The following is a 57,671-nucleotide window of genomic DNA, read 5'->3' as shown; positions in this document are numbered from 1 at the left end:
TCGGTGGTCGGGTAGACGGTGGTGGTGGCCCCGCCGGCGCACATGATCCCGAAGTCGGCGAGCACCCACTCCAGCCGGGTGTTGGCCAGGATCGCCACCGGGTCCTCCAGGCCGACGCCGAGCCCGTGCAACCCGGCGGCGATCGCCTTGGCGCGCTGCCCGACCTGCTCCCACGTCAGCCAGACCGGCCCCGAGTCGTCCGGAGCGGGATGGGCGAACGCGTGGCGATCGGGGGAGTCCGCCACGCGCTTGAGGAACATGTCGGGTACGGAACGGTACGGTACATCGAGAGCCATCGCTGTAGCCGCCTTCAGGGGTGGAGGGACGTGACGGGGGTCACGCCATTCTGCGGTTACCGAAGAGTATTGCCTGGACCCGGGCAGCGGCTAGCCCCCGTGGCCTGCGGCGACCCTCGCCCGGGAGCGGGAACGCGCTCAGGCGTACCGGGTGGCGGCGCGGGACCAGTCGTAGGTGGCCCGGATCCAGTTCCGCCGGGTGTCCAGGAGGGCCCGCACCCCCGGGTCGGCCGTCGCGGCCAGCGCCGCGTCCCGCTCCACGTACGCCGCCAGCACCGCGTTGAACCGGGTGGCCGCCGCGCGCAGGGCCGCCTCCTCACCCTGCCCGGTCTCCCCGGCGATGGTGGTGACCAGGTTGTGCGCGTCCGGGCCGGTCGCCCGCTCCTTGTCGTAGGAGAAGAGATCGTTGCACCAGCAGACCAGGTCGGTGGCGAGCGCGTCCAGGTCGGCCAGCGCCGGGTCCGCTCGACTGCCGGGGTCGGACCGCTCGGGGTGGGCCAGGTCGGTCAGCGTGAAGCTGGGCCGGACGCCCCCGGTGTGCCGGCGCATCTGCACGTACTCGGCCACTCCGGGCACGCGGCGGTGCTCCCGGTTGGCCGCCTCCCAGAGCAGGGCCAGCAGGTACTCGCGCAACTGGCTGACCAGGCTCAGCAGCAGGCCCGGCCGGCGCCGGTCGCGGACCCGCCGGCACAGGTCGTCCAGCGCCACGGCGAGCGGGCCGGCGTCGGCCGGGATCGGCGCCGCCGGGTCGCCGTGCCGGTCGAGCACCTCAAGCAGGGCCGCCACGGTCGGCGCGAGCCGGGTCGGGCTGGCCCCCAGGCCGTCCTCGTCGCAGGCGTCGTCCATCACGAACAGCCAGCTGATCAGGTCGGCGAGCAGCCGCAGGCCGTCGACCGACGCGTCCGGGCAGGCCCGTCCGGCCAGCTCGACGGGGTGGGCGGCGGCCAGCCGGCGCAGCCCGGCCGGGGTGCCGATCAGGCCCAGGTCGCGTACCCACCCGGCGCTCTCCCCGACGACCAGCTCGACGGCGGCGTGGCGGCGCGCCGGGAAGGGGGGTTCGTGCAGTGCCGAGAGCGCGAAGCCTCGCATCCGTCTCTCCTGTCCCGCCCGCCCGGGGTCGGGCGGCGGGACAGGAGCGTACGGCAGCGCGGATCGGCCGTCGTCGCTGGGCCGGAGCGATTCCCACGGATCCGTCGACACCGGTCGGCTCGCTCCGTCAGAGACCCAGGCTGGCCGCCCGCAACCGCTCCGCCGGCTCGGCCGGGCCGTCCACCTGGACCCGGGCCACCCGCTGCCGGCCGGAGATGAACAGCACCAACTCGCCCGGGGCGCCGACCAGGCGCAGCCGCTCGCCGCCGCGACCGACGGCGCGCTCGCCGTAGCCGGGGGCCTGGATCAGCAGGTCGGCCGGGAAGCGCCGCAACGACAGCCGGGCCAGCACGGATGCCCGCTTCCAGAGCGCCGCGTGCTGCCGGGCCGGCAGGTCGCGGGGGAGCCAGCCGGGCCGGGCCCGGCGCACGTCCTCGTGGTGGATGAAGAACTCCAGGCCGTTGACCAGTTCGTCGGTGAGCGGGTTGCTCACCGGGCTCCACAGCGGCGGGCGGCGGATCCGGGCCACCAGGTCCGCGTAGGGGCCGGCGGCCACCCGGCGGCGGACCGCCTCGCCGTGCCCGCGTAGCGGCGGCAGCAGGATGCCGCCGGCCGCGTCCGGCCGGCGCTCCCGCACCAGCAGGTGCGCCGCCAGGTCGCGGGTGGTCCACCCCTCGTTGACCGTCGGCGCGTCCGGTCCCAGCTCCAGCATCAGGTCGGCGAGCGCCTCGCGCTCCGACCGGGCGTACCGCGGCATGGCCCGATCGTAGGCCCGGCGGGGCCGGTCGGGGGCCCGGCCCGGACACGGCGCCGGCGCGCCCGGTCACCGGTCTGCCGGCGCCCGGCCGTCCGCCCTGCTCGGCGGGTCCACGTGGAGGAGTGACGGTCGACATATCGGGGCCGGGTCGGCGGAGGCGGCACGGAGCAGTAAGGATGAGGGGGAGAACTGCGGCTTACGGCGGGGGAGAGCGTGGCGAGCGGGACAAGTCGGGACGTCCTCGGCAGAGGGCTACGGGTGCTCGGCCGGGCCATCCGGGAGCAGCCGCGCATCTTCACGGTCGCGGTGGCCGGCAGCGTGCTCTTCGGCCTCATGGTGATCGCCAGCGCGTACGTGGTCGGCGCGGTGGTCGGCAAGGTGGTGGTCCCGGCGGTCACCCGCGGCTCGGTGACCGGCGGCGCCCTGGCGCTCGCCGCGGCCGCGCTGTTCGGGATCAGCGTGCTGCGGGTGGTCGGCATCTTCGGCCGCCGGCTCGGCGCCGGCTACATGCAGTACCGGCTCCAGGCCGCCTACCGCCGGCGGGTCACCCGCCGCTACCTCGACCTGCCGCTGGCCTGGCACCACCGCAACGCCACCGGCACCCTGCTCTCCAACGCCAACTCGGACGTCGAGGCCGCCTGGTACCCGATCGCACCACTGCCCTTCGCCGTCGGCACCCTGGTGATGCTGGTCGGCGCGGTGATCTCGCTCTTCCTCACCGACTGGGCCCTCGCGCTGGTCGGCCTCGCCGTCTTCCCGGCGCTGTTCGCGCTCAACGTGGTCTACTCCCGCGGGATGGCGCCTCGCCAGGCCCGCGCCCAGCGGCTGCGCGCCGAGGTGAGCGGCATCGCGCACGAGAGCTTCGACGGCGCGCTGGTGGTCAAGACGATGGGCCGGGAGGCCCAGGAGACCACCCGGTTCGCCGCCCGGGCCGGCGACCTGCGCGACGCGCTGATCTCCGTCGGCAAGCTGCGCGGCGTCTTCGACCCGATGCTGGAGACCCTGCCCAGCCTCGGCACGCTCGCCGTGCTGGTGGTCGGCGCGATCCGGCTCGGGGAGGGCGCGATCACCGTGACCGAGCTGGTCAGCGTGGCCTTCCTCTTCACCGTGCTGGCCTTCCCGGTCCGGGCCATCGGCTGGGTGCTGGCCGAGCTGCCGCGCAGCGTCGCCGGCTGGGACCGGGTCCGCCGGGTCCTCGACGCCACCGGCGAGATGCCGTACGGCGAGGTGGCCCTCGACCCGGCCGCGCCGGCGCCGGCCACCCTCGCCTTCGAGGACGTGCACTTCGGGTACGAGCCGGCCGAGGCGCACCTGCCCGGCGCCCAGGTGCTCGGCGAGGTCACCTTCACCGTGCCGGCCGGGAAGACGGTCGCCCTGGTCGGGCCGACTGGCGCCGGCAAGTCCACCATCGCCTCGCTGGCCGTACGGCTGGTCGACCCGGACAGTGGCACGGTCAGCCTGGACGGGGTCGACGTGCGTGAGCTGACCGCCGCCTCGCTGGCCTCGACCGTGGCCCTCGTCGCCCAGGTGCCGTTCGTCTTCGACGACACCGTCCGGGCCAACATCGCCCTCGACCGTCCCGGGATCGGCGACGAGGAGGTCTGGGCGGCGCTGCGGCTGGCCGAGGCGGACGGCTTCGTGGCCGCGCTGCCCGACGGGCTGGACACCATGGTCGGCGAGCGGGGCACCTCGCTCTCCGGCGGCCAGCGGCAGCGGCTCACCCTGGCGCGGGCGGTCGCCGGCCGCCCCCGGCTGCTGGTGCTCGACGACGCCACCAGCGCCGTCGACCCGCGGGTGGAGGCGGCCATCCTGGCCGGGCTGCGTGCCCCGAGTGACGGAGGCGCGGCCGCCTCGATCCTGGTGGTCGCCTACCGGCGGGCCACCATCGCGCTCGCTGACGAGGTGATCTACGTCGAGCACGGCCGGGTGGTGGCCAGGGGCACGCACGCCGACCTGCTCGCCACCGTCCCCGGCTACGCCGACCTGGTCACCGCCTACGAGCAGGCCGAGCAGGAACGCGAGCAGACCCGCACGTACGACGAGGTCACCCCGCTGACCTCCGGCCTGGAAGTCGAGGTTGACCGGTGACGAGCACCACCGTTGCGGCCGAACAGCGGACCGAGTCGACCTGGCGGACGCTGCGGCGCGGGCTGGCGCTCTCCCCGGAGCTGAGGACCGGTCTGGCCGGCACCGTGGCGCTGGCCCTGATCTACATGATCGGCCGGGTCGCCGTGCCGGTGGCCGTGCAGCGCGGCATCGACCACGGCATCCTCGGCGGCCTCGACCTGGACGTGGTCACGCTGACCGTGCTGGTCACCGCCGCCGTGCTGGTGGTCACCACCACCTGCGGCTACCTGATGATGCGCCGGCTGTTCACCGTCAGCGAGACCGCGCTGGCCGGGGTGCGCACCCGGGCCTTCCGGCACGTGCACGACCTGTCCATGCTGCACCAGCAGTCCGAGCGGCGCGGCTCGCTGGTCTCCCGGGTCACCAGCGACGTCGACCAGATCACCCAGTTCCTCCAGTGGGGCGGCGTGATCCTGATCGTCAACCTGGGCCAGCTCGTGGTGACCACGGCCGTGATGCTCGCGTACTCCTGGCAGTTGACCCTGGTGGTGCTCGTGGCGTTCGCGCCCGCGGTGCTGGTGATCCGGCTGCTCCAGCGCCGGCTGGCCGGCGCCTACGGGGTGGTCCGGCAGCGGATGGGTGCCCTGCTCGGCACGATCGGCGAGAGCGTGGTGGGTGCCCCGGTGATCCGGTCGTACGGGATCGCCGGGCGCACCGCCCGGCGGCTGGACGCGGCGATCGAGGGGCAGCGACTGGCCCAGCAGAAGGCGATCCGGATCAGCATCGTGGGCAGCTCCGTCGGCGAGCTGGCGGCCGGCCTGGCGCTGGCCGGTGTGGTGGTGGTCGGGGTCAACCTCGGTGTCGACCGCACCCTGTCCATCGGCCAGCTGACCGCGTTCCTGTTCCTGGTGACGCTCTTCATCCAGCCGGTGCAGATCGCCACCGAGGTGCTCAACGAGGCGCAGAACGCGATCGCCGGCTGGCGCCGGGTGCTCGACGTGCTGGACGTCGCGCCGGACGTGGCCGACCCGGGGGAGCAGGGCCGGGAGCTGCCGCCCGGTCCGCTGGACATCCGCTTCGCCGGGGTGACCTTCGCCTACCCGGGCGGGCCGCCGGTGCTGCACGACGTGACGGTGGACATCCCGACGAAGAGCCGGGTGGCCGTGGTCGGCGAGACCGGCAGCGGCAAGACGACGTTCGCCAAGCTGCTCACCCGGCTGATGGACCCCACCGAGGGCGAGGTGCTGCTCTCCGGCGTCTCGCTGCGCGAGGTGCGCTTCGAGTCGCTGCGGTCGCGGGTGGTGATGGTGCCGCAGGACGGCTTCCTCTTCGACACGACAGTCGGGGAGAACGTCCGCTTCGCCCGCCCGGAGCTGACCGACGCGCAGCTCACCGCCGCCTTCTCCGAGCTGGGCCTGGCCGACTGGCTGGACGGGCTGCCGAGCGGGCTGAACACCTCGGTGGGCGAGCGCGGCGAGGCGCTCAGCGTCGGCGAGCGGCAGCTCGTCGCGCTGGCCCGGGCGTACGTGGCCGACCCCGACCTGCTGGTGCTGGACGAGGCGACCAGCGCGGTCGACCCGGCCACCGAGGTACGCCTCCAGCGCACCCTGGACGCGGTCACCCGGGGCCGGACCACGCTGGCCATCGCCCACCGGCTCTCCACCGCCCAGGCCGCCGACGAGGTGATCGTGGTGGACCGGGGCCGGATCGTGCAGCGCGGCCCGCACGACGAGCTGGTGCGGGACCCGGAGTCGGTCTACGCCCTGCTCTACGCCTCCTGGCTGGAGCAGACCCGCTAGTCCAGGTCGCCGGTGAGGTAACGCTGGACGGTCGGCCCGATGGCCGCGACCAGGGTCTCCGGGTCGGCGGAGGCCACCGGTTCGAGGCGGATGACGTACCGCATCATGGCCAGGCCGGCGACCTGGGTCGCCACCAGCGCGCCGCGCAGCGGCAGCTCCGTCGGGTCGACGTCGAGCTGGTCGAGGACCCGCCGCAGCACCTGGGTGGTCAGGAACTCGCGCAGCATCCGGGCGGTCCACTCGTTGCTCACCGCCGAGCGGAGCAGGGCCACCGCGGCCCCGCCGACGGGCGAGTCCCAGACGCTCAGGAACGTGCGGACCAGGCGTTCGCCCGCTCCCTCCGGGCCGCCGGCAAGCACGGCCGGCAGGAGTCGCGCCGGGTCGACCGGGATCGCCACGGTCGCCCGGAACAGCTCCTCCTTGGTGCCGAAGTAGTGGTGCACCAGCGCCGGATCCACCCCCGCGGCGGTGGCGATCGCCCGGATCGAGGCGGCGTCGAAGCCGCGCTCGGCGAACGCCGCCCGGGCCGCCGCGAGGATGGCCTCCCGGGTGTCCGGGTTGCCGGGCCGCCGGCCGGTGCGCCGGGCCATCACCCGCTGCGCCGGCGCAGCGTCGCGGCGGCCAGCACCAGCGCCGCCACCGCCGCCGCGGCGACGATCGCCACGTCCCGCCACATCGTCGCGGTCGGGTCGGCGTGCGCGCCGACCTCCTGGAGCGCCTCGACGGCGTACGACAGGGGCAGCACGTCGCTGATCGTCTGGAGCCAGCCGGCCATCTCGCCGCGCGGCACGAAGAGCCCGCAGAGCAGCAGCTGCGGCAGGGCCACCACCGGCAGGAACTGCACGGCCTGGAACTCGGTGCGGGCGAACGCGGAGCAGAGCAGGCCGAGCGCCACCGCCAGCACGGCGTTCAGACCGGCGATCAGCAGCACCAGCCACTGGCTGCCGGCGGTGTCCAGCCCGAACACCTGGTAGGCCACCAGCGAGGCGAGGGTCGACTGGAGCACCCCGGCCAGCCCGAACGCGATGCCGTAGCCGAAGAGCAGGTCGATCTTGCCGAGCGGGGTGGTGAGCAGCCGCTCCAGGGTCCCGGTGGTGCGCTCGCGCAGCATGGCGATGCTGGTGATCAGGAACATGATGATGAACGGGAAGAAGCCCAGCATGATCAGCGCGACCCGGTCGAAGACGCTCGGCCCCCCGGGCGGGGTGGGCTGGTCGACGTACATGAAGTAGACCAGCGTGAGCAGCACGGTGGGCACGGCCACCAGCATGGCCACGGTGCGCCGGTCGTGCCGGAGCTGGCGCAGGATCCGCCCGGTGGTGGCAGCGAGGATGCGGGGACTCACCGGCCGGCCTCCTGCTCGCTCGCCTTGATCAGCCGGAGGAAGGCCTCCTCCAGGTCGTCCACGCCGGTGCCGGCGCGGACCGCGTCCGGGGTGTCGTCGGCGACCAGCCGGCCGTCCCGGATGAGCAGCAGCCGGTCGCAGCGGGCCGCCTCGTCCATCACGTGGCTGGAGACCAGCAACGTGGTGCCGGCGGCGGCCATGGCGTGGAACCGGGCCCACAGGTCGGCGCGGAGCACCGGGTCCTGGCCGACCGTGGGCTCGTCGAGGATGACCAGCTCCGGGTCCCCGACCAGCGCGCAGGCCAGCGAGGCGCGGCTGCGCTGCCCGCCGGAGAGGGTGCCGACCAGCTGGTCGGCCGCGCTCGCCAGCCCGACGTCGGCGACCGCCCGGTCGGCCTCGGCCCGGCTCCGCCCCTGGAGCACCGCGAAGTAGCGCGTGTTCTCCCGGACGGTGAGGTCGGCGTAGACGCTGGGCGCCTGGGTCAGGTAGCCGACCCGGCGGCGCAGCTCGGCCGCCCCGGCGGGCCGGCCGAGCACGGTGACCGTGCCCGAGTCGACCGTCTGCACCCCGACGATGGCGCGCATCAGGGTGGTCTTGCCGCTGCCGCTCGGCCCGAGCAGCCCGGTGACCGCGCCGCGGGGCACCGCGCAGGAGATGCCCTGGAGCACCCGCCGCCGGCCCCGCTCGACCACCAGGTCACGGACCGACACCGCGTCGTCCATGCCCGCCTCCAAAAACTCATCAAGTGTTGAACTCAACGCTAGATGAGTTACCGGCCTTCGCGCAAGGTTGACTTCGAGTGCCCTCGAACTGGAAGCCTGGGTGCGTGGACATCAGCACGCGGGAGATGAGCCTCACCGTCGGTGAGGCGGCGGAACGGGTCGGCCTGACCACCTACACGCTGCGCTGGTACGAGCAGGAGGGCCTGGTCGCCCCGGTCGGCCGGGACTCCGCCGGCCGGCGGCGCTACACCGAGTCCGACGTCAACTGGCTGTTCCTGCTCACCCGGCTGCGCCGTACCGGCATGCCGGTACGGGACATGCGGCGCTACGCCGAACTGGCCCGGCAGGGCGACCGCACGCTCGGCGCCCGGCGGGCGCTGTTCGAGGCGCACCGGAGCCGGGTGCTGGCCCGGATGGCCGAGCTGGAGGAGGACCTCAAGGTCCTCGACTACAAGATCGACGCATACCGCCGAGCGGAGGAGGAGCTGGCATGATCAAGCGACGAATGGGCGCGACCGGCCCGGAGGTCTCGGCGATCGGCCTGGGCTGCATGGGCATGAGCTTCGCCTACGGCGGCGCCGACGACGCCGAGTCGACCCGGACCCTGCACCGGGCCCTCGACCTCGGCGTCAACCACCTCGACACCGCCGACATGTACGGCTTCGGGGCGAACGAGCGGCTGCTCGGCCCGGTGGTGCGGGCCCGCCGGGACGAGGTTTTCCTGGCCACCAAGTTCGGCAACCGCACCAGCGGCGACAGCTTCGGCGGCACCGGCAGCCCGGGCGCCTTCGTGGACAGCAGCGCCGCCTGGGCGAAGCAGGCCTGCGGCGCGTCGCTGGCCCGCCTCGGCATCGACACCATCGACCTGTACTACCTGCACCGGCGCGACCCGCGGACCCCGATCGAGGAGACCGTCGGCGCGCTGGCCGAGCTCGTCCAGGCGGGCAAGGTACGGCTGATCGGCCTGTCGGAGGTCAGCCCGGCGACCCTGCGGGCGGCCCACGCGGTGCACCCGGTCTCGGCGGTCCAGATGGAGTACTCCCTGTTCACTCGGGACGTCGAGGGGGAGATGCTGGCCACCTGCCGGGAGCTGGGCGTCTCCCTGGTGGCGTACTCGCCGGTCGGGCGGGGGCTGCTCACCGGGACGATCACCAGCCGGGAGCAGCTCGCCGAGGACGACTGGCGGCGCACCGTGCCCCGGTTCGCCGACGGCAACCTCGACGCCAACCTGAAGCTGGCCGCGGCGGTCCGCGCGGTCGCCGGCGAGCTGGGTTGCACCCCGGCCCAGGCGGCGCTGGCCTGGCTGCTCGCCCAGGGCGAGGACGTCCTGCCGATCCCCGGCACCAAGCGGGTCCGCTACCTGGAGGAGAACGCCGCCGCGGCCGACCTGCGGCTCACCCCGGAGCAGCAGGACCGGCTGCGCGGGGCGGTGCCCGCCGGGGCGGTCGCCGGGGAAAGGTACACCCCGGCAGGAATGCGAACGGTCGGGCACTAGCCCCAGCGGCGGACACCCGGTCCGCCATCGGTCATTGCGCCAAGATCGGACGTCCGGCACCATGACGCCGTGGGTCCCGCTCCGTTGCCCGAGACCGGCGGCGGCTCCAGGTCGCAGCGCGGCGCCAGACGCGCCGAGCTGGAGTTGCCGGAATTCCTCGACGAGTGGGCCGCCCGCCTCCGGGAGGCCGCCGACCGTCCCGTCGTGGGGATCATGCTGCGTGGCAGCCATGCCCGGCGGGCCGCCACCGAGCACAGCGACGTCGACGTCGACGTGCTGGTCGCCGCCGACGACGAGCGGCCCGCCGGCGCCGGCGGGCCGCTCGTCGTCGGCGGGCGACCCGCCGCCCCGGCGGCCGGGACGGCGGGCCCGGCCCGGGCCGCCACCCCGTACGCGGCCCGCCGGGCCTACCTGGCCGAGTTCGACGGCCGGCTGGTGCACGTCTCCGTGGCCGCCCGGGACGTCCGCTCCTGGGTGCACCGGTTGGGCCAGCCCGCCGACTGGGCGTTTGGGCTGCCGGTCAGCGCGCCGGCCCGGCTGCTCTGGGCGGCGCCGGAATGGCGGCGCCGGATCGACCTGCCGGTGCTCTGCCAGCCCGCCGACGAGCCCCGTCTGGAGGAGCTGATCGCCACCCTCGGCAAGGTGGCCGGTGCCCGCTGGGCCGGCGACCCGGTGGGCGTCCGGCTCGCCGCGGCCGACTTGGCCCGGCTCTGCCCGTCGGTGCTGCGCCTGGCCAACCCCTCGGTCCGGGTGGTGTCCCGCCGGGCGGCCCTGGCCGCCGCGCTGGAGCTGCCGGTCGCGCCGGCCGGCTACCGCGACGACATGCTGCTCTGCCTCGGGCTGCGCCCCGCCGGCAGCGCCGAGGTGGGCGCCGCCGCCGGCCGGCTGGTCACCGGGATCGTCCCGCTGGTCCGCCCGCACGCCGGGGAGATCGCCGCGGTCGGCGGCGCGGACCTGGCCGAGGCCCTGGTGGACGGCCGGCTGGACCGCTACCTCGGTCAACTCACCCGGGCCCTGGTCCGTCCCGCGCCCGCCCTCCGGGACACGTCGGCGCTGCCGGTGCCCCGTGCGGGAGAATGGTCAACCGTGCCCGCCTCTGACGCGCCGGTGACCGGCGCACCCGCCAGTTCCGGCGGTGCCGCGGCCCCCGGCCCGGCCCGCCCCTCCCGGCTCGACCCCGCCATCGCGGCCCGGCTGCGCCGCACCCCCGACGGCCTGGTGGCCGCGGTGGTCCGCGCGCACGACTCGGGCGAGGTGCTGATGGTCGCCTGGATGGACGACGAGGCGTTGCACCGCACGCTGACCACCGGCCGGGCCACCTACTGGTCGCGCAGCCGGCAGGAGTACTGGGTCAAGGGCGCCACCTCCGGCCACCACCAGTACGTCCGCTCGGTGGCGCTGGACTGCGACGGCGACGCGCTGCTGGTCAGCGTCGAACAGGTGGGCGCGGCCTGCCACACCGGGCACCGCACCTGCTTCTTCACCGAGCTGCCGGTCGGCTCCGCGGAGGCAACGTCATGACCGACGGCACGGTCAGCCCCGACCAGGGCACCTTCGCCGACCTGGCGGCCCGCTGGCGGGTCGTGCCGGTCACCCGGCGGCTGCTCGCCGACGCGGAGACCCCGGTCGGCGTCTACCGCAAGCTCGCCGGCGGCCCCGGCACGTTCCTGCTGGAGTCCGCCGAGCAGGGCGTCGGCTCGGCGGGGATGGCGTGGTCGCGCTACTCCTTCATCGGGGTGCGCAGCAGCGCCACGCTGACCGAGCGGGACGGCGCGGCCGTCTGGGCCGGCGAGCCGCCCGCCGGGGTGCCGGTCGACGGCGACCCGGTGACCGCGCTCCGGGAGACCGTCGCCGCGCTGGCCGGCCCGGCCTGGGACCCGGCCAGCGGCATGCCGCCGCTCACCGGCGGGATGGTCGGCTACCTCGGCTACGACCTGGTCCGCCGCTTCGAGCGGCTGCCCGAGCTGACCGAGGACGAGCTCGACGTGCCCGAGCTGGGCATGATGCTCGCCACCGACCTGGTGGTGCTCGACCACTACGACGGCTCGGCGATCCTGGTGGCCAACGCGGTGCTGCCTCCGCTCGACGCGCCCGACCGGGCGTCGCTGGTGGCGGCCGCCTATCACCACGCGGTGGGGCGGCTGGACGCCATGACCACCGCGCTGTCCCGACCGATTCCGCCCATGATCTCGACGGTTGCCCGGCCCGGCGTCGGCGAGGTGGTCAGCCGGACGCCGGAGGGTGGCTACCCGAAGGCGGTGGAGGCGGCCAAGGAGGCGATCCGGGCCGGCGAGGGCTTCCAGATCGTGCTCAGCCAGCGCTTCGAGCGCCCCACCCACGCCGACCCGCTCGACGTCTACCGGGTGCTGCGCACCACCAACCCCAGCCCGTACATGTACCTGCTGCGCTTCGACGGCTTCGACATCGTCGGCTCCTCGCCGGAGGCGCACCTCAAGGTGAGCACCGCCGCCGACGGGCGGCGCCGGGCGCTGCTGCACCCGATCGCGGGCACCCGGCCGCGCGGCGGCTCCCCGGAGGCCGACGCCCGGCTCGCCGCCGAACTGCTCGCCGACCCGAAGGAGCGCGCCGAGCACGTCATGCTGGTCGACCTGGGCCGCAACGACCTGGGTCGGGTGTGCCGGCCGGGCACGGTCGAGGTGCCGGAGTTCGCCACCATCGAGCGGTACAGCCACGTCATGCACATCGTCTCCACGGTCGTCGGCGAGCTGCGGGAGGACCGCACCGCCTTCGACGCGCTCGCCGCGACCTTCCCCGCCGGCACCCTCTCCGGCGCCCCCAAGGTGCGGGCCATGGAGATCATCGAGGAGCTGGAGCCGGTCCGTCGTGGCCTCTACGGCGGCACCGTCGGCTACTTCGGCTTCGGCGGCGACCTGGACATGGCGATCGCCATCCGCACCGCGCTGATCCGCGACGGCCGGGCCTACGTCCAGGCCGGGGCCGGGGTGGTGGCCGACTCCGATCCGGCCGCCGAGGACCAGGAGACCCGGAACAAGGCCGCCGCCGTGCTGGCCGCGATCGCCGCCGCCGAGACGCTGCGGCCCGCCCGATGAGCGCGTCGACCGGCGCGCCCGCCGCCCGGGGCCGGCGCGAGCTGACGTACGCCGTGCTGCTCTGCCTGGCCGGCGCGGGCCTCGCGTTCTGGGCGGTGACCCGGACCTGGTCGGTCGAGCTGACCGCCCGCGGCTCGCTGCCGCCCGCCCGGCACGCCCGCACCGGCGCGGAGCTGCTGCCCTGGGTGTCGGCCCTGGCCCTGGTCGGGCTGGCCGGCGGCGGCGCGGTGCTGGCCACCGGGGGGCGGGTCCGGCGGCTGCTGGGCGGCCTGCTGACCCTGCTCGGGCTGGGCGTGGCGGCCGGCGGCGGCTACGGCCTGACCGGGTCCGGGGTGAGCCGGCAGTGGCCGGCGCTGGTGCTGGTGGGCGGGCTGGTCCTGGTGGCCGGCGCGCTGCTCACCCTGCTGCGCGGCGCCGGCTGGCCGGCGATGGGCGCCCGCTACGAGCGGCGGGCGGCGCGGCCGGCCGAGCCCGCCGGCGCGAACCGGCCGGCGGTCGAGCGGGGCACCCGGGACGCCTGGGAGGCGCTCGACCGGGGCGAGGACCCGACGGTCAGCTGACCGACCGGGCGCCCGTCCCGATCGTCACGTGCCCCGGTCAGCTCACCGGCTGGGCGTCGCGCGCGTCCCGGCGCTCCTGGACCGCGGCGCGGGCGGCGGCCAGCTCGGCCACCAGGCGGTCCAGTTCGCGGCGCTGCGCGGCCCGGGCCCGGTCGGCGCAGACCGCCTCCCAGGCGTTGCCCCGGGCCGTGCGCATCCGGCCGTCGCCGGCTACGGCGCGTTCGAGGGTGTGCACGACGCTGACGGCGAGCGACGCGACGCTCCGGGAGATGGTGGTGAATCCGAGGGTCTGGTTCGGACCGTTGGCGCTCATGGTCACTCCGCACGAGATCGTTGGCGGCGGTCGGCGGCCGCCGCATCGAGTCTGCCCGAGGACGATGCTGCCGGGCTCACGTTTCGCCCCCGTGACGCACAGGTCAACTCTGTGGCAGCCCGCCCGACCTGGGTAGGGACCTTCGTCCTTGAGCTTGCTCACAACATCGACGGCCGTCGCAGTCCTGCGCGGACGGGGCGGCCGTGGTGAGATGGGTCATGGGCGGCGGTCGATGTGGCGGCCGGGGGCGCGGGACGCGCCCGGGCGACGCCGGTCGATGGGCGCGGTGGCGCTGCGTGACACCGCGTTCACGCGAAGTCGGTCATCATGCCACAGCCCATTTCGTGAGGAGCGCCATACCCCCGGCGCTTGTCGCCAGGTGGCGCCCCCTAGCATCGGCCCATGACACCCGGAGAGGGGAGTCCGTTGGTGACTGCTGAGCATGCGCACGCGGAGGGGGACGAGGCCGGATCGGCGGCGTCCGCAAGCGTGCTCGACGAGATCCTGGCCGGCGTCCGCGAGGACGTGGCCCGGCGACAGGAGCAGGTTCCGCTCGAGCGGATCCGCGAGCTTGCCGCCGCCGCGCCACCGCCGCTGGACGCGTACGCCGCGCTGCGCCGGCCCGGCGTGGCCGTGATCGCCGAGGTGAAGCGCTCCTCGCCGTCGAAGGGGCGGCTGGCCGAGATCGCCGACCCGGCCGACCTGGCCGGGGACTACGCGGCCGGCGGCGCCCGGGCGATCAGCGTGCTCACCGAGGGCCGCTGGTTCGGCGGGTCGCTGGACGACCTGGCCGCGGTCCGCGCCGCCGTGAACGTGCCGGTGCTGCGCAAGGACTTCGTGGTCTCCAGCTACCAGGTGCACGAGGCCCGCGCGCACGGCGCCGACCTGGTGCTGCTGATCGTCGCCGCGCTGGAGCAGAACGTCCTGGTCGGGCTGCTGGAGCGGATCGAGTCGCTGGGCATGTGCGCGCTCGTCGAGGTGCACACCGAGGAGGAGGCCGACCGGGCCATGGAGGCCGGCGCGCAGGTGATCGGCGTCAACGCCCGGGACCTGCGTACCCTGGAGGTCGACCGCTCGGTGTTCGAGCGGATCGCGCCCGGCCTGCCGAGCAGCGTCGTCAAGATCGCCGAATCCGGCGTGCGCGGCCCGCACGACCTGATCCGCTACGCCTCGGCCGGCGCCGACGCGGTCCTGGTGGGCGAGGGTCTGGTCACCCAGAAGAGCCCCCGCGAGGCGGTCGCCGAGCTGGTCAACGCCGGCAACCACCCGGCCACGCCCCGCCCGGTGCGCTGACCCGCGCCGGGTCCCGACACGTCTCGAGAGGACTCCCGCGATGAGCAGTGACGCCGCGGCCCCGGCCGGCCAGCTCCCCGACGCCGCCGGTCACTTCGGCCGGTTCGGTGGCCGGTTCGTCCCCGAGGCCCTGGTCGCCGCGCTCGACGAGCTGGACGCGGCGTACCGGAAGGCGATGACCGACGAGAGCTTCCTCGCCGAGTTCGACGCCCTCCTGCGCGACTACGCCGGCACCCCCTCGCTGCTCTACGAGGCCCGGCGGCTCTCCGCCCAGCTCGGCGCCCGGGTCCTGCTCAAGCGGGAGGACCTCAACCACACCGGGGCGCACAAGGTCCGCAACGTGCTCGGCCAGGCGCTGCTCACCAGGCGGATGGGCAAGCAGCGGGTGATCGCGGAGACCGGCGCCGGCCAGCACGGCGTGGCCACCGCCACCGCCGCCGCCCTCTTCGACCTCGAGTGCGTGGTCTACATGGGCGAGGTGGACACCGAGCGGCAGGCGCTCAACGTGGCCCGGATGCGGATGCTCGGCGCCACCGTCGTCCCGGTCACCACCGGCTCGCGGACCCTCAAGGACGCGATGAACGAGGCGATGCGGGACTGGGTCGCCAACGTCGACAGCACCCACTACCTGATCGGCACCGCCGCCGGCCCGCACCCCTTCCCCGAGATGGTCCGGGACTTCGTCCGCGGCATCGGCGTGGAGGCCCGCCAGCAGTGCCTCGACCTCACCGGCGCGCTGCCGGACGCCGTCGCGGCCTGCGTGGGCGGCGGCTCCAACGCGCTGGGCATCTTCCACGCCTTCGTGCCCGACACCGGCGTGCGGCTCTACGGCTTCGAGGCCGGCGGGGAGGGCGTGACGACCGGCCGGCACGCGGCCAGCATCACCGGCGGCTCGGCGGGCGTGCTGCACGGCACCCGGACGTACGTGTTGCAGAACGAGGACGGTCAGACGGTCGAGTCGCACTCGATCTCGGCCGGCCTGGACTACCCGGGCGTCGGGCCGGAGCACGCCTGGCTGCACGACAGCGGCCGGGCCACCTACCTGCCCGTCGACGACGACGAGGCGATGGCCGCCTTCGAGCTCCTCTGCCGCACCGAGGGCATCATCCCGGCGATCGAGAGCTCGCACGCGCTCGCCGGCACCCGCAAGATCGCCCCGCAGCTCGCCGCCGAGCTGGGCCGGGAGCCGGTCATCGTGGTCAACCTCTCCGGCCGGGGCGACAAGGACGTGCACACCGCCGGTGGCTACTTCGGCATCCTCGACAAGGAGTGAGAGCGTGAGCCGGATCGGGGTCGCCTTCGACAAGGCCCGGGCCGACGGACGGGCGGTGCTGGTGGGCTGCATGCCGGCCGGCTTCCCGACCGTCGAGGGCAGCATCGCCGCGATGACCGCCATGGTCGAGGCCGGCGTGGACGTCATCGAGGTGGAGATCCCCTACTCCGACCCCGTGATGGACGGCCCGGTCATCCAGAAGGCCAGCGACATCGCCCTGGCCGGGGGCGTACGCACCCGCGACACCCTGCGCATCATCGACGCGGTCGCCGCGACCGGGGCCCCGGTGGTCACCATGACCTACTGGAACCCGATCGAGCAGTACGGCGTCGACGCGTTCGCCCGCGACCTGGCCGCCGCCGGCGGCACCGGCCTGATCACCCCGGACCTGATCCCTGAGGAGGCCGGCGAGTGGCTGGCCGCCTCTGAGGCGCACGGCCTGGACCGGACCTTCCTGGTCTCCCCGTCCTCCACCGACGCCCGGCTGAAGATGACCGCCGAGCACTGCCGCGGCTTCGTCTACGCCACCGCCATCATGGGCGTCACCGGCGCCCGGGCGCGGACCTCCGAGGCGGCTCCGGTCCTGGTCTCCCGGCTGCGCGAGGTCACCGACCTGCCGGTCGGCGTCGGGCTGGGCGTGGGCACCGGAGCGCAGGCGGGCACCGTCGCCGGCTACGCCGACGCGGTGATCGTGGGCAGCGCCCTGATCCGCTGCCTGCTCGACGCCCCCGACCAGGCCGCCGGTCTGACCGCCCTTCGCACCCTCAGCGCCGAACTCGCCGAAGGCGTCCGCAACCCGTCCCGCTGACCTCACGGCCGGGTGGTGCCCACCTCGCCCGCGGCCCGCTGTCCGGGTGGCAAGTGGTGCGCCGGCTCGCGCAGCACGCCGGAGCGGCCGGCGAGGGCGTCGGCGACGGCGGTGCGCGTGGTCGGGGTGAGCGCCTCGGGCAGCGCGTCCGGCGGATGCCAGTCGAGGTGGCAGCCGCCCGCCGCGGTGCCGGCCGGCGCGTCGCCGAGCACCCGCGCCCGGAACACGTGCACCAGCACGTCCGGCAGGGCGCCGCAGTGGCCCGCCCGGGGCGGGGGAGCGGCGGGGTCGCCGAGCCGGTAGAGACCGACCAGGTCGACCAGTTCGACCTCCCAGCCGGTCTCGGCGCGGATCTCCCGGCGCGCGGCGGCGGGCGGGCTCTCGTCGCGCCCGCAGCCGCCCGCCGGGCAGCGCCCAGCGCCGGCCGCCGCCGGACTGCCGGCAGAGCAGCACCCGGCCGGACGGGTCGGTGACGACCGCGGCGACCGCCCAGGTGAGCGCGCTCATGGACAAAGAGCCTACGACCGCGCAAACCAGAAGTCATCCGAGCCACGAACCCGGCCGGACCGGGGTGCCGCGAGCACGGTCCGCACCGGTACCGTGTGCACCCGTGACCCTCGCCCCGATGACCCCACTGGCGGCCCTGCCCAGCCCCAGCACCGCCGTCTGGCAGCTCGGACCGGTTCCGATCCGGGCGTACGCGCTCTGCATCATCGTCGGCATCGTGGTGGCCTGCGTGGTCACCGAATACCGGCTGCGCCGCCGGGGCGTCGCCCCGGGCGCCGTGCTCGACATCGCCGTCTGGGCGGTGCCCGCCGGCATCGTCGGCGCCCGGATCTACCACGTGATCACCTCGCCGGAGAAATACTTCGGCGCCGACGGCCAGCCCCTCAAGGCGTTCGCCATCTGGGAGGGCGGCCTCGGCATCTGGGGCGCGGTGGCCGGCGGCGCGGTCGGCGCCTGGTTCGCCGCCCGGCAGCTCGGCATCCCGTTCGGTGTGGTGGCCGACGCGCTGGCGCCCGGGATGCCGCTGGCCCAGGCGGTCGGCCGGTTCGGCAACTGGTTCAACAACGAGCTCTACGGCGGGCGCACCAGCCTGCCCTGGGGTCTGGAGGTCCACGTCATGGACCCCGACAACCCCGGGCACGCGCTGCGCGACGACGCCGGCAACCCGGTCCTCCAGCCGGGGCTCTACCACCCGGCCTTCCTCTACGAGGCGCTCTGGAACATCGGCGTCGCCGCGCTGGTCGTGGTCCTCGACCGCAAGCTGCGGCTGGGCCGGGGCCGGGCCTTCGCGCTCTACGTAATGGGCTACACGGCGGGCCGGTTCTGGATCGAGCTGATGCGCACCGACGAGGCCAACCACATCCTCGGCCTGCGGCTCAACGTGTGGACCGCGGCGCTGGTCTTCCTCGGCGCGCTGGTCTACTTCCTGCGGGTGCGCGGGCCGCGCGAATACCTGATCCCGGTCGGTGAGCCGGCCGCCCCGGTCCCGCCCGCGGGCGGCGACGTGTCGCAGGTCGACCTCTCCGCCCGGGAGGCCGGCGCCCGGCCGGTCGCGCCGGAGGGCTACCGGGTGGTGAGCGAGGAGCAGTTCCGCGCGTACCAGGAGACCGGCGAGGTCCCCGCCGAGGAGCCGGCGGCGACCGAAGAGGCCGACCGGGACGAGCCCGACGAGGGCGCGACCGCGGAGGCGGCGACCGCTGCGGACACCGCCGAGCGCGAGCCGGTGGACGAGCCGGCCGGCGCGGCGCGGCCCGACCCGGACCGGACGGACGAGGACCGGGCCGGCGCCGGCGGCGCCCGCCCCGCCGACCGGGACAGCTGAGCGGGGGAGTCATGCGGAGCGCGGTGGTGGTCGGCGCCGGCCTCGGCGGGCTGGCGGTGGCCGGCGTGCTGGCCCGGTCCGGCTGGCGGGTCACCCTCCTCGAACGGGCCGACCGGGTCCGTCCGGAGGCGACCGCCGTGGTGCTCTGGCCCAACGGGGTACGTGCGCTGCGCGCCCTCGGCCTCGGCGCCGGGCTGGACGCGATCGCCACCCCGCTGCCCGACGGCGGCGTGCGCCGCCCCGACGGGCACTGGCTGGTGCAGCCCCGCCCCACCCCGGCCGAGCGGATGCCGGTGGTGGTGCACCGGGAGGACCTGCACGATGCGCTGATCGCCGGGCTGGGCGACCAGGTGGAGCTGCGCACCGGGGTGACCGTGCGAACGGTGCGGGCGGATCCCGGCGAGCGTCCCGCGGTCGGCGACGGCCGGCACACCGTCGAGGCGGACCTGGTGGTCGCGGCCGACGGCACCGACAGCGAGGTCCGGCGGCAACTCGCCCCGGAAACGAAGGTGGTCAGCTCCGGCTGTGCCGCCTGGCGGGCCGTCATCCCCTGGTACCGGGCCCCACGGCTCCCCGACGACCAGCCGGTGCACGGCGAGACGCTGGGCGCGGGCTACCGCTTCGTGGCCGCCTCGCTCGGCGACCGGGGCACCGCGGGCGCCTCCCGCCGGGGCGGCATCTACTGGGTGGCCACCGCCGCCGGGGCGCCCCGCCCGGAGCCGCCGGAGACCCAGCTCGCCCTGCTCAAGCGCTGGTACGCGGGCTGGCCGGCACCGATCGGCACGCTGCTCGACGCGACCGACCCGGCCGACCTGGTGCAGCAGGAGATCCGCGAGCTGCGCCCGCTGCCCCGGGCGTACGGCTTCCCGGCCGGGCCGGGCGGGGTGGTGCTGCTCGGCGACGCCGCACACGCCATGCCGCCCCACCTCGGGCAGGGCGCCTGCCTCGCCTTCGAGGACGCGGCCACCCTGGCGGCGCTGCTGCGGGAGTCCCGGCTCCCCGACGCGGTGACGGCCTACGACCGGCTGCGCCGGCCGCGCGCCGCCACCATGGTGCGGCAGACCCGCCGGATGTCGGCCGTCCTGCAGACCCGGGGCCGGCTGGCCCTGCGGGCCCGCGACGCCGCGCTGGGCACGATCAGCCCCCGGCTGCGCAGCACGGCCGCGGCCGCCGCCGCCTCCTGGCATCCGCCGGCCTGACCCCGGCCCTTCCGTCAGGAAAGCCTGCATCGCCCCGGGTCGGGGCGGGAGTCAGCCGAGCACGGCCGTGGGCTCGGCGATGCAGGCGGTGCCGACGCGGCGGAAGCCGACCCGCAGGTAGACCCGGGCGATCTCCTCGCTGCCGGCGGAGAGGAAGATCAGGTCGGTGCCGGCGGCGCGCAGCCCGTGGGCGAGGGTGGCGGTCACCGCCGCACCGAGGCCACGCCGGCGGGCGGCCGGCAGCGTGGCCACCCCGGCGATCTCCGCGACGTCGTCGACCCGCATGGCCATCCCACTGGCCAGCGCCCCCTCGGCGGGGGTCTCGGCGAGCACCGAGATGCGCCGGCCGTCGGCGATGCGGAGCGCCTCCTCCTCCAGCGCGGCCACGTCCAGCCGGGAGACCGCGGCGTCCCGTTCGGCCGGGCCCGCCTGGCCGCGCGCGGTGCCGCCGTGCGAGAAGCCGACCGCGGCGACGGCGCGGCGCAGCGCCACGTCCGCGGGGAAGCTCGGGTCGGCGGGGTCGAGGACCCGCACCGGTACGTCGCTGAGCGTCGCCGGGTCGGGCAGGCGGTCCGGCTCCAGCACCATGAGCGGCGCCTCCAGCACGCTCAGCCCGGCCGAGCGGGCCACCGCCAGCAGGTCCGGGGTGACCTCGTGCACCCACTCGAACGCCTCCGGCAGGCCGAGTTCGCGCTGCCGGGCCCGGACCGCGGTCACGTCGGCCAGCGAGGGCGGCCCGGCGGCGTCCAGCCGGGGGCGGGCGTAGAACGGCCAACCGGCCCCGTCCCGGACGAACAGCACGAGGGCGCCGTATTCCTCCGTCCGGGCCCCGCCCCGGGGCACCGCGTCGTAGAAACGCTCCAACCGGTCGAGCACGTCAGCGCGTACGACATCCACCGCGCGAGACTACATGTCCCAGATTCTGGAAGTGTGATCAATCTGAACTGGCCTTGCGCCGGACGCCCTAACGTAGACTCAATAAAACCCCCGAGGGCCGACGTCGTCCCCACCATGTTCCAACCTGAGTGACGACAGGAGGCCCGGTGGCCTTTCCGTACCCTCACAGCCCCCAGCCGGCCCCGCGGACGACGGGGCTCTACGACCCCGCGCACGAGCACGACGCCTGCGGTGTGGCCTTCGTGGCCGACCTGTACGGGCGCCGCTCGCACGAGGTCGTCGCGAACGGCCTCGGGGCGCTCTGCCGGCTGGACCACCGGGGTGCCCGGGGCGCGGAGCACAACACCGGTGACGGCGCCGGGATCATGATCCAGGTGCCGGACGCGTTCCTCCGCGCGGTGGTCGACTTCCCGTTGCCGCCCGCCGGCCAGTACGCCACCGGCCTGGTCTTCCTGCCCGACGACGACGTGGCCGAGGCCCGGGCGCGCCAGGTGGTGGAGAAGTACGCCCTGGTCGAGGGGGCCGACATCCTCGGTTGGCGGGACGTGCCCACCGACCCGTCCGGCCTCGGCGAGACCGCCCTCGCGGCGATGCCCCGGGTCCGGCAGCTCTTCCTGGCCGCGCACCGGCTCACCGACGCGCCCGCCGGGCCGGCCGGCTCCCCGCTGACCGGGCTCGACCTCGACCGGGTGGCGTTCTGCCTGCGCAAGCAGGTCGAGCGGGAGACCGCCGAGCGGGGCGTGGCGGCCTACTTCCCGTCGCTCTCCGGCCGGACGATGGTCTGGAAGGGCATGCTCACCCCGGACCAGCTCCCGGCGTTCTACCCGGAGCTGACCGACGAGCGGGTGGTCAGCGCGATCGCGCTGGTGCACTCGCGGTTCTCCACCAACACCTTCCCGTCCTGGCCGCTGGCCCACCCCTACCGGTTCATCGCGCACAACGGCGAGATCAACACGATCCGCGGCAACCGGAACTGGATGCAGGCCCGGGAGGCGCTGCTGCGCAGCGCGCGGCTGCCCGGCAACATCCGCCGGGTCTTCCCGGTCTGCACCCCGGCCGCGTCCGACTCGGCCAACTTCGACGAGGTCCTCGAACTGCTGCACCTGGCCGGCCGGAGCCTGCCGCACGCGGTGCTCATGATGATCCCCGAGGCCTGGGAGAACGACCCGGAGATGCGCGCCGACAAGCGCGCCTTCTACCGCTTCCACGCCAGCCTCATGGAGCCGTGGGACGGCCCCGCCTCGGTCGCGTTCACCGACGGCGAGATCGTCGGCGCGGTGCTGGACCGCAACGGGCTGCGCCCGGGCCGCTGGTGGCGGACCGCCGACGGTCTGGTGGTGCTGGGCAGCGAGGCGGGCGTGCTCGACCTCGACCCGGCCACCGTGGTCGCCAAGGGCCGGCTCCAGCCCGGCAAGATGTTCCTGGTCGACACGGTGAACGGGCGGATCGTCTCCGACGACGAGATCAAGACCGAGCTGGCCGCCGCCCGCCCGTACGAGGAGTGGCTGCACGCCGGCCTCATCGAGCTGGACGAGCTGCCCCCGCGCGAGCACATCGTCTACACCCACGACTCGGTACGCCGCCGGCAGCAGACCTTCGGCTACACCGAGGAGGAGCTGAAGATCCTGCTCGCCCCGATGGCTCGCAGCGGCGCGGAGCCGATCGGCTCGATGGGCACGGACACCCCGATCTCCCCGCTCTCCACCCGGCCGCGGCTGCTCTACGACTACTTCCACCAGCTCTTCGCCCAGGTCACCAACCCGCCGCTGGACGCCATCCGGGAGGAGCTGGTGACCAGCCTGGCGTCCACCATCGGGCCGGAGGGCAACCTGCTCGACCCGGGCCCGGCGAGCTGCCGGCAGATCGTGCTGCCGTACCCGGTGATCGACAACGACGAGCTGGCCAAGATCCTCTCCATCGACGAGGACGGCGACCTGCCCGGCTTCAAGGCGGTCCGGGTCTCTGGGCTGTACCGGATCCGGGACGGCGGGCCCGGCATCAAGGCCCGGCTCACCGAGATCTGCCGGCACGTCTCGGAGGCGATCGAGGACGGCGTGCGCATCCTGGTGCTCTCCGACCGGGACTCCAACGCCGACCTGGCCCCGATCCCGTCGCTGCTGCTCACCGCCGCGGTCCACCAGCACCTGGTGCGGGAGCAGACCCGGACCCAGGTGGCGCTGATCGTCGAGTCCGGCGACTGCCGCGAGGTGCACCACGCGGCCGTGCTGATCGGCTACGGCGCGGCGGCGGTCAACCCGTACCTGGCCTTCGAGTCGGTCGAGGACATGATCTCCACGGGCGCGCTGGCCGGCATGGAGCCGGGCAAGGCGATCCGCAACTACGTCAAGGCGCTCGGCAAGGGCGTCCTGAAGATCATGTCGAAGATGGGCATCTCGACGGTCTCGTCGTACTGCGGCGCGCAGGTCTTCGAGGCGGTCGGCCTGGACACCCGGCTGGTCCAGCGCTACTTCCGGGGCACGCCGAGCACGATCAGCGGCATCGGGCTGGCCGAGATCCACGCCGAGGTCGCCGCCCGGCACACCCTGGCCTGGCCGGCCCCGGGCGCGCGGGCGACCGACCGGCTGGAGGTCGGCGGCGAGTACCAGTGGCGCCGCGAGGGCGAGCTGCACCTGTTCAACCCGGAGACGGTCTTCCTGCTCCAGCACGCCACCCGCAGCCGTCAGTACGACGTCTTCCGGCAGTACACCGCCAAGGTCGACGAGCTGGCCGCGCGGGCCGGCTCGCTGCGCGGGCTGTTCACCCTGCGCAGTGGGGTGCGCCCGCCGGTGCCGCTGGACGAGGTGGAGCCGGCCAGCGAGATCGTCAAGCGGTTCGCCACCGGCGCCATGTCGTACGGGTCGATCTCGGCGGAGGCGCACGAGACCCTGGCCATCGCGATGAACCGCCTCGGCGGCAAGTCGAACACCGGCGAGGGCGGCGAGGACGTCGACCGGCTGCACGACCCGCAGCGCCGCTCGGCGGTCAAGCAGATCGCCAGCGGCCGGTTCGGCGTGACCAGCGAATACCTGGTCAACGCCGACGACCTCCAGATCAAGATGGCCCAGGGTGCGAAGCCCGGCGAGGGCGGCCAGCTGCCCGGCAACAAGGTCTGGCCGTGGATCGCCCGGACCCGGCACGCCACCCCGGGCGTCGGCCTGATCTCCCCGCCGCCGCACCACGACATCTACTCCATCGAGGACCTGGCCCAGCTCGTCCACGACCTGAAGTGCGTCAACCCGGCCGCCCGGGTGCACGTCAAGCTGGTCAGCGAGGTCGGGGTGGGCACCGTGGCGGCCGGCGTGGCCAAGCTGAAGGCCGACGTCATCCTGATCTCCGGCCACGACGGCGGCACCGGCGCGTCGCCGCTCAACTCGCTCAAGCACGCCGGCACCCCCTGGGAGCTGGGCCTGGCCGAGGCGCAGCAGACGCTGCTGCTCAACCGGCTCCGCGACCGGGTCACCGTGCAGGTCGACGGGCAGCTCAAGACCGGCCGGGACGTGCTGGTCGCCGCGCTGCTCGGCGCCGAGGAGTTCGGCTTCGCCACCGCCCCGCTGATTGTCGAGGGCTGCGTGATGATGCGCGTCTGCCACCTCGACACCTGCCCGGTCGGCATCGCCACCCAGAACCCGGTGCTGCGCGAGCGCTTCACCGGCCGGCCCGAGTTCGTGGAGAACTTCTTCCTCTTCCTGGCCGAGGAGGTCCGCGGCTACCTGGCCGAGCTGGGCTTCCGCAGCATCGAGGAGGCGATCGGCCGCACCGAGCTGCTCGACGTCGCCGGTGCGATCGACCACTGGAAGGGCCACGGGCTCGACCTCAGCCGGGTGCTGCACCTGCCCGAGCTGCCCGAGGGCGCCGCCCGGCGTGGCGTCCGGGCCCAGGACCACGGCCTGGAGCTGGCGCTGGACAACCAGCTCATCGCTCTGGCCGAGCCGGCGCTGCGCGACGGCACCCCGGTCCGGGTCGAGGTGGCCGTGCGCAACGAGCACCGCAGCGTGGGCGCGATGCTCGGCGGCGAGGTGACCCGCCGCTTCGGCGGCGCCGGGCTGCCCGACGACACCGTCGAGTTCCTGCTGCACGGCACCGCCGGCCAGTCGTTCGGCGCGTTCCTGCCGCGCGGGGTCACCCTGCGCCTGCACGGCGACGCCAACGACTACGTCGGCAAGGGCCTCTCCGGCGGGCGGCTCGTCGTCCGCCCGGATTCCGCCGCGCCGTTCGCCGGCGCGGACGCCGACCCCGGTCGGCGCGCCGAGGACCAGATCATCGCCGGCAACACCATCCTGTACGGCGCCACCGGCGGCGAGGTCTTCCTGCGCGGCCGGGTCGGCGAGCGGTTCGCGGTGCGCAACTCCGGCGCGGTGGCCGTCGTCGAGGGCGTCGGCGACCACGGCTGCGAGTACATGACCGGCGGCACCGTGGTGGTGCTCGGGCCGACCGGGCGCAACTTCGCCGCCGGCATGTCCGGCGGCACCGCCTTCGTGCACCGGCTGGACCGGCGCCTGGTCAACGCCGAGCTGGTCGACCTGTCGCCGCTGCGCGAGGAGGAGCGCGACCGGCTCCACGAGCTGGTCCAGCGGCACTTCGCCGAGACCGACTCGGCGGTCGCCGAGGAGCTGCTCAAGCGCTGGCCGGAGGCGGTGGAGGAGTTCACCGCCGTGGTGCCCCGGGACTACCGCCGGGTGCTGGAGATCATGCGGGCCGCCGAAGCCGCCGGCCATGACGTCGACGACGCGGTGATGAGCGCCCTCTCGGCGCCGTCGGCCGCGCCGGTGCCGCCCGCCCCGCGGGCGGTCGCCCAGGAGGTGGCTCGTGCCTGACCCGAACGGTTTCCTGCGCTACGAGCGGCGGCTGCCGGCCCGCCGCCCGGTGCCGGTGCGGATCATGGACTGGCGGGAGGTCTACCCGCCGGCCGGCGAGGAGCTGATCCGCGAGCAGGCCACCCGCTGCATGGACTGCGGCATCCCGTTCTGCCACGACGGGTGCCCGCTCGGCAACCGGATCCCGGACTGGAACGACCTGGTCCGCACCGGCGGCTGGGACGCCGCGGTGGAGTCGCTGCACGCCACCAACAACTTCCCCGAGTTCACCGGCCGGCTCTGCCCGGCGCCCTGCGAGGCGGCCTGCGTGCTGGGCCTGGGCGGCCAGCAGCCGGTCACCATCAAGCAGGTCGAGGTGGAGATCGCCGACGCCGCGGTGGCCCGGGGCGGGCTGCGCCCGCAGCCGGCGCCGGCCCCGACCGGGCGGTCCGTCGCCGTGGTCGGCTCCGGCCCCGCAGGGCTCGCCGCCGCACAGCAGCTCGCCCGGGCCGGCCACGCCGTCACCGTGTACGAGCGGGACGACGCGCTCGGCGGCCTGCTCCGCTACGGCATCCCCGACTTCAAGCTGGAGAAGCGGCACATCGACCGGCGGCTGGCCCAGCTCGCCGCCGAGGGCGTGCGCTTCCGCACCGGGGTGGACGTCGGCGTCGACGTCACCGCCGAGCAGTTGCGCGCCGAGCACGACGCGGTGCTGCTCGCCTGCGGCGCGCTCCAGGGCCGGGACACCCCGGAGACGCCCGGGCGGGCGCTGCGCGGCGTACACCAGGCCATGGCGCACCTGGTGGCCGCCAACCGGGTGGTCGCGGCGGCCGGTGCGGGTCAACCCGCCCTGGCCACCCTCCCGGACGGCAGCCCGATCGACGCGGCCGGCAAGCACGTGGTGATCATCGGCGGCGGCGACACCGCCGCCGACTGCCTCGGCGTGGCCCACCGGCAGGGTGCGGCCGGCGTGCACCAGCTCGACCTCTACCCGGAGCCCCCGGCCGACCGGGACGCGGCCCGCGACCCGTGGCCCACCTGGCCGTGGGTGCTGCGCAGCTACCCGGCGCACGAGGAGGGCGGCGAGCGGGTCTTCGCGGTGGCGGTGCAGGAGTTCGTCGACGACGGCACCGGCCAGGTCCGGGCAGTCCGGATCGCCGAGGTGACGGTCGAGAAGGTGGACGGCCGCCGGATCGTCACCGCCCTGCCCGGCTCGGAGCGGGAGATCCCGGCCGACCTGGTGCTGCTCGCCATCGGCTTCGAGGGCACCGAGGAGCAGCCGCTGCTGACCCAGTTCGGGGTGACCCGCAACGGCCGGGGCGCGGTCGACGCCCGCCCCGACTGGCAGACCGACGCCGACGGGGTGTTCGTCGCCGGGGACATGCACCGGGGCGCCTCGCTGATCGTCTGGGCGATCGCCGAGGGCCGGGCCGCCGCCGCGGCCATCCACGCCCACCTGGGCGGGGTCGGGACGCTGCCCGCGCCGGTCGACCCGGCCCGGCAGCCCCTGGCAGCCCGCTGACCCGACGCTCACCGACACCCCGGTCCCCGGCGGACCGGGGTGTCGGGCGTCGCTGTCCGGTTCGTGCCCGGCCCGCCCCGGACGCCCGGCCTCCCGGGTGAACCCTCTCACCAACTGTCGTCGGGAGGTTTACCGGCCGCCAGACTTGGCCGCTGGCCGGACCCGAGTGGGGTCCGGCTTCGTCGTGCCACCGTCTGGACGGGGAAACACTCATGGCCCTCGGCGCCACGTTCGCCGCGCTGCGCCACCGCAACTACCGGATCTGGGCCGCGGCCGGGTTCGTGTCGGTCATCGGGACCTGGATGCAGGTCCTCGGCGTCAACTGGTACGTGCTGGCCGAAACCGGGTCGGCCACCTCGATGGGGTTCACCGTCCTGCTCCAGGCGCTGCCCACCCTGGTGCTGAGCGTCTGGGGTGGCGCGCTGGCCGACCGCGTACCCGCCAAGCCGCTGCTGATCGGCGCCCAGGCCGCGCACGCGCTGCTCGCCGCCGGGCTGGCCGTGGTCGCCGTCACCGGCGCCGGCGGCCTCCCGGCGATCTACGCGATCTCGCTGGCCACCGGGGCGGTCTCGGCCATCGAGGGGCCGGTGATGGGCCGCTGGGCGTCCACGCTGGTGGACCGGGAGACGCTCGGCAACGCCCTCGCGCTCGGCTCGCTCACCAACTCCGCCGGGCGGATCCTCGGCATGAGCCTCGGCGCCGTCGTGGTCGCCGTCGTCGGCCCGGCGCTGCTCTTCGCCGCGAACGCCGTCAGCTTCGTCGCGGTCGTCGTGGCGCTGTTCGCCGTACGCGAGGGGGAGCGGGACGGCGGCGTGGCCGCGCCGGCCGACGCGGCGCCGGGCGACGGCGGCATCCGGGCCGGCTTCCGCTACCTGCGACGCCAGCCGGTCGTGCTGGTGGCCCTGGCGCTCTCCTTCGTGCTCGGCAGCCTGGGCCGCAACTACCAGGTCACCATGGCCGCGATGAGCGATGGGCCGCTGCACGGCGGCGCGTCCGGCTACGGCTTCCTCTCCACCGTCTTCGCCGTCGGCACGGTGCTCGGCGCCCTGTTCGCGGCCCGCCGCGCGGACCTCGGCTACGCGGTGCTGGTCGGAGCGGGCCTGCTGGCCAGCGGGCTGCAGATCGTCGCCGGGCTGGCCCCGGGCACGCTGAGCTTCGCCGCGGTGATCCTGCCGGTGGCGGCCGCGGCGGTGGTCATCGACACCACGGTCGGCGCCCGGGCCCAGCTCGACACCGACTACGCCATGCGCGGGCGGGTGCTGGCCGCCCTGGCGGTCACCGGCTCGGTCTCCGCGGCCGTGGGCGCGCCGCTGCTCGGCTGGTTCGCCGAGCACGCCGGCCCCCGGCAGACCCTGGTGCTGGCCGGCACGGTCACCGCCGTGGCGACCGCGGCGGCCGGGGTGACCCTGGACCGGCTGCGCGAGCGCCGGCTGCGTCACCGGCTCACCCTGGTGCTGGCCGCGCCCGCCGCCCGCCCGGTCCGCCGGATCGCCGCCACCGCCGCCCGGGTCGTCCGCCCGGCCGGCGCGGGGCTGGGCGCCGTCCGCGCCGGGACGCTGCCCCGGCCGGCGGCGCTCGCCGGCGCCTCCCCGGTGGCGCTTCCCGGCCCCGCGGCCGGCGCGCGTCCCGGCGCCGGCCGGCTCCGGTCGAGCCGGGCCGCCCGCGCGACCCAGGAGTGCGCGGCCTGCGCGCCGCACCGGGGTCCGCGCCGCTCGCAGTGGACCGGGCTGCGGTCGCCGTTCGCGCACCGCGACGGCTGCCCCGCCGCCTGACCCGCACCGCCCGGCCCCCGTGAGGGAGGTCATGCCGGCGCGGGGCCGCGCGGGCCGCGGCGCCGCGAAGATCGTCACTACGCTGCGGGTATGGACGTCGAGACACGCCTCCGGCGAATCCGCCGGTGGCTCTGGGTCGTGGTGGTCGGGCTGTTCCTCAGCGGCGTGACCGCGTTTCCGCTGGAGCTGGAGGTGCGCTGGCTGCTCCGGGCGCTCGACCCGCTCGCCGGCCAGTTCCCGGCGCTGGTGGACTGGATCGAGCGGGTCCACACCGGACTGGTCGAGACCGGCGAGCGCTACCCGTTCATGCTCTACGGCACCGACTGGCTCGCCTTCGCGCACCTGGTGCTTGCGGTGGCGTTCTGGGGTCCGCTGCGCGATCCGGTGCGCAACGTCTGGGTGGTGCAGCTCGGCATGATCGCCTGCGCCGGGATCGTGCCGCTCGCGCTGATCTGCGGGCCGGTGCGGGACATCCCGTGGTTCTGGACGCTGGTCGACCTCTCCTTCGCGGTCGGCGCGTTCCCGCCGCTCTGGTTCGCCTACCGGCACATCCGGGCGATCGAGGCGGCGGCACCGGCCACGGCCACTCCCGTGCCGGCCTGACTGGCCGGGGCCCGCTCCCGCGGTGGTGGAGCGGGCCCCGGCCGGCGCCGGTCAGTGCCGCAGCAGCTGGTGGGCTTCCCGGATCTTCGTCCACGACTTCGGTTGCGCCGGGACCAGCGCGCCGCGTGCGGCGGCGGCCGGCTCGGGGCGCCCGGCGGTGAACAGCCAGGTGGTGAAGACCGCGTCGAGGTCCCGGCCGGAGATCCGCTCGGCGAGCGCCTGGAACTGGGCGATGGTGCCGTTGCCGTAGCGATGCTCGGCGGTCCAGGCCGGCAGGATCCGGAAGAACGCCTCGTCGCCGACGGCCAGCCGGAGCTGGTGCAGCGCCATGGCGCCCCGGTCGTAGACCGCGTCGGCGAAGACGTTGCCGGCCCCAGGGTCACCGGGGAGGACCTGCCAGAACTCCGAGTCGGCCGGGTAGCTGGCGTAGGTGAAGTCGAACAACTCCTGGGCGGTGCCCTCGCCCTGCTCCTCCGACCAGAGCCACTCGGCGTAGGAGGCGAAGCCCTCGTTCAGCCAGATGTTGCGCCAGTCGGCCACCGAGACCGAGTCACCGAACCACTGGTGGGCGTTCTCGTGCACGACGACCGACGTGTTCGAGCCGCGACGCCAGAAGCTGGGGCCGTAGACCGGGCGGCTCTGCGTCTCCAGGGCGAAGCCGATGCCGTCGACCGGCCCGGCCACGCCGCCCTGCGCCTCGAACGGGTACGGCCCGAACAGGCCGCTCTCCCAGTCAATGATCTCGGCGGTGCGTTCGATGCTGGCCCGGGCGGCCGGCCCGCGCTCGCCCAACGTGGTGCTGTACGCGTTCACCACCGGCTGCCCGTTCGGGGCGGTGTCGGTGACGATGTCGTACTGCCCGATGGCCAGGAACGCCTGGTAGGTGGCACCCGGCTTGACGCTGCGCCAGCTCCACCGGGTGCGGTTGCCGGCCTCGGGCAGCGGGGCGCGCGGCTGCACGCCGTTGCTGACCACCTCGAGACCGGTCGGCACCGAGACGGAGATGTCCCAGGTGGCCTTGTCCGTCGGGTGGTCGTTGCTCGGGTACCACCACCAGGCCGACTCGGGCTCGTTGACGGCGAGCGCGCCGTCGGCGACCCGGGTCCAGCCCGTGTAGCCCTGGACCAGCGTCTCCGACGGGACGCCGGCGTATTTCACCACGACGGTGAGCGGCTGTCCCTTGAGGATCGGCCGGGGCGCGGTGATCACCAGCTCGTGCGCGCCCTCTCGGGCGAAGCCCGCCGACCAGCCGTTGACCCGGACCGACTCGACGTCGAGGGCGAAGTCGAGGTTGAACCGGGACAGGTCCTGGGTGGCGGTGGCCAGGATCGTCGTGGTGCCGCTGAGCCGGTCGGTGGCCGGTTCGTAGCGCAGCCGGATGTCGTAGTGGCCGACGTCGTAGCCGCCGTTGCCGTAGTCGGGGAAGTAGCTGTCGCCGAGCCCGGGGCTGCCCGGGGTCGGGGTGGCCGCCGCGGGCTTCGGTCGGCCCCAGCCCGGTAGGGCGGCCTGGCCGGGGGCGCCGGTCACGACGGTGCCGGCGGTGGTGACGGTCAGGGCGGCGATGGCCGCCGTGAGAGCGCGTCGCACGGGGTGGACTCCCTCCATCGGGGTGTACGCACCGCCAACCTAATCGACGCTTGTGAACGCGTCTGCCCCGGAACGCCGGCCGGCGCTATTCAATTTATGGCAATGTTTCGATAGCATTACCGACTAGTAACAAGCACCGACCCCCTGGCCACGCGCGCGGTCTACGGGCTCCACCACCCCTGTCCCGTGGAGGTCCTGTCATGTCCCGTCGCGTCCGCACCGCCCTGGCCGCGCTGTTCGCGGCCGTCCTCGGCGCCACGCTCGTCCCCGGCGTCGCCCGGGCGGCCACCGTCAACTACGTCGCCCTCGGCGACTCCTACTCCTCCGGCGTCGGAGCCGGCCCGTACGACCTCTCCACCTGCCTGCGCAGCCAGAAGTCGTACGCCCCGCTCTGGGCCGCCGGGCACGCGGTCACCAGCTTCAAGTTCCCGGCCTGCGGCGGCGCCGTCACCGCCGACGTCATCAACAGCCAGGTCAACTCCCTGGGCACCGGCACCACCCTGGTCACCGTCACCATCGGCGGTAACGACGCCGGCTTCGCCGACGTCATCACGAGCTGCCGCTTCGGCAGCACCTCGAGCTGCGAGAGCGCCGTCAACGACAGCCGGGCCTTCGCCACCACCACCCTGCCCGGCCGGCTCGACAACACGTACGCCGCCATCCGGAACCGGGCCCCCAACGCCCGGCTGGTGGTGCTCGGCTACCCGCGGCTGTTCGAGACGAGCTACTGCGGCCTGCTGGCCATGAGCACCTACAAGCGGACCATCCTCAACCAGGCTGCCGACCTGCTCGCCACGGTGATCGCCGACCGGGCCCGGGCCGCCGGGGCCACCTTCGTCGACGCCCGGCCGTTCTTCGCCGGCCACGGCGTCTGCGCCGCCGACCCGTGGATCAACGACGTCAGCGGGCTCATCGAGGCGTACCACCCGGACGCCGACGGCTACCGCTACGGCTACCTGGCCGCGCTGACCGCCGCCATCGGCTGACCCGACGCGACGCCGGCCGGCGGCCCGTACCCGGACCGCCGGCCGGCCGCCGGAGCCCGGGACGCTGCGGTCCCGGGTTCCGGCCCGATCAGCGCGCCGTCACCAGTTCGCCGGTCAGCTCCGGCTCGATGCTCCGCACCGACGGCTCGCCGCGCCGTCCGCGCGCCGCCCGGCGGCCGGAGGGAACGGCCAGCGCGGCCAGCGCGGCCGCCAGCGAGATGCCGGTGAGCAGCAGGAAGCCCATGGTGAAGCCGGCCTCCCGGGGCAGTCCGCTCGCCTGCGGGTGGGCGGTGATCACGCTGCTGGCCACCGCGGCGCCGATCGCGCCGCCGATGGTGCGGATGTTGGCGTTCATGCCGGTCGCCACGCCGGTCTGGCGGGCCGGCACGCTGGCCACGATGATGTTGGCCATCGAGGCGAAGGCCAGCCCGATGCCGACGCCCACCAGGCCGCCGGCCACGCCGATCTCCCAGCGGGTGTCGTGCGCGACGGTCAGCATCGCCGCGGCGAGCACGTTGAACACGGCGCCGGTGGAGAGCTGCGCCTTGGCGCTGAACCGGGACGCCAGCCGGCCGGCGACGAGGCCGGCCACGAACATGCCGACCAGCATGGGCAGCATGAGCAGCCCGGCCTGGGTGACGCTGGCGCCGAAGCCGTACCCGGCGCTGGTGGGGATCTGCACGAACTGCGGCAGGAAGGCGTAGACGGAGAACATCGACGCGCCGTAGAGCAGGGCGACCAGGTTGGTCGTCCAGACCGCCGGCAGGCGCATCATCCGCATGTCGATGAGCGGGTTCGCCGAGCGGGTCTCGGCCACCAGCCAGCCGGCCAGGAGCACGCCGGCGAGCGCCAGCAGGCCGATCACCCGGCCGGACGTCCAGCCCCACGTGGCGCCTTTGCTGACCGGCAGCAGCAGCGCCACCAGCCAGCTGGAGAGGAGCAGCGTGGCCGCCCAGCTGATCCGGCCCGGGGTACGCACCGGCGACTCCGGCACGAACCGGTGCGCCGCGAGCGCGGTGAGGCCGACGACGACCATCGGGATCCAGAACAGCCAGCGGTAGCCCAGGGTGGCGACGATCGGCCCGGCCAGCACGACGCCGAGGCCGCCGCCGGCCGCGACGATCGCCGAGATCGCCGCGACGGCCGAGCTCACCCGGGCGGCGGGGAACTCGTCGCGGATGATGCCGAACGAGAGCGGGAAGACGGCGCCGCCGATGCCCTGGACGACCCGGGCGACGATGAGCATGCCGATGTTGGGCGCGACGGCCGCCAGCAGGCAGCCCAGCGCGAGCGCGGCGAGGGAGACGACCAGGGTCCGCTCCTTGCCGACCATGTCGCCGACCCGGCCCAGGACCGGGGTGAAGATCGACGCGGAGAGCAGGTAGGCGGTCAGCACCCAGGTCACGGTGTTCTGTGAGGTGTGCAGGTCCTGCTGGATCGTGGGCAGCACCGGGGTGATCAGCGACTGGAGCATCGCGAAGAAGCCGGCGCCGGCCGCGAGGACGAGGAAGGTCAACCGGCGCGAGTCGCGCCGGACGGTGTCGATCACGGAGAAGGCTCCCGTTCACGTACGAGGTATTGGGGCTGGGGTGTCTCAGCGGGTTGCGGGCATGGGGGACCTCCCGGGGTCCGGTGTCTGGTTCGCCGATCGCGCCGGCTGGGATCGGGCGGGAAGGCCGGAGTAAGGTATCCGGAGGCAAGGCTCCGGTCAGTTCCGGAGGGATGCCTCCACTAACGTAGCGGAGGGGTGCCTCCGTTTGCAAGACGAAAGGGGTGACGCGCGTCATGGCCAGCGGCGACCAGCTCGGGGAGGTCTTCGCGCGCCGCCCGAAACGGGCCGATGCCCGGCGGAACTACGACGCGCTGATCGCCGCCGCCCGGGAGGTGTTCGGCGAGTGCGGCGCCGGCGCGTCGCTGGAGGAGATCGCCCGGCGGGCCGGGGTCGGCATCGGGACGCTCTACCGGAACTTCCCGAAGCGCCGGGACCTGTTCGAGGCGGTCTACGTCGAGGAGGTGCGCGCGCTCAGCGCGTCGGCCACCGACCTGGCGGACCTGCCCGCGTGGGACGCCCTGGTCGCCTGGCTGCACCGGTTCGTCGCCTACGTCGGCACCAAGCGGGCCCTCGCCGAGGAGCTGGTGCACGACTCGGAGGTGTTCCGCAGCTGCCGCACCGAGATCTACGCCGCGGGCGAACCGTTGCTGCGCCGCGCCCAGGAGGCCGGCGCGGCCCGGCCGGACGCCAGCTTCGACGACGTGGTGCGGCTGGTCAGCGGCATCATGGCGTACCAGTTCCCCGAGCCGGCCCAGCGCGACCGGGTGCTGGCCATCGCCCTGGACGGCCTGCGCCCCCCGGCGACGGACCGCTGACGCTCCCGCCGGCCGCGGTCGGCTGACCGTTGCCGGCCGGCGGATTCCACCAGGGACCATAGGGGTCGCGGGCGTTGCGCCGGGTGTCGACAATGGTGCGACACCCGTCGTGGCCCGGAGGTGACGATGCGCGAACCGGCGACCCGGTCCCGGCCCGCCCGGGAGAAGCTTCCGGCAGGCGGTCCCGAACTGCTCTCCCTGCTGGCCCGGCTGCTCCGGCGACCCCGCCACGGCGACCGGCGGCTGCCGCTGCTCTGGCTGGTCAGCCCGGCCGGGGCCGGCGCGGTGGGCGCCCTGCTGCGCCGCTTCGTCGGCCAGGGCGCCCGGCGCCGCGTACCGCACGCCGTGCTGGACCTGGCCGCCCGACCCGCGCGCGACGCCGCCGCCCGGCCCGGGCCCGACGACGTCGCGGGGGTGCTGCGCGAACTGCACCGGCAGCTCTCCGTGGAGGCCTTCGGGGCCGCCCGGCTGCGGTTCCGGCACTACCCGCTGGCCGACTGGCTGATGCACCAGACCCTGGCCGTCGGCATGGACGCCGCGGACAGCGGCCGGGCCGCGCTGGTTCGCCGGCTACGCGACTGGCGGGGCCGGCGGGCCGGTGACGATCCCCAGGTGGGCGGCGGCTCCGCCGTCGGCACCGCGCTCCAGGTGCTGCTCTGGCTGCTGCGCCGCGCGATGCCGAGCGTGGTCTTCCGGATCGCCGTCTCCGGCCGGGTGCCGGTGTTCGGGCGGCAGTACCGCTGGTTCATGCGGCAGCAGTACCTGGCGCCCCGGCAGTCGGTGACGTTCCTCGGCTTCGCCGAGCGGCTCACCGCCGGCTGGCGCGACGGCGAGCACCCGGCGCAGGTGGAGAAGCTGCTGCTGCACGCCTTCCTGGAGGACCTGCGGCAGGCGTACCGGCGGCGGTTCTGGCGGCCGGGTGACTGGCGGCGCACCGCGTACCCGGTGCTGCTGCTCGACGGGGTGAGCCCGGACAACGTCGGGCACACCCTGGTCCGGCTGCTCGACGAGGTGCGCAACGAGACCGGCCGCAACGACCCGCTGCTGGTGGTGGCGGTCGCCGCCGGCCCGCCGCCGGAGCCGGCCGCGACCCGCCCGGTGGCCCAGGCCGAGGAGGCGTACGAGGAGTGGGCCGACGCCCTGCCGGAGATCCGGCGGCTGCGCCGCGCCGGCGCCTGGCTCGTGGTGCTGCGGATCGACGGCGACGACCTCGCCGCCCCGGTGGGGGTCGCCCCGCCGGCGCTGGTCGCTCCGGACCCGCCCTGGTGGTCGCGGCGGTTCCTGCCGGCCGCGGTGGCCCTGGTGCTGCTGGCCGGGGTGGCCGTGTGGGCCACCGGGCGGTGGGCCCCGGACTGCCGCCCGTGGCCGGGAGACCGGGTGAGCGTGCGGCTCGTCGGCGGCGAGTGCGTCGGCTACAGCGACACCGCCGGCCAGGTGTTCAACAGCGAGCCCGGGCAGGACCGGCTGCGGGCGGTGCAGCGGCGGATCTTCGCGCAGAACCGCGCCGCCGAGGAGGTGTGGTCGCGCAGTGACCACCGCCGGCCCTACCTGACCCTGGTCTACCTGGGCAGCCTCACCGGCAACCGCACCCGGGCGGACGAGGAGTCCTACGTCTCCGAGCGCGAGGAACTGGAGGGCATGGCGACCGCCCAGTACGCGCTGCTCAAGGAGTCGGCGGCGGCGGACGACGCGGCGCTGCTGCACATCGTGGTCGCCAACGCCGGCCGGCAGATGCGGCACGCCGGTGCGGCGGTGCGGCTGCTGGAGGGGCTGGCCCGGGACGACCCGACGGTGCTCGGCGTGGTGGGGCTGGTGGACAGCCGCAGCAGCACGGCGTCGGCGCTGCGCGAGCTCAACCGGGTCGGCCTGCCGGTGCTCGCGCCCACCCTGTCGGCCGACCGGATGGACGCCAACTCCAGCCTCTACCTGGCCATGTCGGCGCCCAACCGGGAGCAGGCCCGGATGGTCGAGACGTACGCCCGGCAGGTGCTGCGGGTAGGGGAGGCGCACGTCTACTGGACCACCGGCGAGGGCAGCTCGCTGGACGAGGACCTCTACGTCGCCACCCTGGTCGACGGGCTGCGGGAGCGGTTCGGCAGCCGGCTCACCCGGCTCGACGAGTGGCGCAGCGGGCGGCGGATGACCCAGGAGTGCGGCTACCGCGGGATGCTCTTCTTCGCCGGGCGCTGGTCGGAGTTCGACGGGTTCCTGCGGGCGCTCAAGGAGTGCGGCGCCGACCCGCCCCGCCACCTGGTCGCCGACGACTCGGTGAACCGCTACATGGCCAACCCGGGGCTGCGGGCCAGCGCCCCCGGCAACCTGCCGGTGACGTACGTGTCGAAGGCCGCCCTGGCCACCTGCGCCGCGCTGCGGGCCGCCCAGGCCCGGCGGGACGACGCCCGGGGCAGCTTCCTCACCTGGATCGGCGCGGACGACCTGCTCGACCCGCCGCGCTGCCGGGACGGCGCCGGCCCGCCCGTCGGCGAGCGGGTCAGCCTCGCCTACGACGCCTCGATGATGGTGGTGCGCGCGCTGGAGAGCCTCGCCGCCCGGCTGCGGCACGCCGACACCGGCCGGCGCTGGGACCCCCGCGCGGTCAACCCGGTCGGAGTGCACGCCGAGGTGCTGCGGCAGAACGCCGCCGGCGGCTACCCGGGGGTCGGCGGGCTGATCCGGTACGCCCCGGACTCCGGTGAGCCGGTCGCCAAGCGGCTGGCGCTGCTCACCGTGGCCCGGGTGCCCGACGTCGCCGCCGCGCCGGTCGAGGTGTTCGCCTGCGGGGTGGCCGACGGCGGTCCGGACCCGGGCTGCCGCCCCCGCTGACGCGGCGACGGCCGGCGGCCCCCGAGGCGCCGCCGGCCGTCACCGTCGGGTCAGGACGCGTCGACGTCCGCGTTGCTCGGCCGGCCCCACGGGCCGGTGATCGCGAAGACGTAGCCCGGGGACTGGATGTTGGCGAACAAGATCTTCCCGTCCGCGCTGAACGTCGGGCCGGTGAACTCGCTGTCGTTGAGCTCGTTGCGGGCCAGCGGGTACGCCTTGCCCTGCTCGGTCACCCCGACCAGGTGCGACACGCCCTCGCCGTCCTCGGCCAGGATCACCCCGCCGTACGGGGAGACCGTGATGTTGTCCGGCCCGTCGTAGTTGCCGTTGTCCGCCGCCGGGTCCGGGTTCACCCCGAAGATGGTCTTCAGCGTCACGGTCTCGGTGCGCGGGTCGTAGAACCAGACCTGGCCGTCGTGCTCGTGGGCGCTGCCGTCGTCGAGCCGGGCGAAGCTGGCCACGAAGTACGCGCCGCCGTCGGCCCACCAGGCGCCCTCCAGCTTGCGGCTGCGGGTCACCTCGGCGTCGGTGAACTGCTTGCGCACCGAGACCGTCCGGGCGTCCCGGTCCGGCACGTCCACCCACTCGACCTTGTAGCGGGTGCCCGGGGTGGTGGCCTCGGAGAGGTCGGCCACGTGCTGGCTGCCCCGGAAGCAGTTCATCGCCTGGAGGCGGCCGGCGGTGGCGCCGTCCGGCCGCTCGGCGAGCGCCCGCAGCGCCCCCTTGCCGGCGCGGAACCCGGCCGGCGGCGTCCAGCGGAAGTAGAGGCCGTTCGGGCCGCCCGCGTCCTCGGTCAGGTAGATCGCGTGGGTGTACGGGTCCACCGCGACCGCCTCGTGCGAGTAGCGGCCCAGGAACTTCAGCGCCACCGGGTTCTGGTTGGCGGCCCGGTCGTGCGGGTCCACCTCGAAGACGTACCCGTGGTCCTTGAGGTACTGCCCGCCGGCCTTCTGCTCGGTCTCCTCGCAGGTCAGCCAGGTGCCCCACGGGGTGATGCCGCCGGCGCAGTTGTTGTGCGTGCCGGCCACGCTGACGTACTCGCGCAGCCGCCGCCCGCGCTGGTCCACCTCGATGGTGGTGGTGCCGCCGCGGGCGCCCGGGTCGTAGGTCAGCCCGGCCAGCGCCGGCACCGGGAACGGCTCGCCGCCGCCGATCTCGTGGTTGTTCACCAGCACCGACCCGTTGGGGCCGAGGAAGCAGCCGGTGCCGTCCGCGTCGCTCGGGGTGGCCTGCCCGGACTCCAGCAGGGTCACGCCCGCCTGGGCGACGATGGTGTAGGAGAAGCCGGGCGGCAGGGCCAGCAGGCCGGCCGGGTCCGGGACGAGGTCGCCGTAGCCGACCGCCGGACGGGTCGCCGCCCGGGCCGCCGCCGGGCCGGCGATGGCGTCCAGGTTGCCGGCCACCACGATGCCGAGACCGGCGGCCGCGCCGCCGTGCAGCAGGGCGCGCCGGGAGATGGGGGAGGAGGTCACGTCATTGCCTTCCTGTTCACATCGGTGCTCAGGGCAGAGGCAAGTCGGGCCGGGGGAACGGCGTCCGGCGGGAACGGCCACCGGGGGATGAACAGTGGACCAACGTCGGGTGCGCGTCGCGTACTGTGCCGGGCCCGCGCGCGTCCGTTAGGGTTCCCCTCGATCAGGTAAGGCGGCGTCGGAGGGCGGACGGTGGGCAGGCTCGCGACGGCGTACCGGCAGGCGGTCGCCCTGCACCGGGAGGCCCTGCGCCGCTGGGAGGCCGCCCGGCGGGCGCTGGCCGCCGCCGGCCCGGCGCCCGTCGGCAGCCCCGAGCTGGTCGCCCGGCTGGCCCGGCTCGGCGGGGAGCTGGCCGCCCCGGTGCCCGGCACCGCCCGCGCCGCCACCCACCCCGTTCCGGTACGCCTCGGCGAGGCGACCACCGTGGACGGCGGTTTCCCGGTGCTGGTGCCGCTGGGCGCGGGCGCCCACCTCGCGATCGACACCGACGCCCGCGATCCCCGGGTCGGCGAGCTGCTGCGGTCCCTGGTGGTGCGGCTGCTCGCCGCCGCGCCGGCCGGCACGGTCCGGGTGGCCGGCATCGACCCGGCCGCGTTCGGCGCCGCGTTCCTGCCGCTGCGCCCACTGCTGGACGCCGGCGTGCTCGGCCCGGCCGCCACCACCGTCGCGGAGACGATCGCCCTGCTGGACGCGGCGGAACGGCACGCCCGCACCGCCCAGCTGGCCGCGCCCGAGGACCGGGAGCTGCTGCTGGTGGTGGCCGCATCCGCCCCGCCGCCGCGCGAGCTGGCCCGGCTCGCCGCGCTCACCCACGCCGGGCCGGCCGCGGCGGTCTGCGTGCTGCTGGCCGGTCACCCGGCGGCCGGGCCGGGCGAGGCCCCGCCGCTCGGCGCCACCACCCAGCTCCGGCTCAACGAGCGGTACGCCCTGGTCGGCGACCCGCCCGGCCGCCCGTTCAGCACCGACGGCAGCGGGCTGGCCGCCCCGGTGCTGCTCGACGGCGACCCGTCCCACGCCACCGTGACGGGGCTGGCCCGGCGGCTCGCCGAGACCGCCCGGCTCGCCACCGCGGTCACCTTCGCCGACCTGCTGCCGGCCCGGTGCTGGGCCGAGTCGTCCGGCGCCGGGCTGCGTACCGTGCTGGGCCGCGCCGTGCGCCAACTCCCGCTCGGCGCGCCCGACACCGCGCCCAGCGCCGCCGGCCGGGAACCGGTCACCGTGGCCTTCGACGACGCCACCCCGCACTGGCTGGTCGGCGGGCGCACCGGCGCCGGCAAGACCGTGTTCCTGCTCGACGTGCTCTACGGGCTGGCCGCCCGCTACTCGCCGGCCGAACTCCAGCTCCTCCTGCTCGACTTCAAGGAGGGCGTCAGCTTCACCGAGTTCGTGCCCACCGAGCGGGACCCGTCCTGGCTGCCGCACGCCCGCGCCGTCGGCATCGAGTCCGACCGCGAGTACGGCGTGGCCGTGCTGCGCGAGCTGCGCGCCGAACTGACCCGCCGGGCCGACCTGCTCAAGCGGCACGGCGTCAGCAAGCTCGCCGACCTGCCGCCGAACGCCCGGCCGCCCCGGATCGTCACCGTGGTCGACGAGTTCCACGTCCTGTTCGCCGGCAACGACCCGCTCGCCCGGCAGGCCGTCGACCTGATCGAGGAGCTGGCCCGCAAGGGTCGCTCCTACGGCCTGCACCTGGTGCTGGCCAGCCAGAGCACCACCGGCATCGAGGCCCTCTACGGGCGGGCCGAGGCGATCTTCGGCCAGTTCCCGCTCCGGGTCGCGCTGCCCGGCGGGGGCGGCGTGCTCGACCCCCTCAACGACGCCGCGAAGACGCTGGTCGTGGGCACGGCAGTGGTCAACACCGCCGGGGGCACGGCCGGCGCGGACACCCTGGTCCGCTTCCCCGACGCGCACGCCGCCGCGGCGGACCTCGCCGCCCTGCGCCACGAGCTGTTCGCCGCCCGGCCCGCCGGCGCCCACCCACCCGCCGTCTTCCGGGGATACGAGAGCCCACGGCTCGCCGACGACCCCACCTGGCTCGACCTGGCGCCGGGGGCCGAGCCGCCGCTCGCCCTGGTCGGCCGCACCGTCGACGTGGCGGGCAGCCCCGCCGGGTTCCGTCTCGACGCCAGCCCCGGCCGGCACCTGGCCGTGGTGGGCACCGCCGTGGCCGGCGTGGACGTGCTCCGGTCGGCCACCCGGAGCCTGGCCCGGCAGCACGCCCCCGGCACGGCCCGCTTCCTGTTCGCGCCGCTGGCGCCCGGGACCACCGAGACCGCCGACGACCTGGCGATGACGCTGGCCGCCGCCGGCCACCCGGTCCGCCGCCTCGACGCGGCGGCACTGCGCGCCCACCTCGCCGAGCTGGCCGCAGAGCCCGCTGCGTCCGCCGCCTCCGCCGCGCCCGCTGTCCCCGCCGCGCCCGCTGTGCCCACCGCGCCCGCTGTCCCCACCGCGCCCGCTGTCCCCGCCGTGTCAGCCGGCCCCGCCGCGCCCGCTCGCCCCGGAGCCGGCGACCACCGGACCGGACCGGCCGGGCCGGCCGCCACCCCCGCGCGGACCTACCTGGTGGTGTTCGGAATGGACGCCGCCGCCGGGGCGCTCGCCGCGACCGATCCGGAGACGTTCCGTTCCGGACACGACGACCTGCGGGCCGTGCTGCGCCAGGGACCCGGGCACGGGGTGCACCTGCTCGGCTGGTGGCGCGGGCTGCGCCGGCTCGCCGAGGACCTCGGCGGCAGCCAGAACCGCGACGACGTGGCCTGCCTGGTCGCGCTGAACGTGCCCGCCGCCGACCTCGGGCTCCACCTCGGCGCGCACGACCTCGCGTACGCCCCGCGCGACGGCCGGGCCCTGCTGGTCGACCGGCAGGAGCACCGCACCGCCCTGATCGTGCCCTTCGTCGGCGACGGAGACGAGTCGTGAGCGGCTTCGACGAGTACGCGGCCCTGCTCCGGGAGCTTTCCACCCGGCAGCGGGGCGGGGAGCGGGCGGTCGCCGCCGAGGCGGAACGGCGGCGCACCCTCCAGTCCACCGTCGACCAGCTCGGCCGGCGCCTCGCCGCCCAGGGGCAGCGCCTCGACCAGCTCGGCCAGGCCATCGACCTGCCGATGCGGTCGGTCCCGGCCGAGGCTCCGAACGCGCCGGCGATTCCGGTCGGCGCCCCGCCGGCGGCGGGATCGGCCGCACCCGTGGCGGGATCGGCCGCGCCGGTGCCGCCCGGCGCGGAGAAGCCCGGAACCGGGGCCGGGGCGACCGGCGGCGCAGCCGCCGCGCCGGGGCGGCCGGGGGTCGGGGCTTATCAGGATGGGACGCTGCCGGGGCCCCGGGTGGGTGACCCGGCGACGGAGCTGGCCGCGGCCGGGCAGCTGGCCGACGAGGCCGACCGGCACGGGCAGCAGGCCGAGGCCCTGGCGCAGCGGCCCGTGCTGCTGCCCACCTGGTCGGCGCCGGCCCGGGCGGTCGCCGTCTACGCGGCCTGCGCGCTGGCCGGCTCCCTGCTCATGCTGGTGGCGCTGATCGGCTCGCCGCTGCCGGCCACCGGGCTCGATCTGGTGGCCGCCGTCTCGTGCGCCGGCGTCCCGCTGCTGTCCTTTCTGGCCGGGCACCTGGTGCTCGGGCGCTGGGGCCGCCCGGTGATCGGCGGCGAGACCCCGTCGGGGCGGTACGTGCCGCTCGGCTTCGTGATCTGCGCGCTGGTCGCCCCGTCGCTGTTCTGCCTCTACCTGGTGGTGTTCCGGCTGCTGGGCTGAGCGGCGCGTGGTTCACGGGCCGGGTCGGCGCGCGGGCGTCACGTAGGCTGCGGGGCAGGCGAGCAGGGGAGGGCGCGTGAGCGCGGCGCAGATCATCGCGAGGCTGGCGGCAGCGGCCCAGAAGCTGGACGAGGCGAAGGCCCGGACGGCCGCCGCGGCGCAGGACGCCGCCGAGGCCCGGGCACTGGTCGCCGGCGCCCTGGAGGGCGTGGCCGCCGGACCGCTGATCGGCGTCATCGACGCCTACCGGCAGGCGCTCACCCAGGCCGCCCAGGGCGGGGAGCCGGCCCGCCAGCACCTCCAGGAGACCATCGCCAAGGTCCAGGCCCTCGGCAGCTGACCCGCGCGGGACCGAAAGGGACCGCAGGGTGATTGGCCGGTTTGTGCCTCCCGCGCGACAACGGGTTACCGGCGCGTAACTTTCCATTGACGTGTGTGAAATCGGACACGCATCATCGTTTCCACGATCGATCGGATCCCCCACCGTCCCTCCCGGCTCACCCGGGGCCTCCCACCGGAGGTGCAGCCCATGCTGCTCCGAACGATCCTGGCCGCCACCGCCGCCGTCACCGCCCTGCTCGTCCCGGCCACCGCCGCCCACGCCGAGCCCACCACCGAAACCGCCACCACCGCGGGCGCCACCCGCACCGCCGAGGCCGCCACGGCCGAGGCGACCGGCCTCGCCGGCGCCGACCCGGTCATCGTGGTCGGCGGCCTGATCGGAATCTCCATCGCCTACGAGCCGATCGCCGCCCGGCTGCGCGACGACGGCTACCGGGTCTCCATCTACCAGTTGCCGAACCTCGGCTTCGGCGACATCCGCGAGTCCGCCCGCGCCCTGTCGTCCTACGTGGACCGGGTCCGCGCCGCCACCGGGGCGGCCAAGGTGGACCTGGTCACCCACTCCGAGGGCGGCCTGGTCTCCCGCTGGTACGTCAAGTTCCTCGGCGGCGCCGGCAAGGTCGACCACTACGTCAGCCTCGGCAGCCCGCAGCAGGGCACCTACGTCGCCAACATCATCAACTTCCTCGGGCTGGGCAGCTGCGCGGGCATCGTCGCCTGCCAGCAGATGTCCATCGGGTCCAGCCTCCTCACCGACCTCAACGGCGGCGACGACACCCCGGGCGCGGTCCGCTGGACAACCGTCCGCACCTGGCAGGACGAGCTGGTCCGGCCGGTCGACAACGCCGCCCTCGCCGACGGCGCCACCAACGTCCTGGTCCAGGCGTGGTGCCCGCTGCGGATCGTCGGCCACCTCGGCTTGGTCCTCGACGGGACCACCTACACGGTGGTGCGGCAGGTGCTCGCCGACGCCGCGATCCGGCCCAACTGCTTCGCGATCTGAGACCGCGAGCGGGCTCGACGGTCGCACCCCGCGGCCGTCGAGCCCGTCCGTCACGTGGTGGCGCCGCCCCGGATCAGGTCGGCGGCCCGCCAGGCCAGCGCGGTCACCGGCGCGCTGGTCCAGCCCGACACCATCACCGGCAGCACCGACGCGTCGACCACCCGCAGCCCGGTCACCCCGCGCACCCGGAGCCGGGGGTCGACGACGTGCTCGTCGTCCGGGCCCATGGCGCAGGTGCCGATGGCGTGGTAGCCGCTGTAGCCGTGCGCCAGGGCGGCCTCGATGATCTCCTCGTCGGTCTGGACCGCCGGCCCGGGCAGGGTCTCCGCCGCGATCCGCTTGGCGATCGGCCCGGTGGCGAACAGCTCCCGCATCCGGCGGAACGTTTCCACCGCGACCCGGCGGTCGTGCGCGGTGGCGAAGTAGTTCGCCACGATCGCGGGCGGGGTGCGGGGGTCGGGGCCGGTGATGGCGAGGCGGCCCTCGCTGTCCGGGCGGGTCACCGTGCCGAGGCACAGCAGGCCCGGCTCCCGCTCCAGCTCCAAGGCGCGGCCGGGGCGCGGTGGGGCCGCCGAGAAGGGCGCCATCAGCAGGTGGGCGTCCGGCCGGTCCAGCTCCGGACGGGACCTGACGTGGGCCGCGACGTCCATCACCGGCAGGGCCAGTGGGCCACGGCGCGTGAACAGGTAGTGCACGGCGGCGCGGGCCTGCCCCAGCGAGCTGGCGAGCCGGGGGTTGTAGCCGCCCGGCTCGACGAGCCGGTACTGCAGGGCCATCGACCGGTGCTCCCGCAGGCCCGCCCCCACGCGGGGCCGGTCGAGCAGCACCGGGACGTCGGCGGAGCGCAGGGTGTCGGCCGGCCCGATGCCGGAGACCTGCAGCAGTTGCGGGGTGGCGAGGGCGCCCGCCGCGAGGATCACCTCGGCCTCGGCCCGGTGGTCGACCTCCCGGCCGCGGTGCGCGACCCGTACGCCGACCGCCCGGCCGTCCTCGACCAGCACGCGCAGCGCGACGGTGTCGACCGCGACGGTCAGGTTCGGCCGGTCCCGTACCGGATGCAGGAAGGCGTCGGCGGCGCTGACCCGGCGTCCGGCGTGGATGGTGGCCGTGGCGTAGCCGATCCGCTCGCCGTCGTCGGCGTCGAGGTCGTCGACCCGGCGCCAGCCCAGCTCCGCCCCGGTCTCGAGCATCTCCTCGCAGAGCGGGTCGGTGCCGGTGGCGACGGACAGGCGCAGCGGGCCGCCGGCGCCCCGGTGCGCTGAGGCGCCCAACGGGTGGTCCTCCAACCGCTGGAAGATCGGCCGCATGGTGGACCAGCCCCAGCCGAGGTGCGCCAGCGTGTCCCAGTCCGGTGCCGCGCCGCGGCTCCAGATCATACCGTTGATCGAGGTCGAGCCGCCGACCATCCGGCCGCGCTGCCAGGTCTCCTGCCGCCCCGGCGCGGTGGTCGCCGGGTAGTGCCAGGCGGTGCGCGGGTCGTCCATCAGCCGGGAGAACGCCTTGGGCACGCGAACGAAGGGACTGCGGTCCCAGCCGCCCGCCTCGATCAGCAGCACCCGGGTGCCCGGGTCCTCGGTGAGCCGGTTGGCCAGCACGCACCCCGCCGCGCCGGCGCCGACGATGACGTAGTCGAAACCGTCCACTCCGGCCACCCCCACCTTGTCCCGGGCGTGAGAATCCTTCTGACGGTAGCGACTCGATCACGCTTCGGAAAGGGCTGCGCGGTCAGGTTGTGGTGGGCGGCTCAGGCAGCCTTGGCGAGCGCCTCGAACTCGTCGTCGCTGAGCCGCACCTCGGCCGCGGCGACGTTCTCCTCCAGGTGCGCCACGGAGGACGTACCCGGAATGGGGAGCATGACCGGCGACCGGCGCAACAGCCAGGCGAGGGCGAGCTGCGCGGGCGTCGCGCCGTGCTCGGTGGAGATCGCGTCGAGCGGACCGCCCGGCCGGGCCAGGTTGCCGGTGGCGATCGGGAACCAGGGGATGAACGCCAGGTCGTTGCGCTCGCAGTGGTCCAGCACGTCCTCCGCGCTGCGGTCGGCGAGGTTGTAGAGGTTCTGCACCGAGACCACCGGGGCGATCTGCCGGGCGGCCTCGATCTGCTCGACGGTCACCTCGGAGAGGCCGATGTGCCGCACCTTCCCCTCCTGCTGGAGCAGCGCCAGTTCGCCGAGCTGGTCCGCCAGCGGCACCTTCGCGTCGATCCGGTGCAGCTGGTAGAGCGGGATGCAGTCCAGGCCCAGGTGGCGCAGGCTCAGCTCGCACTGCTGGCGCAGGTACTCGGGGCGGCCCACCGGCCGCCAGTCGCCCGGGCCGGAGCGGGTCAGCCCGGCCTTGGTCGCGATGACCAGGTCCTCGGCGTACGGGTGCAGCGCCTCCTTGATCAGCAGCTCACTGACGAAGGGGCCGTAGGAGTCGGCGGTGTCGATGAAGGTCACGCCCAGCTCGTACGCCCGGCGCAGCACCCGCACCGCCTCGGCCGGGTCCTTCGGATCACCCCAGACCCCGGGGCCGGTGAGCTGCATGGCCCCGTATCCCAGTCGGTCGACCTGCAGGTCGCCGCCGATCCGATAGGTGCCCGAGGCCTTCGCGGGCCCGGTGCTGGTCACCATGGCTGTCCTCCTGTGCGTCGTCGTCGGCGGACGTCACCGCCCCGACCGGAAGTCTTTCCCGTGAATCGCCGTCGTCAACGTCCCAGGTCGGGCGTTTCCGCGCCGAGCCCGTCGCCCCCGTCGCGGCGGACGAACGGCCCAGTGGGTCGGCAACCCGGCCGGCGGGCCGGGGCAGTTGCGGCGAGCGACCCCGGCGGCGGCGACCGCCGTGCGACGCTGGGCGGGACGGTGGTCTGGAGGTGCGCATGGCCGCGACGCCACGGCTCGACTTCGCGCTCGACACGTACGAGTGCATCGTGCTCTACCCGGGACCGTCGGGCCGTGCCCTGCCGGAGGAGACCGTGCAACGGCTCCAGGCCGAGCACCTGCGGCACGTCCAGGCGCTGCAACGGAAGGGCATCGTGCTGGTCGACGGCTCGGTGGACGGCCCGGCCCGCGAGCCGGACCCGCCGATCGGCTTCGGCCTGGCCCGCACCGGCTCCGTCGACGACGTCCGCAGCGTGATGGAGGCCGACCCGGCGGTGCAGGCCGGGCTCTACCGGGTCGAGGTGCTCACCTTCCTCTGCCCGGCCGGCTCTCTGGAGTTCCCGCTCGCCAAGACGCAGACCTGACGCCCGCCGGCCGGCCGGCGCGACCGTGCCCGCCGGCGCACCGTCGTCCCGATCCGGGCCGACGACAGCATGGCTGCGACCGGCTGGCGCCGCTGGCGGGTGGCCGGCCGGCGACGGCGGGCCACCCGCCCCGCCGTCGGCTCCCGTGGACGCGCCGCCCCGCCTCCGTGACGGGAGGCCCCGGGAGCACCGCGTCGGGGAATGCCGGCGAGCGGTACGATTTCCGCCGCGCGGTCGCCGATGCCCGCCACACACGACGTCCCGGTGCGGTTCCACCCCCGCCCGCCGGCGCGGGATATCGCGCGTCGTTGGACAACTGTTCCGCAGTCCGAAAGGGGTCGGCCGGCAGGTCGACCCGGAGGAGAGACTAGCCTGATGGGCGTGACACGCCGCGCGAAGATCGTCTGCACACTCGGCCCCGCCACCTCGTCCCCGGAGCGCATCCGGGGCCTGGTCGAGGCGGGCATGAACGTGGCGAGGCTGAACTTCAGCCACGGCAGTCACGAGGACCACGAAAGCGTCTACCGGCTGGTCCGGGAGGCCGCCGAGGCGGCCGGGCAGCCGGTCGCGGTGCTCGCCGACCTCCAGGGCCCCAAGATCCGCCTCGGCCGGTTCGCCGACGGCCCGTACGAGTGGCGCACCGGCGACTCGGTGGTCATCACCGGCGACGACATCCTCGGCACCAAGGACCGCGTCTCCTGCACCTACCGCAAGCTGCCGCAGGAGGTGAAGCCGGGCGACCGGCTGCTGATCGACGACGGCCGGGTCGCGGTCGAGGTCAGCGACGTCACCGGCAACGACATCCGGGTCCTGGTCACCGAGGGCGGCCCGGTCTCCAACAACAAGGGCGTCTCGCTGCCGAACGTGGCGGTCAGCGTCCCGGCCCTGTCGGAGAAGGACGCCGACGACCTGCGCTTCGCCCTCGGCCTGGGCGTCGATCTGATCGCGCTCTCGTTCGTCCGCTCGCCCGAGGACATCAAGCTGGTCCACTCGATCATGGTCGAGGAGGGCGTGCTCCGCCCGGTGCTGGCCAAGGTCGAGAAGCCCGAGGCGGTCGACCACCTGGAGGCGATCGTGCTCGCCTTCGACGGGGTCATGGTGGCCCGCGGCGACCTCGGCGTCGAGCTGCCCCTGGACCAGGTGCCGTTGGTGCAGAAGCGCGCCGTGCAGCTCTGCCGGGAGAACGCCAAACCGGTCATCGTGGCCACCCAGATGCTCGACTCCATGATCGAGAACTCGCGGCCCACCCGCGCCGAGGCCTCCGACGTCGCCAACGCGGTGCTCGACGGCGCGGATGCGTTGATGCTCTCCGGCGAGACCAGCGTCGGCAAGTATCCGGTGCTCACGGTCAGCACCATGGCGAAGATCATCACCACCACCGAGGCCGGCTCGATCGGCGTGCCGCGCCTGCAGCACGACCCGCGTACCCACGGTGGCGCGCTCACCGTCGCCGCCTCCTCGATCGCCCGGGCCATCGGCGCCAAGGCCATGGTCGCCTTCTCGCAGACCGGCGACACCGTCAAGCGGCTCGCCCGGCTGCACTGCGACCTGCCGCTGCTGGCCTTCACCCCGGTGCCCGAGGTGCGCAACCAGCTCGCCCTCTCCTGGGGCGTGGAGACGTTCCTGATGCCGTTCGTCGAGCACACCGACGACATGTTCCGCCAGGTCGACCAGGCGCTGCTCGGTCTCAACCGGGCCAACCCCGGCGACTACGTGGTGATCGTGGCGGGCAGCCCGCCCGGCACCCCCGGCTCCACCAACACGCTGCGCGTGCACCAGCTGGGCTCGCTGGTGGATGCCGCCTCCGCGCGGGCCTTGCAGTGAGCGCGAGGAGTGAGCCGGTTCTGCGAGCCCCGCAGTCGCGAACGAAGGTGAACCAGTGACCGAGCGTCCGGTGGCGACCGGCCAGGCCGCGGTCGACCAGCTCCTGGAGGTGCTGGACCTCGACCACACCGGCGAGATGACCTTCCGCGGGATCAGCCCGCCGGTGGGCCCGCAGCGGGTGTACGGCGGCCAGGTCGCCGGCCAGGCCCTGGTCGCCGCCGGGCGCACCGTCGACCCGGAGCGCTTCGTGCACTCCCTGCACGGCTACTTCGTCCGCCCCGGCGACCCCGTCGAGCCGATCGAATACCAGGTGGAGAACGTCCGGGACGGCCGCTCCTTCTCGGTGCGCCGCTCAGTGGCGCTCCAGCACGACAAGCCGATCTTCTTCATGTCGGCCTCGTTCCAGCGGCAGGAGGAGGGGCTGGACCACCACGCGCCGGTCCCGCCGGACGTGCCCGCCCCGGACGAGGTCCCGACCATGACCGACCGGCTCTCCCGCTACCCGGAGCGGCTGGGCATCTGGGGCCAGATCCCGCGCCCGATCGACGTCCGCTACGTCGGCGAGCCCGGCTGGGTACGCCCCGGCGACCGCCCCGCCGAGCCGCACCAGCGGGTCTGGATGCGCCTCGACGGCAAGCTCCCCGACGACCCGCTGCTGCACGCCTGCGCCCTCGCGTACGCCTCCGACCTGACCCTGCTGGACTCGGTGCTGTCGGTGCACGGGGAGGTGTGGGGGCCCGGGGGAGTGGTGGGCGCCAGCCTCGACCACGCGCTCTGGTTCCACCGGTCGTTCCGTGCCGACGAGTGGTTCCTCTACGACTGCTGGAGCCCGTCCGCCTCGGGTGCCCGGGGCCTGGCCACCGGCCGGATGTTCACCACCGACGGCCGGCACATCGCCAGCGCCGTGCAGGAGGGTTTGCTGCGCCGGGTCGGCGCCTGACCGGGCAACCGTGACCGTTCGGCCGAGGGTCGGGAAACCGGGCGGCTGACCAGGCGACTAACCTTGCCGCCATGCGCCTCTCCGCCCGGGTCGACTACGCCCTCCGCGCGACCGCCGAGCTGGCCTCGGTCGCTGGCGGCGCGACCGCCGGGCGGAGCCGGCCGGTGACCGCCGAGCAGATGGCCCGCGCCCAGGACATCCCGCCGAAGTTCCTGGAGAGTATCCTGCTCCAGCTGCGCCGGGGCGGCATCGTGCACGCCCAGCGCGGCCCGGAGGGCGGCTACTGGCTGGCCCGGCCGGCGTCGGAGATCTCCCTCGCCGAGGTGATCCGGGTGATCGACGGCCCGCTGGCGCACGTCCGCGGCCAGCGCCCGGAGCAGCTCGGCTACCAGGGCGCGGCGCGCGCGTTGCAGGACGTGTGGATCGCGCTGCGGGCCAGCGAGCGGGAGATCCTCGAACTGGTCACCATCGCCGACGTGGCCAGCGGCAACCTGCCGGGCCGGGTCAACGAGCTGGTCGCCGACCCCAGCGCCTGGAGCTGACCACGCCATCCTCGGCCCGCCGGCGTCGCACCGGCGGCTGACCCGCGCGCCCCGCCGGGCCGTCCGGCGCGTCCCATCAACCGGATGGAGGACTTGACCGGAGCGCCGCCGTGCCGCATTGTCGACCAAGTCGATAGGAGATGCCGAAAAGTCAGGGGGCGCTCGTGCGCAAGCTGCTGGTCCTCGCCCTCGTCGGGCTCGCCGCGCAACTGGTCGACGGCGCGCTCGGCATGGCGTACGGGCTGACCTCCTCGACGCTGCTGCTGTTCGCCGGGGTGGCGCCGGCCGCCGCGTCCGCCTCGGTGCACCTGGCCGAGATCGGCACCACCCTCGCCGCCGGTGTCTCGCACTGGCGCTTCGGCAACGTCGACTGGCGGGTGGTCGGTCGGATCGCACTGCCCGGCGCGGTCGGCGCGTTCGCCGGCGCCACCTTCCTCAGCTCGATCTCCACCGAGTCCGCCGCGCCGTGGATGGCGGCCATCCTGTTCAGCCTGGGCGCCTACCTGCTGGTCCGCTTCTCCCGGCCGCTGCGCGCCAACCGGGCCGCCGGCCGGCTGCGCAGCCGCTTCCTGGCTCCGCTCGGTCTGTTCGCCGGCTTCGTCGACGCCACCGGCGGGGGCGGCTGGGGCCCCGTGGCCACCCCGGCGCTGCTGGTCTCGGGCCGGATGGAGCCGCGCAAGGTGATCGGCTCGGTGGACACCTCCGAGTTCCTGGTGGCCGGCGCGGCCAGCATCGGCTTCCTGATCGGCCTCGGCTCCGAGGGCTTCCTGCTGCCCACTGTGGCCGCGCTGCTGATCGGCGGCCTGATCGCCGCGCCGATCGCCGCCTGGCTGGTCCGCATCGTCCCCGCCCAACTGCTCGGCGCCGTCATCGGCGGGGTGATCGTGCTGACCAACACCCGCACCCTGCTGCGGGTCGGCGAGCTGGGCGGCCCGGTCCCGGCCCTGGCCTACACGGTGCTCGGCGCCGGCTGGCTGGTCGCCCTGGTGCTGGCCACCCGGGCGCTGCGCCGCACCCGCCGGGCCCGTGCCACCGCCGAGGCCGCCCTCGCCGCGCAGACCACCGACCCGATCACCCCGGCCACCCCCACCCCGGAGGAGCCGCGCCGGCTCGCCGCCGCCGTCGAGGGCTGACGCCCGGGCCGACCCGGCCTCTCCGACTCGCGATCTTGCACTTTGTGCCCGTGTGCCGAGGCTTTCGCCCCTTCTGCCGGGGCAGCAACTGCAAGATCGCCGGGGGAGGTCGGCCCCGCACGCTCGGTGCGCGCGCACAGGGCGGGATGGGACTTGGTTGTGGGGCGGGAAAGCGTTGTCCTACCCTGACGGGGCGCGGAGCCGAACTACCGACGTCGATAGATGGCGTCCCCCGTCACGTCAGCGCGGCGTACCCCTCTTCGCCGGCCCGGGCAGGCCGGCGCGTCCGTCGCGTGCCTGACCTCCGCGAAAGGCATCCTCGTGCACCCCTTCATTCCGCGCCGCCGTACCGCGCTGCTCGCCGCGGCCTCGGCGGCCGCCCTTCTGGCCGGCGCCCTCACCACGGTGACCGCCCCCGCGGCGGCCACCGGCTGCCGGGTCGACTACCGGATCACCAACCAGTGGGGCGGCGGCTTCGGCGCCGACGTCACCGTCACCAACCTCGGCGACCCGGTGAACGGCTGGACGCTCACCTGGAGTTACACCGCCGGGCAGCAGGTCACCCAGTCCTGGAACGCCACGGTCAGCCAGTCCGGCCCCCAGGTCACCGCCCGCGACGCCGGCTACAACGCCGCCATCGGCACCGGCGGCACCGCCAACTTCGGCTTCAACGCGTCCTGGAACGACGCCAGCAATCCGGCCCCGACCAGCTTCGCGCTCAACGGGACCACCTGCACCGGCGGGACCACACCCACCAGCGCGCCGCCGCCCACCTCGGCCACCCCCACCCCGACCCCGACGACCACCACCCCGCCGACCGGGGCGAAGCAGCTGGAGAAGCTCGACCGGGGGCTGGTCAGCGTCCGTTCGGGCAGCGGAAACCTGCTGTCCTGGCGCCTGCTCGGCACCGAGACCTCCGGCGTGTCGTTCAACCTCTACCGCGGCGCCACCCGGGTCAACAGCGCCCCGATCACCGGCGCCACCAGCTATCTCGACAGCGGCGCGGCGGCCGGGTCGGCGTACACGGTGCGGGCCGTGGTGAACGGCGCCGAGCAGGCGGCCTCCGCCCCGGCGCTCCAGTTCGCGAACGGCTACCTCGACGTGCCGATCCAGGCCCCGCCCGGCGGCACCACCCCGACCGGGGAGGCCTACACCTACTCGGCGAACGACGCCAGCATCGGCGACCTCGACGGCGACGGCCGCTACGAGTTCGTGCTCAAGTGGGACCCCTCCAACAGCAAGGACAACTCCCAGTCCGGCTACACCGGCAACGTCTACCTCGACGCCTACACCCTCACCGGCACCCGGTTGTGGCGCATCGACCTGGGCCGCAACATCCGCGCCGGCGCCCACTACACCCAGTTCCAGGTGTACGACTACGACGGCGACGGGGACGCCGAGATGGCCGTGAAAACCGCCGACGGCGCCCGCTCCGGCACCGGCCAGGTGATCGGCTCGTCCTCGGCCGACCACCGCAACTCCAGCGGCTACGTGCTCGCCGGACCCGAGTACCTGACCATGTTCGACGGCCGCACGGGCGCCGCCCTGTCCACCGTCGACTACGACCCGCCGCGCGGCACCGTCTCCTCGTGGGGCGACTCCTACGGCAACCGGGTCGACCGGTTCCTCGCCGCCACCGCCTACCTCGACGGCCAGCGCCCCTCGCTGGTCATGGCCCGCGGCTACTACACCCGCGCGGTGATCGCCGCCTGGGACTTCCGCGACGGCACCCTGCGCAAGCGGTGGACCTTCGACTCCAACGCCAGCGGCAACGGCGCCGCCGCCGGCCAGGGCAACCACAACCTCTCGGTGGCCGACGTGGACGGCGACGGCCGCCAGGAGATCGTGTACGGCGCCGCCGCCATCGACGACAACGGCCGGCTGCTCTGGTCCACCGGCAACGGGCACGGCGACGCCATGCACGTCGGCGACCTCGACCCGGCCCGCACCGGACTGGAGGTCTTCAAGGTCGACGAGGACGGCAGCAAGCCCAGCTCCTGGATGGCCGACGCGCGCACCGGCCAACTGCTCTGGCAGACCGCGCCCAGCGGCGACAACGGCCGCGGCGTCTCCGACGACGTCTGGGCCGGCAGCCCCGGCGCCGAGTCCTGGTCCTCCGCCGTCGACGGCCTGCTGAACACCAGGGGACAGAACGTCGGCCGCAAGCCGTCCTCGGCGAACTTCCTCGCCTGGTGGGACGGCGACCCGGTGCGCGAACTCCTCGACGCCACGAAGATCGACAAGTACGGCACCGACGCCGACACCCGGCTGCTCACCGGCAGCGGCGTCGCGTCGAACAACGGCACCAAGTCCACCCCGGCGCTCTCCGGCGACCTCCTCGGCGACTGGCGGGAGGAGGTGGTCTGGCGCACCGCCGACAGCACGGCCCTGCGCATCTACAGCACACCCACCCCGACCGCCCTGCGCCTGCCGACCCTCATGCACGACCCGCAGTACCGGGTCGCCATCGCCTGGCAGAACACCGCCTACAACCAGCCGCCGCACCCGGGCTTCCACCTCGGCGACGGCATGACCACCCCGCCCGCGCCGAACATCTACCTGCGCTGAACGGGCAGGCACCGGGTCGCCGGCCGCGGAACCCGCTCCGCCGGCGACCCGGTGCACCACACCGCAGCACTCCCGACCCGTCCCGACCGGGAATGCCGTACCACCACCGGCATCAAAGTTAGGCGGCCCGCGCGACGGTGGGGTGACGTGGCTATGAAGAGCGTGTTTCAGCCCTTCCGGCGCAGCCCACCGGCCACCTTCTCGGCGATCAGCTCGAACGAGCGGACCCGGTCGGCCACGTCGTAGACCATCGTGGTCAGCATCAGCTCGTCCGCGCCGGTGCGCTCCAGCAGCGCGCCGAGCTGGCGAGCCACCGTCTCCGGCGAACCGGTCGCCTGGCCCTCGCGGCGCTGCGTCACGAACTCCCGCTCCAGCTCCGAGTACGGGTAGGCCGCCGCCTCCTCCGGGCTCACCAGCGGCTCCGGCCGCCCCGAGCGCAGCTTCAGGAACGACAGCCCCGCCGGACCGGCCAGCCACTCCGCCCGCTCGTCGGTCTCCGCGCACACCGCGTTGACCGCCACCATCGCGTACGGCTGCTCCAGCCACTGCGACGGCCGGAAGCTCTGCCGGTAGAGCTCGAGCGCGGGAATGGTGTTCTGCGCGCTGAAGTGGTGCGCGAATGAGAACGGCAGCCCGAGCAGCCCGGCCAGCTGGGCGCTGAACCCGCTCGACCCCAGCAGCCACACGGCCGGGGACTGTCCCCGGCCCGGGGTCGCGGTGATCGGGCCCGGCTCCGCGCCGCTGAAGTAGTTCATCAGGTCGGCCAGCTCGCGGGGGAAGTGCTCCGCCGACAGCCCCTCCATGGTCCGGCGCAGCGCCAGCGCGGTCACCTGGTCGGTGCCCGGCGCCCGGCCGATGCCGAGGTCGATCCGGCCCGGGTGCAGCGCCTCCAGGGTGCCGAACTGCTCCGCCACCACCAGCGGGGCGTGGTTGGGCAGCATCACCCCGCCGGAGCCCAGCCGGATCGTCGAGGTGTGCGCAGCCAGGTGCGCCAGCAGCACCGCCGGCGCGGAACTGGCGATCGCCGGCATGTTGTGGTGCTCGGCCACCCAGAACCTGCGGTAGCCCAGCTCCTCGGTGCGGCGAGCCAGCTCGGTGGTGTGCCGCAGCGCCTCGCCGGCACTGCCGGTGGCGGCGACCGGGGCAAGATCAAGAACAGACAGGGGTACGTCGATCACACGCAACAGCAACCCGCCACGCGCCGGATTTGTTCCCTCGGGTGCCCTAGCCCATACCGCGCGCCTGCTCGAAGATCAGACTCGTCTGGGTGTGCTGCACCGCCGGATCCACCGCCAGGTGATCCAGCACGAAGTCCCGCAACGCGTCCCCCGACGCCGCCCGCACGTGCAGCACGTAGTCGTCCGCACCGGCCACGTGGAACACCGACACCACCCCCGGCAGCCGCACCGACCGGGCCCGGAACGCGTCCACCGCCGCCCGCTCGTGCGCGGCCAGGCGCACCGACACCAGCGCCTGCAACGGCAAACCCACCGCCGCCGGGTCCACCTCCGCGTGGAAACCCCGGATCGCCCCGCACTCGCGCAACGCCCGGGTCCGCGTCAGGCACGTCGACGGGGCCACCCCCACCCGCTCGGCGAGGGCGTTGTTCGGCAACCGGCCGTCCGCCGCCAGCTCGGCCAGGATCGCGCGGTCGACGTCGTCCAGCGCCGCGAAGGGCCGTACATCATTCGGTGCGACAGGCATGCGAACATCTTTCCCCGAGCTTCCCTCCCCAGGAAGGGCTCCGCACAGAATGTTCTTCGATTCTATTGCCGAACGGCAGCCTCATGTTCGACGCTTCCGCCATGACCGCCGTGGACACCGCAGCCGTACACGCCGGGCGCGAGGACCTCGCGGGCCTCGGCGTCCACGTACCGCCCATCGACTTCTCCACCACCAACCCGCTGCCCTCCGTGGCCGGCGGCGGCGACGCGTACGAGACCCTCGCCACCGGCGGCACCCTCCCCGCCGGCGGCAGCGCCGTCTACCAGCGGCTCTGGAACCCCACCGTGGCCCGCTTCGAGACCGCCCTCGCCCAACTCGAAGGCACCGCCGAAGCCGTCGCCTTCGCCAGCGGCATGGCCGCCCTCACCGCCACCCTGCTCGCCGCCACCCGCGACGGGAAGCGGCACGTCGTCGCCGTCCGCCCCCTCTACGGCGGCACCGACCACGTGCTCGCCACCGGGTTGCTCGGCACCGAGGTCACCTGGGCCCGGCCCGACGAGGTCGCCGCCGCGATCCGCCCCGACACCGCCCTGGTCGTCGTCGAGACCCCGGCCAACCCCACCCTCGACCTCGTCGACATCGCCGCCCTCGCCAGCGCCGCCGGCGACGTCCCGCTGCTCGTCGACAACACCGTCGCCACCCCGGTGCTCCAGCAACCTGCCCGGCACGGCGCCGCCCTCGTGCTGCACAGCGCCACCAAGAGCATCGGCGGCCACGGCGACGTGCTCGCCGGCGTCGTCGCCTGCGCCCCCGACTGGGCCGCCCGGCTGCGCCAGGTCCGCGCCGTCACCGGCGCCGTCCTGCACCCGCTCGGCGCCTACCTCCTGCACCGCGGCCTGCAGACCCTGCCGCTGCGGGTCCGCGCCCAGCAGGCCGGCGCCGAGAAGCTCGCCGCCTGGCTCTCCGACCACCCCGCCGTCACCCGGGTGCACCACCCCAGCGTCGGCGACCCGGCCGCGCTCGTCGGCCGGCAGATGTCCGGCCCCGGCAGCCTGCTCGCCTTCGAGGTACGCGGCGGCGCCCCCGCGGCGGCCGCCGTCGCCGGCGCCTGCCGGCTGATCACCCACGCCGTGTCGCTCGGCGGCGTCGACACGCTGATCCAGCACCCCGCCTCGCTCACCCACCGGCCCGTCGAGGGCGACGCCAAGCCGTGCGGCGGGCTGCTGCGCCTGTCGGTCGGGCTCGAGGACCCGGAGGACCTGCGCGCCGACCTGGCGCAGGCGCTCGCGGCGCTCTGAGGGGTCAGGACTTCGGGCCGACGTGGCGGTCCAGCGCCGCCACGGCGTCCCGCCGCGCCACCGACAGCGAGTTGCGGCGGTTCATCCGTCACGCGATGCCGAGCAGGTCGAGACCCCACTGGCAGAGGCCCATGATGTCGGCCGACTCGTTGGTGAACATGTAGCGCGGGTAGATGTACTCCTTTCCGCGCACGACCACCCGGTTGGCGAACCGGCGCCCGTCGGAGTGGAAGAGGCCACGGAGGAAGTCGCCCGGGTGCGCCTCGACGATGGTCCGCTGCCAGTCGGCCAGGACGATCGGGCGTTCGTGCTTCTTGCCGGGCCCGTGCTGAGGAAACAAGCAGGGCCAGTGCTTGCCGTAGCTCTGGACATTGACGCAGCCCTGCTGCTGAACGCGCTGCACCCTTTCCGCCATGACTCGCCGCATGGCGGCGTCGCACGCGTCGATCAGGCCCGGCCAGCTGGTGCTGCAGGAGACTCGCAGCACGGGCACGCGCGTGGTGGTCACGAGATGTCCATCGCCCAGATACAGGCCGAGCAGGTAGGCATACGCCACGGGATCTGTCGGATGGTCGACGTCCGGGCGGCAGCGGAAACAGCGCAGCGCCGTGCCCTGCCGCTTCGCCTCAGGTCGGACCTTGCACCACT

Annotated in this window: 47 protein-coding genes and 1 pseudogene (2 of these 48 running past the window's edge); 31 read left to right on the top strand and 17 right to left on the bottom strand. The window is 74.8% G+C overall.

Annotated elements, in window-relative coordinates; all coding sequences use genetic code 11:
- The 3 genes from AC0OLQ_RS26745 to AC0OLQ_RS26735 all read right to left on the bottom strand — a co-directional run.
- Positions 1-296, bottom strand: the 5' end (the start) of a protein-coding gene (locus tag AC0OLQ_RS26745; RefSeq protein ID WP_484528562.1) for an AMP-dependent synthetase/ligase. The gene continues 1,531 nt to the left of window position 1, outside the view; the window shows 296 of its 1,827 coding nt (coding positions 1-296); it begins with the start codon at positions 294-296; its stop codon lies off the left edge, out of view.
- Positions 297-434: 138 nt separating this feature from the next.
- On the bottom strand, positions 435-1,385 hold the full coding sequence (locus AC0OLQ_RS26740; RefSeq protein WP_484528561.1) for a terpene synthase family protein: 951 nt from the start codon (positions 1,383-1,385) through the stop codon (positions 435-437).
- A 127-nt stretch (positions 1,386-1,512) separates the two neighbouring features.
- A complete protein-coding gene (locus tag AC0OLQ_RS26735) occupies positions 1,513-2,142 on the bottom strand; it encodes a TIGR03085 family metal-binding protein (RefSeq protein ID WP_357342672.1) in 630 nt (209 codons plus the stop codon).
- A gap of 213 nt (positions 2,143-2,355) precedes the next feature.
- Here AC0OLQ_RS26735 and AC0OLQ_RS26730 point away from each other — a divergent pair, with 213 nt between their 5' ends.
- The gene (locus tag AC0OLQ_RS26730) at positions 2,356-4,230 is read left to right on the top strand and encodes an ABC transporter ATP-binding protein (RefSeq protein WP_484528560.1); all 1,875 of its coding nucleotides are present in this window, start codon (positions 2,356-2,358) and stop codon (positions 4,228-4,230) included.
- Positions 4,227-6,008 (top strand): ABC transporter ATP-binding protein, encoded by a 1,782-nt coding sequence (locus tag AC0OLQ_RS26725; RefSeq protein WP_484528559.1) that lies wholly within the window; start codon positions 4,227-4,229, stop codon positions 6,006-6,008. The genes AC0OLQ_RS26730 and AC0OLQ_RS26725 overlap by 4 nt, the downstream gene beginning before the upstream one ends.
- Here AC0OLQ_RS26725 and AC0OLQ_RS26720 read toward each other — a convergent pair.
- Genes AC0OLQ_RS26720 through AC0OLQ_RS26710 form a run of 3 tightly spaced genes read right to left on the bottom strand, consistent with a single transcriptional unit; the run spans position 6,005 to position 8,075 of the window.
- On the bottom strand, positions 6,005-6,598 hold the full coding sequence (locus AC0OLQ_RS26720; RefSeq protein WP_484528558.1) for a TetR/AcrR family transcriptional regulator: 594 nt from the start codon (positions 6,596-6,598) through the stop codon (positions 6,005-6,007). The genes AC0OLQ_RS26725 and AC0OLQ_RS26720 overlap by 4 nt on opposite strands.
- Positions 6,598-7,353, bottom strand: coding sequence for an ABC transporter permease (locus tag AC0OLQ_RS26715; protein WP_484528557.1), 756 nt, complete (start codon positions 7,351-7,353; stop codon positions 6,598-6,600). The genes AC0OLQ_RS26720 and AC0OLQ_RS26715 overlap by 1 nt, the downstream gene beginning before the upstream one ends.
- Positions 7,350-8,075, bottom strand: coding sequence for an ABC transporter ATP-binding protein (locus AC0OLQ_RS26710; RefSeq protein ID WP_484528556.1), 726 nt, complete (start codon positions 8,073-8,075; stop codon positions 7,350-7,352). Before AC0OLQ_RS26710 ends, AC0OLQ_RS26715 begins: the two co-directional genes overlap by 4 nt.
- Before the next feature lie 104 nt (positions 8,076-8,179).
- Here AC0OLQ_RS26710 and AC0OLQ_RS26705 point away from each other — a divergent pair, with 104 nt between their 5' ends.
- From AC0OLQ_RS26705 to AC0OLQ_RS26680, 6 genes and pseudogenes are all read left to right on the top strand, one after another.
- Positions 8,180-8,569 (top strand): MerR family transcriptional regulator, encoded by a 390-nt coding sequence (locus tag AC0OLQ_RS26705; RefSeq protein ID WP_262282487.1) that lies wholly within the window; start codon positions 8,180-8,182, stop codon positions 8,567-8,569.
- Entirely contained in the window at positions 8,566-9,570 is a 1,005-nt protein-coding gene (locus AC0OLQ_RS26700) for an aldo/keto reductase (RefSeq protein WP_484528555.1), read from the top strand. Before AC0OLQ_RS26705 ends, AC0OLQ_RS26700 begins: the two co-directional genes overlap by 4 nt.
- A gap of 213 nt (positions 9,571-9,783) precedes the next feature.
- A pseudogene (locus AC0OLQ_RS26695) lies at positions 9,784-10,455 on the top strand (phosphoribosyl-AMP cyclohydrolase); the annotation flags it as partial.
- A gap of 201 nt (positions 10,456-10,656) precedes the next feature.
- Positions 10,657-11,091 (top strand): phosphoribosyl-AMP cyclohydrolase, encoded by a 435-nt coding sequence (hisI, locus tag AC0OLQ_RS26690; RefSeq protein ID WP_484532440.1) that lies wholly within the window; start codon positions 10,657-10,659, stop codon positions 11,089-11,091.
- Complete coding sequence (locus AC0OLQ_RS26685; protein WP_484528554.1) at positions 11,088-12,641, top strand: anthranilate synthase component I; 1,554 nt, start codon at positions 11,088-11,090, stop codon at positions 12,639-12,641. The genes hisI and AC0OLQ_RS26685 overlap by 4 nt, the downstream gene beginning before the upstream one ends.
- Positions 12,638-13,201 carry a Trp biosynthesis-associated membrane protein gene (locus AC0OLQ_RS26680; protein WP_484528553.1) on the top strand — a complete coding sequence of 188 codons (564 nt, stop codon included), beginning with the start codon at positions 12,638-12,640 and terminating at the stop codon, positions 13,199-13,201. The genes AC0OLQ_RS26685 and AC0OLQ_RS26680 overlap by 4 nt, the downstream gene beginning before the upstream one ends.
- A 37-nt stretch (positions 13,202-13,238) precedes the next feature.
- Here AC0OLQ_RS26680 and AC0OLQ_RS26675 read toward each other — a convergent pair whose 3' ends face one another.
- Positions 13,239-13,514 carry a hypothetical protein gene (locus AC0OLQ_RS26675; RefSeq protein ID WP_484528552.1) on the bottom strand — a complete coding sequence of 92 codons (276 nt, stop codon included), beginning with the start codon at positions 13,512-13,514 and terminating at the stop codon, positions 13,239-13,241.
- Positions 13,515-14,003: 489 nt separating this feature from the next.
- Here AC0OLQ_RS26675 and trpC point away from each other — a divergent pair, with 489 nt between their 5' ends.
- The 3 genes from trpC to trpA are packed head-to-tail and all read left to right on the top strand — an operon-like array spanning position 14,004 to position 16,888.
- Entirely contained in the window at positions 14,004-14,807 is an 804-nt protein-coding gene (trpC, locus tag AC0OLQ_RS26670) for an indole-3-glycerol phosphate synthase TrpC (RefSeq protein ID WP_210406325.1), read from the top strand.
- A gap of 40 nt (positions 14,808-14,847) precedes the next feature.
- A complete protein-coding gene (gene trpB / locus AC0OLQ_RS26665; protein WP_357342651.1) occupies positions 14,848-16,080 on the top strand; it encodes a tryptophan synthase subunit beta in 1,233 nt (410 codons plus the stop codon).
- A gap of 4 nt (positions 16,081-16,084) precedes the next feature.
- On the top strand, positions 16,085-16,888 hold the full coding sequence (gene trpA, locus AC0OLQ_RS26660; protein ID WP_357342649.1) for a tryptophan synthase subunit alpha: 804 nt from the start codon (positions 16,085-16,087) through the stop codon (positions 16,886-16,888).
- A gap of 2 nt (positions 16,889-16,890) precedes the next feature.
- On the opposite strand, the gene AC0OLQ_RS26655 is transcribed toward trpA, so the two are convergent.
- Complete coding sequence (locus AC0OLQ_RS26655) at positions 16,891-17,241, bottom strand: NUDIX hydrolase (protein ID WP_484532439.1); 351 nt, start codon at positions 17,239-17,241, stop codon at positions 16,891-16,893.
- A 257-nt stretch (positions 17,242-17,498) separates the two neighbouring features.
- Between AC0OLQ_RS26655 and lgt the strand changes: the two genes are divergently transcribed.
- A complete protein-coding gene (gene lgt, locus AC0OLQ_RS26650) occupies positions 17,499-18,716 on the top strand; it encodes a prolipoprotein diacylglyceryl transferase (protein WP_484528551.1) in 1,218 nt (405 codons plus the stop codon).
- An 11-nt stretch (positions 18,717-18,727) separates the two neighbouring features.
- Positions 18,728-19,915: an FAD-dependent oxidoreductase gene (locus AC0OLQ_RS26645; RefSeq protein WP_484528550.1), complete on the top strand. Its 1,188-nt coding sequence runs from the start codon at positions 18,728-18,730 to the stop codon at positions 19,913-19,915.
- Positions 19,916-19,966: 51 nt separating this feature from the next.
- On the opposite strand, the gene AC0OLQ_RS26640 is transcribed toward AC0OLQ_RS26645, so the two are convergent.
- Positions 19,967-20,812 carry a GNAT family N-acetyltransferase gene (locus tag AC0OLQ_RS26640; protein WP_484528549.1) on the bottom strand — a complete coding sequence of 282 codons (846 nt, stop codon included), beginning with the start codon at positions 20,810-20,812 and terminating at the stop codon, positions 19,967-19,969.
- Between the two features lie 146 nt (positions 20,813-20,958).
- Between AC0OLQ_RS26640 and gltB the strand changes: the two genes are divergently transcribed.
- From gltB to AC0OLQ_RS26620, 4 genes are all read left to right on the top strand, one after another.
- The gene (gltB, locus tag AC0OLQ_RS26635) at positions 20,959-25,626 is read left to right on the top strand and encodes a glutamate synthase large subunit (RefSeq protein WP_484528548.1); all 4,668 of its coding nucleotides are present in this window, start codon (positions 20,959-20,961) and stop codon (positions 25,624-25,626) included.
- Positions 25,619-27,127 (top strand): glutamate synthase subunit beta, encoded by a 1,509-nt coding sequence (locus AC0OLQ_RS26630; RefSeq protein ID WP_484528547.1) that lies wholly within the window; start codon positions 25,619-25,621, stop codon positions 27,125-27,127. Before gltB ends, AC0OLQ_RS26630 begins: the two co-directional genes overlap by 8 nt.
- A gap of 212 nt (positions 27,128-27,339) precedes the next feature.
- Complete coding sequence (locus tag AC0OLQ_RS26625; RefSeq protein ID WP_484528546.1) at positions 27,340-28,899, top strand: MFS transporter; 1,560 nt, start codon at positions 27,340-27,342, stop codon at positions 28,897-28,899.
- A 90-nt stretch (positions 28,900-28,989) separates the two neighbouring features.
- Positions 28,990-29,502 carry a hypothetical protein gene (locus tag AC0OLQ_RS26620; RefSeq protein ID WP_484528545.1) on the top strand — a complete coding sequence of 171 codons (513 nt, stop codon included), beginning with the start codon at positions 28,990-28,992 and terminating at the stop codon, positions 29,500-29,502.
- Between the two features lie 51 nt (positions 29,503-29,553).
- On the opposite strand, the gene AC0OLQ_RS26615 is transcribed toward AC0OLQ_RS26620, so the two are convergent.
- Positions 29,554-31,089: a M1 family metallopeptidase gene (locus tag AC0OLQ_RS26615; RefSeq protein WP_484528544.1), complete on the bottom strand. Its 1,536-nt coding sequence runs from the start codon at positions 31,087-31,089 to the stop codon at positions 29,554-29,556.
- Between the two features lie 200 nt (positions 31,090-31,289).
- Here AC0OLQ_RS26615 and AC0OLQ_RS26610 point away from each other — a divergent pair, with 200 nt between their 5' ends.
- Entirely contained in the window at positions 31,290-32,075 is a 786-nt protein-coding gene (locus AC0OLQ_RS26610) for an SGNH/GDSL hydrolase family protein (protein WP_484528543.1), read from the top strand.
- An 88-nt stretch (positions 32,076-32,163) separates the two neighbouring features.
- Here the strand turns inward: AC0OLQ_RS26610 and AC0OLQ_RS26605 are convergent, their stop codons facing one another.
- Positions 32,164-33,624: an MFS transporter gene (locus AC0OLQ_RS26605; protein ID WP_484528542.1), complete on the bottom strand. Its 1,461-nt coding sequence runs from the start codon at positions 33,622-33,624 to the stop codon at positions 32,164-32,166.
- Positions 33,625-33,848: 224 nt separating this feature from the next.
- Between AC0OLQ_RS26605 and AC0OLQ_RS26600 the strand changes: the two genes are divergently transcribed.
- Together AC0OLQ_RS26600 and AC0OLQ_RS26595 are read left to right on the top strand one after the other, a co-directional pair.
- The gene (locus AC0OLQ_RS26600) at positions 33,849-34,442 is read left to right on the top strand and encodes a TetR/AcrR family transcriptional regulator (RefSeq protein ID WP_484528541.1); all 594 of its coding nucleotides are present in this window, start codon (positions 33,849-33,851) and stop codon (positions 34,440-34,442) included.
- Positions 34,443-34,568: 126 nt separating this feature from the next.
- Positions 34,569-37,265: a hypothetical protein gene (locus AC0OLQ_RS26595; protein ID WP_484528540.1), complete on the top strand. Its 2,697-nt coding sequence runs from the start codon at positions 34,569-34,571 to the stop codon at positions 37,263-37,265.
- A 50-nt stretch (positions 37,266-37,315) separates the two neighbouring features.
- On the opposite strand, the gene AC0OLQ_RS26590 is transcribed toward AC0OLQ_RS26595, so the two are convergent.
- A complete protein-coding gene (locus AC0OLQ_RS26590; protein ID WP_357343051.1) occupies positions 37,316-38,737 on the bottom strand; it encodes an alkaline phosphatase PhoX in 1,422 nt (473 codons plus the stop codon).
- 192 nt (positions 38,738-38,929) lie between these two features.
- Here AC0OLQ_RS26590 and AC0OLQ_RS26585 point away from each other — a divergent pair, with 192 nt between their 5' ends.
- The 4 genes from AC0OLQ_RS26585 (at position 38,930) to AC0OLQ_RS26570 (ending at position 43,831) form a co-directional block, all read left to right on the top strand.
- Positions 38,930-41,659 carry an FtsK/SpoIIIE domain-containing protein gene (locus AC0OLQ_RS26585; RefSeq protein ID WP_484528539.1) on the top strand — a complete coding sequence of 910 codons (2,730 nt, stop codon included), beginning with the start codon at positions 38,930-38,932 and terminating at the stop codon, positions 41,657-41,659.
- The gene (locus AC0OLQ_RS26580; RefSeq protein WP_484528538.1) at positions 41,656-42,486 is read left to right on the top strand and encodes a hypothetical protein; all 831 of its coding nucleotides are present in this window, start codon (positions 41,656-41,658) and stop codon (positions 42,484-42,486) included. The genes AC0OLQ_RS26585 and AC0OLQ_RS26580 overlap by 4 nt, the downstream gene beginning before the upstream one ends.
- Positions 42,487-42,562: 76 nt before the next feature.
- Complete coding sequence (locus tag AC0OLQ_RS26575) at positions 42,563-42,826, top strand: DUF6244 family protein (protein WP_484528537.1); 264 nt, start codon at positions 42,563-42,565, stop codon at positions 42,824-42,826.
- A 189-nt stretch (positions 42,827-43,015) separates the two neighbouring features.
- Positions 43,016-43,831, top strand: coding sequence for a lipase family alpha/beta hydrolase (locus AC0OLQ_RS26570; protein WP_484528536.1), 816 nt, complete (start codon positions 43,016-43,018; stop codon positions 43,829-43,831).
- A 50-nt stretch (positions 43,832-43,881) separates the two neighbouring features.
- Here the strand turns inward: AC0OLQ_RS26570 and AC0OLQ_RS26565 are convergent, their stop codons facing one another.
- Positions 43,882-45,474 carry a GMC family oxidoreductase gene (locus AC0OLQ_RS26565; protein WP_484528535.1) on the bottom strand — a complete coding sequence of 531 codons (1,593 nt, stop codon included), beginning with the start codon at positions 45,472-45,474 and terminating at the stop codon, positions 43,882-43,884.
- 101 nt (positions 45,475-45,575) lie between these two features.
- Positions 45,576-46,442, bottom strand: coding sequence for an aldo/keto reductase (locus AC0OLQ_RS26560; protein ID WP_357343039.1), 867 nt, complete (start codon positions 46,440-46,442; stop codon positions 45,576-45,578).
- Positions 46,443-46,687: 245 nt separating this feature from the next.
- Between AC0OLQ_RS26560 and AC0OLQ_RS26555 the strand changes: the two genes are divergently transcribed.
- From AC0OLQ_RS26555 to AC0OLQ_RS26530, 6 genes are all read left to right on the top strand, one after another.
- On the top strand, positions 46,688-47,053 hold the full coding sequence (locus AC0OLQ_RS26555; RefSeq protein WP_357343037.1) for a YciI family protein: 366 nt from the start codon (positions 46,688-46,690) through the stop codon (positions 47,051-47,053).
- A gap of 375 nt (positions 47,054-47,428) precedes the next feature.
- Positions 47,429-48,877: a pyruvate kinase gene (gene pyk, locus AC0OLQ_RS26550; RefSeq protein ID WP_357343035.1), complete on the top strand. Its 1,449-nt coding sequence runs from the start codon at positions 47,429-47,431 to the stop codon at positions 48,875-48,877.
- A gap of 70 nt (positions 48,878-48,947) precedes the next feature.
- Positions 48,948-49,817 carry an acyl-CoA thioesterase gene (locus AC0OLQ_RS26545; RefSeq protein ID WP_484532438.1) on the top strand — a complete coding sequence of 290 codons (870 nt, stop codon included), beginning with the start codon at positions 48,948-48,950 and terminating at the stop codon, positions 49,815-49,817.
- Positions 49,818-49,888: 71 nt separating this feature from the next.
- The gene (locus tag AC0OLQ_RS26540; RefSeq protein WP_484528534.1) at positions 49,889-50,359 is read left to right on the top strand and encodes an RrF2 family transcriptional regulator; all 471 of its coding nucleotides are present in this window, start codon (positions 49,889-49,891) and stop codon (positions 50,357-50,359) included.
- A gap of 164 nt (positions 50,360-50,523) precedes the next feature.
- Positions 50,524-51,492 (top strand): sulfite exporter TauE/SafE family protein, encoded by a 969-nt coding sequence (locus tag AC0OLQ_RS26535; RefSeq protein WP_484528533.1) that lies wholly within the window; start codon positions 50,524-50,526, stop codon positions 51,490-51,492.
- A 321-nt stretch (positions 51,493-51,813) separates the two neighbouring features.
- Positions 51,814-54,060 carry a rhamnogalacturonan lyase family protein gene (locus AC0OLQ_RS26530; protein WP_484528532.1) on the top strand — a complete coding sequence of 749 codons (2,247 nt, stop codon included), beginning with the start codon at positions 51,814-51,816 and terminating at the stop codon, positions 54,058-54,060.
- Between the two features lie 167 nt (positions 54,061-54,227).
- Here AC0OLQ_RS26530 and AC0OLQ_RS26525 read toward each other — a convergent pair whose 3' ends face one another.
- A complete protein-coding gene (locus tag AC0OLQ_RS26525) occupies positions 54,228-55,238 on the bottom strand; it encodes an LLM class flavin-dependent oxidoreductase (RefSeq protein ID WP_484528531.1) in 1,011 nt (336 codons plus the stop codon).
- Positions 55,239-55,284: 46 nt separating this feature from the next.
- A complete protein-coding gene (locus AC0OLQ_RS26520; protein WP_357343025.1) occupies positions 55,285-55,764 on the bottom strand; it encodes an Lrp/AsnC family transcriptional regulator in 480 nt (159 codons plus the stop codon).
- Positions 55,765-55,847: 83 nt separating this feature from the next.
- Between AC0OLQ_RS26520 and AC0OLQ_RS26515 the strand changes: the two genes are divergently transcribed.
- Entirely contained in the window at positions 55,848-57,023 is a 1,176-nt protein-coding gene (locus AC0OLQ_RS26515) for a trans-sulfuration enzyme family protein (protein ID WP_484528530.1), read from the top strand.
- An 88-nt stretch (positions 57,024-57,111) separates the two neighbouring features.
- On the opposite strand, the gene AC0OLQ_RS26510 is transcribed toward AC0OLQ_RS26515, so the two are convergent.
- On the bottom strand, positions 57,112-57,671 hold the 3' portion of the coding sequence (locus AC0OLQ_RS26510; protein ID WP_484528529.1) for a helix-turn-helix domain-containing protein. 124 nt of this gene lie beyond the right edge of the window; the window shows 560 of its 684 coding nt (coding positions 125-684); its start codon lies off the right edge, out of view; the stop codon is at positions 57,112-57,114.

The sequence above is a fragment of the Micromonospora sp. Utrum1 genome, assembly GCF_057197805.1.
The sequence above is the reverse complement of the archived record's forward strand: the minus strand, read 5'-3'. Positions and strand labels throughout refer to the sequence as shown.

Bases quoted from the DNA above. Each gene is read 5' to 3' on its own strand.
- AC0OLQ_RS26740 (WP_484528561.1), bottom strand. From the start codon at position 1,385: ATGCGAGGCTTCGCGCTCTCGGCACTGCACGAACCCCCCTTCCCGGCG.
- AC0OLQ_RS26735 (WP_357342672.1), bottom strand. From the start codon at position 2,142: ATGCCGCGGTACGCCCGGTCGGAGCGCGAGGCGCTCGCCGACCTGATG.
- AC0OLQ_RS26720 (WP_484528558.1), bottom strand. From the start codon at position 6,598: ATGGCCCGGCGCACCGGCCGGCGGCCCGGCAACCCGGACACCCGGGAG.
- AC0OLQ_RS26710 (WP_484528556.1), bottom strand. From the start codon at position 8,075: ATGGACGACGCGGTGTCGGTCCGTGACCTGGTGGTCGAGCGGGGCCGG.
- AC0OLQ_RS26700 (WP_484528555.1), top strand. From the start codon at position 8,566: ATGATCAAGCGACGAATGGGCGCGACCGGCCCGGAGGTCTCGGCGATC.
- AC0OLQ_RS26685 (WP_484528554.1), top strand. From the start codon at position 11,088: ATGACCGACGGCACGGTCAGCCCCGACCAGGGCACCTTCGCCGACCTG.
- AC0OLQ_RS26680 (WP_484528553.1), top strand. From the start codon at position 12,638: ATGAGCGCGTCGACCGGCGCGCCCGCCGCCCGGGGCCGGCGCGAGCTG.
- AC0OLQ_RS26675 (WP_484528552.1), bottom strand. From the start codon at position 13,514: ATGAGCGCCAACGGTCCGAACCAGACCCTCGGATTCACCACCATCTCC.
- trpB (WP_357342651.1), top strand. From the start codon at position 14,848: ATGAGCAGTGACGCCGCGGCCCCGGCCGGCCAGCTCCCCGACGCCGCC.
- AC0OLQ_RS26645 (WP_484528550.1), top strand. From the start codon at position 18,728: ATGCGGAGCGCGGTGGTGGTCGGCGCCGGCCTCGGCGGGCTGGCGGTG.
- AC0OLQ_RS26625 (WP_484528546.1), top strand. From the start codon at position 27,340: ATGGCCCTCGGCGCCACGTTCGCCGCGCTGCGCCACCGCAACTACCGG.
- AC0OLQ_RS26620 (WP_484528545.1), top strand. From the start codon at position 28,990: ATGGACGTCGAGACACGCCTCCGGCGAATCCGCCGGTGGCTCTGGGTC.
- AC0OLQ_RS26610 (WP_484528543.1), top strand. From the start codon at position 31,290: ATGTCCCGTCGCGTCCGCACCGCCCTGGCCGCGCTGTTCGCGGCCGTC.
- AC0OLQ_RS26595 (WP_484528540.1), top strand. From the start codon at position 34,569: ATGCGCGAACCGGCGACCCGGTCCCGGCCCGCCCGGGAGAAGCTTCCG.
- AC0OLQ_RS26570 (WP_484528536.1), top strand. From the start codon at position 43,016: ATGCTGCTCCGAACGATCCTGGCCGCCACCGCCGCCGTCACCGCCCTG.
- AC0OLQ_RS26560 (WP_357343039.1), bottom strand. From the start codon at position 46,442: ATGGTGACCAGCACCGGGCCCGCGAAGGCCTCGGGCACCTATCGGATC.
- AC0OLQ_RS26555 (WP_357343037.1), top strand. From the start codon at position 46,688: ATGGCCGCGACGCCACGGCTCGACTTCGCGCTCGACACGTACGAGTGC.
- pyk (WP_357343035.1), top strand. From the start codon at position 47,429: ATGGGCGTGACACGCCGCGCGAAGATCGTCTGCACACTCGGCCCCGCC.
- AC0OLQ_RS26540 (WP_484528534.1), top strand. From the start codon at position 49,889: ATGCGCCTCTCCGCCCGGGTCGACTACGCCCTCCGCGCGACCGCCGAG.
- AC0OLQ_RS26520 (WP_357343025.1), bottom strand. From the start codon at position 55,764: ATGCCTGTCGCACCGAATGATGTACGGCCCTTCGCGGCGCTGGACGAC.
- AC0OLQ_RS26515 (WP_484528530.1), top strand. From the start codon at position 55,848: ATGTTCGACGCTTCCGCCATGACCGCCGTGGACACCGCAGCCGTACAC.